General features: G+C 71.1%; 50 protein-coding genes, 1 tRNA gene and 3 pseudogenes (1 of these 54 only partly in view). 28 read left to right on the top strand and 26 right to left on the bottom strand.

The features are described 5' to 3' along the window. Both BLQ62_RS00260 and BLQ62_RS00255 read left to right on the top strand, forming a co-directional pair. Positions 1-62, top strand: the end of a protein-coding gene (locus BLQ62_RS00260; protein WP_068526274.1) for a TetR/AcrR family transcriptional regulator. Its footprint begins 553 nt before the window's first position; 62 of the gene's 615 nt are visible here — the last part of the coding sequence; its start codon lies off the left edge, out of view; its stop codon occupies positions 60-62. Between the two features lie 111 nt (positions 63-173). Next, positions 174-3,179 (top strand): MMPL/RND family transporter, encoded by a 3,006-nt coding sequence (locus tag BLQ62_RS00255; RefSeq protein WP_068526317.1) that lies wholly within the window; start codon positions 174-176, stop codon positions 3,177-3,179. A gap of 108 nt (positions 3,180-3,287) precedes the next feature. On the opposite strand, the gene BLQ62_RS00250 is transcribed toward BLQ62_RS00255, so the two are convergent. Next, complete coding sequence (locus BLQ62_RS00250; RefSeq protein ID WP_068526275.1) at positions 3,288-3,635, bottom strand: hypothetical protein; 348 nt, start codon at positions 3,633-3,635, stop codon at positions 3,288-3,290. A 20-nt stretch (positions 3,636-3,655) separates the two neighbouring features. Further along, positions 3,656-4,756 (bottom strand): ImmA/IrrE family metallo-endopeptidase, encoded by a 1,101-nt coding sequence (locus tag BLQ62_RS00245; RefSeq protein ID WP_225536079.1) that lies wholly within the window; start codon positions 4,754-4,756, stop codon positions 3,656-3,658. A 276-nt stretch (positions 4,757-5,032) separates the two neighbouring features. Here BLQ62_RS00245 and BLQ62_RS00240 point away from each other — a divergent pair, with 276 nt between their 5' ends. The 6 genes from BLQ62_RS00240 to BLQ62_RS00215 all read left to right on the top strand — a co-directional run bounded on the left by BLQ62_RS00240 (position 5,033) and on the right by BLQ62_RS00215 (position 11,969). Continuing rightward, entirely contained in the window at positions 5,033-5,761 is a 729-nt protein-coding gene (locus tag BLQ62_RS00240) for a hypothetical protein (RefSeq protein ID WP_225536078.1), read from the top strand. A gap of 65 nt (positions 5,762-5,826) precedes the next feature. Beyond that, positions 5,827-6,882, top strand: coding sequence for a tyrosine-type recombinase/integrase (locus tag BLQ62_RS00235; RefSeq protein ID WP_225536077.1), 1,056 nt, complete (start codon positions 5,827-5,829; stop codon positions 6,880-6,882). After that, the gene (locus BLQ62_RS00230; RefSeq protein ID WP_223120764.1) at positions 6,869-8,869 is read left to right on the top strand and encodes a tyrosine-type recombinase/integrase; all 2,001 of its coding nucleotides are present in this window, start codon (positions 6,869-6,871) and stop codon (positions 8,867-8,869) included. The genes BLQ62_RS00235 and BLQ62_RS00230 overlap by 14 nt, the downstream gene beginning before the upstream one ends. Then, the gene (locus BLQ62_RS00225) at positions 8,866-9,327 is read left to right on the top strand and encodes a DUF6262 family protein (RefSeq protein WP_220270942.1); all 462 of its coding nucleotides are present in this window, start codon (positions 8,866-8,868) and stop codon (positions 9,325-9,327) included. The genes BLQ62_RS00230 and BLQ62_RS00225 overlap by 4 nt, the downstream gene beginning before the upstream one ends. Positions 9,328-9,625: 298 nt before the next feature. Beyond that, complete coding sequence (locus BLQ62_RS00220) at positions 9,626-10,981, top strand: hemolysin family protein (protein ID WP_068564712.1); 1,356 nt, start codon at positions 9,626-9,628, stop codon at positions 10,979-10,981. Then, positions 10,974-11,969, top strand: coding sequence for a CNNM domain-containing protein (locus tag BLQ62_RS00215; RefSeq protein ID WP_068564714.1), 996 nt, complete (start codon positions 10,974-10,976; stop codon positions 11,967-11,969). Before BLQ62_RS00220 ends, BLQ62_RS00215 begins: the two co-directional genes overlap by 8 nt. Positions 11,970-11,993: 24 nt before the next feature. Here BLQ62_RS00215 and egtD read toward each other — a convergent pair whose 3' ends face one another. Genes egtD through egtA form a run of 4 tightly spaced genes read right to left on the bottom strand, consistent with a single transcriptional unit; the run spans position 11,994 to position 16,230 of the window. After that, positions 11,994-12,974: an L-histidine N(alpha)-methyltransferase gene (gene egtD, locus BLQ62_RS00210; RefSeq protein ID WP_068564715.1), complete on the bottom strand. Its 981-nt coding sequence runs from the start codon at positions 12,972-12,974 to the stop codon at positions 11,994-11,996. A 7-nt stretch (positions 12,975-12,981) separates the two neighbouring features. Further along, complete coding sequence (gene egtC / locus BLQ62_RS00205) at positions 12,982-13,704, bottom strand: ergothioneine biosynthesis protein EgtC (protein ID WP_068564717.1); 723 nt, start codon at positions 13,702-13,704, stop codon at positions 12,982-12,984. 1 nt (position 13,705) lies between these two features. After that, the gene (egtB, locus tag BLQ62_RS00200; protein ID WP_068564719.1) at positions 13,706-15,013 is read right to left on the bottom strand and encodes an ergothioneine biosynthesis protein EgtB; all 1,308 of its coding nucleotides are present in this window, start codon (positions 15,011-15,013) and stop codon (positions 13,706-13,708) included. After that, on the bottom strand, positions 15,010-16,230 hold the full coding sequence (egtA, locus tag BLQ62_RS00195) for an ergothioneine biosynthesis glutamate--cysteine ligase EgtA (RefSeq protein WP_115391298.1): 1,221 nt from the start codon (positions 16,228-16,230) through the stop codon (positions 15,010-15,012). The genes egtB and egtA overlap by 4 nt, the downstream gene beginning before the upstream one ends. A 59-nt stretch (positions 16,231-16,289) precedes the next feature. On the opposite strand from egtA, the gene BLQ62_RS00190 reads away from it, so the two are divergent. The 5 genes from BLQ62_RS00190 (at position 16,290) to BLQ62_RS23620 (ending at position 20,100) form a co-directional block, all read left to right on the top strand. Then, positions 16,290-17,486, top strand: a complete 1,197-nt coding sequence (locus BLQ62_RS00190) for an aminotransferase class V-fold PLP-dependent enzyme (RefSeq protein WP_068564723.1) — start codon at positions 16,290-16,292, stop codon at positions 17,484-17,486. Between the two features lie 149 nt (positions 17,487-17,635). Next, positions 17,636-18,664 carry a hypothetical protein gene (locus BLQ62_RS00185; RefSeq protein ID WP_139184097.1) on the top strand — a complete coding sequence of 343 codons (1,029 nt, stop codon included), beginning with the start codon at positions 17,636-17,638 and terminating at the stop codon, positions 18,662-18,664. Positions 18,665-18,830: 166 nt separating this feature from the next. Further along, positions 18,831-19,043: a CbtB domain-containing protein gene (locus BLQ62_RS00180; protein ID WP_068537498.1), complete on the top strand. Its 213-nt coding sequence runs from the start codon at positions 18,831-18,833 to the stop codon at positions 19,041-19,043. Positions 19,044-19,057: 14 nt separating this feature from the next. Next, complete coding sequence (locus BLQ62_RS00175; RefSeq protein ID WP_068564727.1) at positions 19,058-19,813, top strand: CbtA family protein; 756 nt, start codon at positions 19,058-19,060, stop codon at positions 19,811-19,813. Positions 19,814-19,926: 113 nt separating this feature from the next. Continuing rightward, positions 19,927-20,100 (top strand): hypothetical protein, encoded by a 174-nt coding sequence (locus BLQ62_RS23620; RefSeq protein WP_156483178.1) that lies wholly within the window; start codon positions 19,927-19,929, stop codon positions 20,098-20,100. Positions 20,101-20,104: 4 nt separating this feature from the next. Here the strand turns inward: BLQ62_RS23620 and BLQ62_RS00170 are convergent, their stop codons facing one another. Further along, positions 20,105-20,605: a hypothetical protein gene (locus tag BLQ62_RS00170; RefSeq protein WP_068537502.1), complete on the bottom strand. Its 501-nt coding sequence runs from the start codon at positions 20,603-20,605 to the stop codon at positions 20,105-20,107. Positions 20,606-20,709: 104 nt separating this feature from the next. Between BLQ62_RS00170 and BLQ62_RS00165 the strand changes: the two genes are divergently transcribed. Further along, positions 20,710-21,243, top strand: coding sequence for a peptidylprolyl isomerase (locus BLQ62_RS00165; protein WP_068537504.1), 534 nt, complete (start codon positions 20,710-20,712; stop codon positions 21,241-21,243). 305 nt (positions 21,244-21,548) lie between these two features. Next, positions 21,549-22,058 (top strand): C40 family peptidase, encoded by a 510-nt coding sequence (locus tag BLQ62_RS00160; protein WP_231857552.1) that lies wholly within the window; start codon positions 21,549-21,551, stop codon positions 22,056-22,058. Between the two features lie 37 nt (positions 22,059-22,095). On the opposite strand, the gene BLQ62_RS00155 is transcribed toward BLQ62_RS00160, so the two are convergent. Together BLQ62_RS00155 and crgA are read right to left on the bottom strand one after the other, a co-directional pair. After that, positions 22,096-22,500, bottom strand: coding sequence for a PH domain-containing protein (locus tag BLQ62_RS00155; protein ID WP_115391299.1), 405 nt, complete (start codon positions 22,498-22,500; stop codon positions 22,096-22,098). A 54-nt stretch (positions 22,501-22,554) separates the two neighbouring features. Further along, complete coding sequence (gene crgA / locus BLQ62_RS00150; protein ID WP_068537508.1) at positions 22,555-22,848, bottom strand: cell division protein CrgA; 294 nt, start codon at positions 22,846-22,848, stop codon at positions 22,555-22,557. 81 nt (positions 22,849-22,929) lie between these two features. Here crgA and BLQ62_RS00145 point away from each other — a divergent pair, with 81 nt between their 5' ends. Continuing rightward, positions 22,930-23,571, top strand: coding sequence for an aminodeoxychorismate/anthranilate synthase component II (locus BLQ62_RS00145; RefSeq protein ID WP_068537510.1), 642 nt, complete (start codon positions 22,930-22,932; stop codon positions 23,569-23,571). A gap of 79 nt (positions 23,572-23,650) precedes the next feature. On the opposite strand, the gene pknB is transcribed toward BLQ62_RS00145, so the two are convergent. The 7 genes from pknB to BLQ62_RS00110 all read right to left on the bottom strand — a co-directional run bounded on the left by pknB (position 23,651) and on the right by BLQ62_RS00110 (position 33,270). Next, positions 23,651-25,642: a Stk1 family PASTA domain-containing Ser/Thr kinase gene (gene pknB / locus BLQ62_RS00140; RefSeq protein WP_068537512.1), complete on the bottom strand. Its 1,992-nt coding sequence runs from the start codon at positions 25,640-25,642 to the stop codon at positions 23,651-23,653. Between the two features lie 19 nt (positions 25,643-25,661). After that, positions 25,662-27,104, bottom strand: a complete 1,443-nt coding sequence (locus BLQ62_RS00135) for a protein kinase domain-containing protein (protein ID WP_068564731.1) — start codon at positions 27,102-27,104, stop codon at positions 25,662-25,664. Then, positions 27,104-28,618, bottom strand: coding sequence for a peptidoglycan D,D-transpeptidase FtsI family protein (locus tag BLQ62_RS00130; protein ID WP_068537516.1), 1,515 nt, complete (start codon positions 28,616-28,618; stop codon positions 27,104-27,106). Before BLQ62_RS00130 ends, BLQ62_RS00135 begins: the two co-directional genes overlap by 1 nt. After that, the gene (locus BLQ62_RS00125) at positions 28,615-30,039 is read right to left on the bottom strand and encodes an FtsW/RodA/SpoVE family cell cycle protein (protein WP_068537518.1); all 1,425 of its coding nucleotides are present in this window, start codon (positions 30,037-30,039) and stop codon (positions 28,615-28,617) included. The genes BLQ62_RS00130 and BLQ62_RS00125 overlap by 4 nt, the downstream gene beginning before the upstream one ends. Continuing rightward, the gene (locus BLQ62_RS00120) at positions 30,036-31,490 is read right to left on the bottom strand and encodes a PP2C family protein-serine/threonine phosphatase (protein ID WP_068537519.1); all 1,455 of its coding nucleotides are present in this window, start codon (positions 31,488-31,490) and stop codon (positions 30,036-30,038) included. Before BLQ62_RS00120 ends, BLQ62_RS00125 begins: the two co-directional genes overlap by 4 nt. Then, on the bottom strand, positions 31,487-31,951 hold the full coding sequence (locus tag BLQ62_RS00115; protein ID WP_068564762.1) for an FHA domain-containing protein FhaB/FipA: 465 nt from the start codon (positions 31,949-31,951) through the stop codon (positions 31,487-31,489). Before BLQ62_RS00115 ends, BLQ62_RS00120 begins: the two co-directional genes overlap by 4 nt. A 98-nt stretch (positions 31,952-32,049) precedes the next feature. Further along, complete coding sequence (locus BLQ62_RS00110) at positions 32,050-33,270, bottom strand: FHA domain-containing protein (RefSeq protein WP_068564733.1); 1,221 nt, start codon at positions 33,268-33,270, stop codon at positions 32,050-32,052. Positions 33,271-33,482: 212 nt separating this feature from the next. On the opposite strand from BLQ62_RS00110, the gene BLQ62_RS00105 reads away from it, so the two are divergent. After that, positions 33,483-33,565 (top strand) — tRNA-Leu (locus BLQ62_RS00105). Between the two features lie 151 nt (positions 33,566-33,716). Here the strand turns inward: BLQ62_RS00105 and BLQ62_RS00100 are convergent. Further along, positions 33,717-34,880, bottom strand: coding sequence for a DICT sensory domain-containing protein (locus BLQ62_RS00100; protein ID WP_068564735.1), 1,164 nt, complete (start codon positions 34,878-34,880; stop codon positions 33,717-33,719). 363 nt (positions 34,881-35,243) lie between these two features. Between BLQ62_RS00100 and BLQ62_RS00095 the strand changes: the two genes are divergently transcribed. The 4 genes from BLQ62_RS00095 (at position 35,244) to BLQ62_RS00080 (ending at position 38,379) form a co-directional block, all read left to right on the top strand. After that, positions 35,244-35,456: a hypothetical protein gene (locus tag BLQ62_RS00095; protein WP_068564736.1), complete on the top strand. Its 213-nt coding sequence runs from the start codon at positions 35,244-35,246 to the stop codon at positions 35,454-35,456. 51 nt (positions 35,457-35,507) lie between these two features. Beyond that, complete coding sequence (locus BLQ62_RS00090; RefSeq protein WP_068564737.1) at positions 35,508-36,866, top strand: cryptochrome/photolyase family protein; 1,359 nt, start codon at positions 35,508-35,510, stop codon at positions 36,864-36,866. 218 nt (positions 36,867-37,084) lie between these two features. Continuing rightward, entirely contained in the window at positions 37,085-37,639 is a 555-nt protein-coding gene (locus tag BLQ62_RS00085; RefSeq protein WP_068564740.1) for a TetR/AcrR family transcriptional regulator, read from the top strand. Positions 37,640-37,836: 197 nt separating this feature from the next. Continuing rightward, entirely contained in the window at positions 37,837-38,379 is a 543-nt protein-coding gene (locus BLQ62_RS00080) for an FAS1-like dehydratase domain-containing protein (protein ID WP_231857553.1), read from the top strand. Positions 38,380-38,387: 8 nt separating this feature from the next. On the opposite strand, the gene BLQ62_RS00075 is transcribed toward BLQ62_RS00080, so the two are convergent. Continuing rightward, positions 38,388-39,308, bottom strand: coding sequence for an NAD-dependent epimerase/dehydratase family protein (locus BLQ62_RS00075; RefSeq protein WP_068531873.1), 921 nt, complete (start codon positions 39,306-39,308; stop codon positions 38,388-38,390). 256 nt (positions 39,309-39,564) lie between these two features. Here BLQ62_RS00075 and BLQ62_RS00070 point away from each other — a divergent pair, with 256 nt between their 5' ends. Further along, the gene (locus BLQ62_RS00070) at positions 39,565-40,476 is read left to right on the top strand and encodes a metal-dependent hydrolase (RefSeq protein ID WP_068564742.1); all 912 of its coding nucleotides are present in this window, start codon (positions 39,565-39,567) and stop codon (positions 40,474-40,476) included. Between the two features lie 172 nt (positions 40,477-40,648). After that, on the top strand, positions 40,649-41,629 hold the full coding sequence (locus tag BLQ62_RS00065; RefSeq protein WP_068564744.1) for an NAD(P)H-dependent flavin oxidoreductase: 981 nt from the start codon (positions 40,649-40,651) through the stop codon (positions 41,627-41,629). Between the two features lie 51 nt (positions 41,630-41,680). Here BLQ62_RS00065 and BLQ62_RS00060 read toward each other — a convergent pair whose 3' ends face one another. The 3 genes from BLQ62_RS00060 to BLQ62_RS00050 form a co-directional block, all read right to left on the bottom strand. Continuing rightward, on the bottom strand, positions 41,681-43,060 hold the full coding sequence (locus tag BLQ62_RS00060) for an O-antigen ligase family protein (protein ID WP_068564745.1): 1,380 nt from the start codon (positions 43,058-43,060) through the stop codon (positions 41,681-41,683). Continuing rightward, entirely contained in the window at positions 43,057-44,187 is a 1,131-nt protein-coding gene (locus BLQ62_RS00055) for a hypothetical protein (protein WP_068564747.1), read from the bottom strand. The genes BLQ62_RS00060 and BLQ62_RS00055 overlap by 4 nt, the downstream gene beginning before the upstream one ends. A 98-nt stretch (positions 44,188-44,285) precedes the next feature. Beyond that, positions 44,286-45,917 carry a flippase gene (locus BLQ62_RS00050; RefSeq protein WP_231857554.1) on the bottom strand — a complete coding sequence of 544 codons (1,632 nt, stop codon included), beginning with the start codon at positions 45,915-45,917 and terminating at the stop codon, positions 44,286-44,288. A gap of 32 nt (positions 45,918-45,949) precedes the next feature. Between BLQ62_RS00050 and BLQ62_RS00045 the strand changes: the two genes are divergently transcribed. The 3 genes from BLQ62_RS00045 (at position 45,950) to BLQ62_RS00035 (ending at position 50,101) form a co-directional block, all read left to right on the top strand. After that, positions 45,950-46,888, top strand: a complete 939-nt coding sequence (locus BLQ62_RS00045) for a glycosyltransferase family 4 protein (RefSeq protein ID WP_231857555.1) — start codon at positions 45,950-45,952, stop codon at positions 46,886-46,888. Between the two features lie 142 nt (positions 46,889-47,030). Next, a complete protein-coding gene (locus BLQ62_RS00040) occupies positions 47,031-49,055 on the top strand; it encodes a glycosyltransferase (protein WP_068564749.1) in 2,025 nt (674 codons plus the stop codon). Continuing rightward, complete coding sequence (locus tag BLQ62_RS00035) at positions 49,052-50,101, top strand: glycosyltransferase family 4 protein (protein WP_068564751.1); 1,050 nt, start codon at positions 49,052-49,054, stop codon at positions 50,099-50,101. Before BLQ62_RS00040 ends, BLQ62_RS00035 begins: the two co-directional genes overlap by 4 nt. 31 nt (positions 50,102-50,132) lie before the next feature. Here the strand turns inward: BLQ62_RS00035 and BLQ62_RS00030 are convergent, their stop codons facing one another. Further along, on the bottom strand, positions 50,133-50,864 hold the full coding sequence (locus BLQ62_RS00030) for a WecB/TagA/CpsF family glycosyltransferase (RefSeq protein ID WP_133298589.1): 732 nt from the start codon (positions 50,862-50,864) through the stop codon (positions 50,133-50,135). A 98-nt stretch (positions 50,865-50,962) separates the two neighbouring features. Here BLQ62_RS00030 and BLQ62_RS00025 point away from each other — a divergent pair, with 98 nt between their 5' ends. Beyond that, positions 50,963-52,162 carry a glycoside hydrolase family 5 protein gene (locus BLQ62_RS00025; protein ID WP_068531885.1) on the top strand — a complete coding sequence of 400 codons (1,200 nt, stop codon included), beginning with the start codon at positions 50,963-50,965 and terminating at the stop codon, positions 52,160-52,162. Here the strand turns inward: BLQ62_RS00025 and BLQ62_RS00020 are convergent. From BLQ62_RS00020 to BLQ62_RS00010, 3 genes and pseudogenes are all read right to left on the bottom strand, one after another. Beyond that, a complete protein-coding gene (locus BLQ62_RS00020; RefSeq protein ID WP_244499915.1) occupies positions 52,149-52,979 on the bottom strand; it encodes a glycosyltransferase family 4 protein in 831 nt (276 codons plus the stop codon). The two genes, BLQ62_RS00025 and BLQ62_RS00020, sit on opposite strands and share 14 nt — an antisense overlap. Positions 52,980-53,250: 271 nt before the next feature. Continuing rightward, positions 53,251-54,591, bottom strand: a pseudogene (locus tag BLQ62_RS00015) (glutamate-1-semialdehyde 2,1-aminomutase). Next, positions 54,588-55,688 (bottom strand): class I SAM-dependent methyltransferase, encoded by a 1,101-nt coding sequence (locus BLQ62_RS00010; RefSeq protein ID WP_083350774.1) that lies wholly within the window; start codon positions 55,686-55,688, stop codon positions 54,588-54,590. The pseudogene BLQ62_RS00015 and the gene BLQ62_RS00010 overlap by 4 nt, the downstream one beginning before the upstream one ends. A gap of 14 nt (positions 55,689-55,702) precedes the next feature. Between BLQ62_RS00010 and BLQ62_RS00005 the strand changes: the two are divergent. Beyond that, positions 55,703-56,256, top strand: a pseudogene (locus BLQ62_RS00005) (dTDP-4-dehydrorhamnose 3,5-epimerase family protein). A gap of 22 nt (positions 56,257-56,278) precedes the next feature. Here BLQ62_RS00005 and BLQ62_RS23110 read toward each other — a convergent pair. Next, a pseudogene (locus BLQ62_RS23110) lies at positions 56,279-56,619 on the bottom strand (NAD-dependent dehydratase); the annotation flags it as partial.

Here is a 56,619-nt window from a genome sequence, read left to right as displayed (position 1 = left end):
ACGCCGATGACCGCCGCCGCATCGTCGACGACTTCCTGACGGCGCATCGCCGCATGCCCTGACCGCTCGCACGGTCCACGCCGAGTCCGAAGACGAGCGACCGCGCCACCGCTTTTCGCTACATCATGTAGCGTACCGATCCAGGTAGTTCCGTTTCGGCAGGAGTGGTGTTGATGGTGGTGCACCGGCGATCGGCTGGCGCGCGGTCAGAACGCGCGGAATACAGCGCCACGCTTGCGCGGGTGGCTCGGTACGCGCTAGCGCACAAGGTTGTCGTCGTCGGCGCGTGGCTCGCGGTGGGTGTGGTGCTGGCGCTGGCGTTCCCGCAGCTCGAGACAGTCGTGCGCCAACAATCGGTCGATCCGATCCCTGCGGGAGTGCCGTCATTTCAGGCTTTCGACCGGATGGGTACGGCGTTCGGGGAGAAAGGCGCCAAGACAACGGTTTTCATCGCCATGGAGAACCGTGGCGGCCTCACCCCGACGGTGCGCGTACGCTACGACGAGCTTGTTCAGAAACTTCGTGGCGCCACCGCCGATGTCGCTTCCGTCCGTGACCTGGTGGGGGATCCGACGACGGCGTCGCAGGCGGTGAGCCGCGACGGGACGGCCTGGTACCTGCCGGTGGGGCTGACCGGAACGCTGGGCGGCCCCGCCGCGACTCGCGCCTTGGATTCCGTGCGCGACCTCGCCTATCATTCGTTCTCCGGCACCGGTACAACCGTACACGTCACCGGGCCCACCGCCACCTTCAGCGATCAGATCGTCACGGCCGAAAAGGACCTTGTGGTGATCACCATGGCCACGGTTCTGCTGATCGCGTTCATCCTGCTGGTGGTCTACCGGTCGCTGTTCACCGCGCTCGTACCCCTGCTGGTGATCGGGATCAGCCTCGGGGTGGGTCGCGGTGTGGTGTCAGCGTTGGGCGAGTTCGGAATGCCCGTTTCACAGTTCACCGTCGCGTTCATGACGGTGATCCTGCTCGGTGCCGGCGTCGACTACACGGTCTTCTTCATCAGCCGCTACCACGAGCGATTACGGTCGGGCGCCGAGCACGCACCTGCGCTCATCGACGCCACCGCTACGATCGGGCGCGTCATCCTCGCCTCCGCCGCAACCGTCGCCCTGGCGTTCCTGGCGATGGTGTTCGGAAAACTGAGCGTCTTCTCCACTCTCGGGCCGGCATGTGCGATCGCGATCGTCATCGGGTTCCTCGCCACGGTCACCCTGCTACCGCCGGTCCTGCACGCCGCCTCCCACCTCGGGTGGGGTGCACCCCGCGCGGACCTGACGCGGCGCTACTGGAACCGCATCGCGGTACTCGTCGTACGGCGCCCCGCCTCGCTACTGGCTATGACACTCGTCGCTCTGCTCGCCCTCGGCGCAGTGGCGTTGGGCATCACCATCACCTACGACGACCGCAGCGGACAACCCGCCACCACTGACAGTAACGAGGGTTACGCACTGCTCGACCGGCACTTCCCGACCAACACTACCGTCCCGGAATTCCTCGTGATCCAATCCCCGAACGACATGCGTACCGCGAAAGGGCTGGCTGACCTCGACGACCTGGCATCACGCGTCGCGCAAGTCCCGGGAGTGACCCGGGTTGTCGGCGTGACCCGACCCACCGGCAGCCGCCTCGAACAAGCCCAGCTGTCGTGGCAGAACGGACAGATCGGTGACCGACTCGCCGCGGCAGTCAGTGACGGCCGATCACGCACTGGCGACCTGTTCCAACTTCGAGATGGCGCCGACCAACTCGCGACCGGCCTTGCCACGCTCGACAGCCAGATCCGCGCCAACCTGACACCGCTGTTGCGAATTCTCGACCAGGCCACGACCGCGGGACAACAGATCCAGCAATACCGACCACTGCTCGGTCAACTCCGCACAACCGCACCCGCACTCGACCAACTCATTGGGCAGGCACCGCAATTGGCCACCGCGGCAAGGCAGGCATCCGACGCCTTGAGTCTCGTGACCGCCGTGCGGCCCTTGCTCGACAACGCTCCCTGGTGCGCCCCGATCCCTCAGTGCGCCGCCGTCCAACAGCAACTCCGGACCCTGGGCACACTGCGGGATTCCAACTTCCTCCTCCAAATCGGCGCTCTCTCCGGGCAACTGGGCAACCTCGGCACACCCATCACCACCATCACCGCGCAACTCACCGCCGCAGTGGACACATTGGACACAACGCTGGGTGCTGTCACCGCGCGCGACCTCCCCGCACAACTCGCCCAGCTTCAGAACGGGGTGAGTCAACTCGCTGCTGGCTCCCGCGCGATTGCCGGGGGAGTCGCCGCACTCGTCGACAGCAACCTGCAACAGTTCGCCGGGATGGCCACCCTTGCCGCGCAACTACAGACCACCGCCCGCGAAACCCGCGGCTCGGACGCCGCCACGGGTTTCTACCTACCGCCTGACGCGTTCGTCAACCAAAAGTTTTCCGACGTTGCTGCACAATTCGTCTCTCCAGACGGGCGGACAGTGCGCTATGCCATCCAAACCGACGCCGATCCCTACAGCAGCCAGGCGATTGAACTCACCAACGCCATCACCACCGCAGCCCAGACAGCGAGACCCAACACCGCCCTGCAGAACGCATCGGTGTCGCTAGCGGGATTCCCCGCCATCAACGCCGACCTGCAACGCCTGCTCAGCCACGATTTCCGGCTACTCGCCCTGGCCACCCTCATCATCGTCGGCATCATCCTGATCGCACTACTCCGAGCGCTCATTGCACCGCTTTACCTGCTGGGAACCGTTATCCTGAACTACGCTGCAGCCCTCGGCGTGGGGGTGGTGATCTTCCAATGCATCCTTCGCACCGAGATTGCCTGGCCTGTACCGCTTCTCGCGTTCATCGTGCTCGTCGCCGTCGGCGCCGACTACAACATGCTGTTGATCTCCAGGCTGCGTGAGGAATCCCACCGCAGCATTCGCATCGGAGTCCTACGAACCGTCACCAACACCGGCTCCGTCATCACCTCCGCCGGCCTCATCTTCGCGGCAAGCATGTTCGGACTGATGGTCGGCTCGATCGCCATCATGACCCAGGTCGGCCTCATCATCGGTGTCGGACTACTCCTCGACACCTTCGTCGTCCGAACGATCGTCGTACCCGCAATCGCCACCCTGGCCGGACCAGCGAGCTGGTGGCCAGGCAAACACGGGTGACCCGAATCCACTGCGCCCGCATGACGACGAAACATAACGGTCGGCACGCGGCCCGTCGGCCCCACACCCAGCTCGCTATCTGATAACGCACACCGTAAGATCGACAGATTAAATAACTGGATGACGGTCGCAGGACTTGGTCGTAAGACCGCGGGCGTGTGCTTCGCGCCAGGCGGCGGCGAGGTTGTCGGCGCGGCTGTGCCAGGTCATCTCGCCGAGGTACTCGGCGTGCTTCCTCGTCGCATCGGTCCACCGCAGCTCCGCGTACAGGCGCCGGTACTGGCACCGGAGGACCACCCGCCCCAGCGCGTTCGGTGCGGTGCGGATGGCACGGTTGTGGCGGCCGCCTGCGGCGTCGTCCTGCTCTTTGGCCTGCACTGCCTTGTTCGACCCGTGCGGGACGCGCCAGTGGTGGTCTTTGACCGCGTCCTTGCTGTTCCAGCCCCACCGTGACATCCCTGGCGTCCCCCGCGCTGTTAGACGACGGTCAGGTGACGGCTGCCGGCGGTGGCACCCTCGGGTGCGCCGAACAGGCTGGTGCGGTTCTCGGCGGTGAGCAGTGTCAGGGCGTCGAGCTCGGTGGTGCTGTATCCGTCGGTGGCGAGCTGGGCGAGAACATCGCGGGCGAGCTCGGGTGTCTCGGTCGGGACACCGGGCCGGGTGCCGTACATCCGGCCGGTTTCGTTGAGTAGTCGGAACATCGCCCGGTACTGCCGGTCGGAGAGCACGCCGCGCTCGCGTGCTCGGACAACGAGCGAGGACTCGCTCACGCCCCAGTCCAGGCGCAGCTCGTCGAGCTCGTGCACGGTCCGGGTCGAGACCCGGTCCAGCGCCGGGCCGATGTCGTCGACCGGGGCGAGGAACTCGGCGGCGAAGACATTTGCCCGTCGCTCGGTTTCGGTGGGGCTGACCAGGGTCATCGCATCCATCACCAGGTGCCCGAGTTCGTGCGCGAGGGTCATGCGCATCCGGTCCGGCGGTAGTGCGGCGTTGACGTACACCAGGTGCGGGTGATGCGCGGTGGCGCGTAGGGTGACCGCGTCGATCTCGCGGTCGTGGAAGTCCTCGACGACGACGAAGACCCCGGCCGCTTCCAGCAGTTCGGTCATCGACCGGATGGGGCCGGCGATGCGCCAGAGCCGGCGCAGGACTTGCGCGACCGTGATTTCGCCGAGATCGGCGGCGTAGTCCCCGGGGTCGAGATCGGGCAGCGCCAGTTCCGGATCGAGATCGGTGTGGGCGACGACCCGGCCTAGCCGCATCGCGACCAGGTTGGCGCGCGCCCAGACGCGGTCACGTTTCCACTCCGCTGTGGTGGCGTTGGCGCGGAAGTGCGTGCCCTGCGCAGGTGAGCGCTCGAACGCGACGCACAGCGCCTCGACCGGGCATTGCAACGCCCGGGCGTAATCGTCGAGCGCCTTACCTGCCAGCGGCAGAGCGCCAGCCTCGACCCGGGTGACGTGCGATCCGGAGATCCCGGCCTCCTCAGCGAGCCGCTTCTTCGACCAGCCGTGCGCCAGTCGTGTCAGCGCAACCATCACCGGGTTCGCCTCGGCCTGCGAGAAGAGTGCCGTCACCCAGATCGCCTCCATATCCTCGATCGATCCCTGCGTTCCACGCTATCGCGGTAACAGCCGAAATCTGCGCAGAAACACCGTGTGAACTGCGACTTTCTGCCCGACGCGGTTATCTCCATCCGAAACGCAAGTGACTGATGTGACGTCCGTCTCGCTCGCGAGAGCGAGGCGAGACGGTTTGGCCAATTCTGCAGGTCACGGCGTGTTGTCTTGCTGAGAACTGTACCACGTTAGGCAAGATTCCATGCAAGTAATTACATCGATGGGAGACAGATCGTGACGGCACTCATGGACGACGACATCAACCCGCTCGACGCGGGAGCGGTTTCTCGGAAGGAGGCGCAGCGGATCCTGCGCCCGGTGACGATCGGCGTCGGCGCGCTGCTGCTGGCCGCGGTCGATCACTGGAACACGCTGACCGCGGGGCAGCCGGCGCACTTGCGGACGGTGCTGCAGCCGCTGCTGCGGGGTAGTCACGTTGCGGCGTTTGTCTCCGCCGGCACCAACGTGTGGCTGAGCACCCAGGGGATGCACCCGCCCGGGCACCTGGTCAAGCGGCCGTATCAGTGGTCCGAGGTGAGTAGTCACGGCCGTACTTACCTGGCGATCCATCACAAGGAGATGGAGGGCACCAACACTCGGCGCAAGGCCTTCATCAAGCAGGACTCGCAGACTCTGCAGCTGGTGGGCGATCCCACGCACTGCGAGCTGACCTGGGACTACGACGCGGCGACCGATTCGCACGTGCGGCGGATCTGGGTCAGCGCCCCCGGGGTGCAGTGGGAACGGTTCGAGATCCCGATGGACCAGGTGCAGCAGAGGTACGCCGCGTGGCGCAAGCGGGACGTGCGCTGGCTGCCCGGGCGGCTGCCCGCTGCGTCGATCGCCGACGCCGCGATCGCCGATGACGTGGTCATCGATGTGCGTGACGAACAGCAGCGTCGGCGCACTGACATCACGACCCGCCGGCCGCGCCGCGCCGACGGCCTCGAGGACCAGCGATGAGGGCCGCCCCGGTCACGGTCCACGGGGTCCGGTCGTGGACCGTCGTCGACCAACAGGGTTTGCCGGTGCTCGAGATCGAGCAGTTCCTGCATTGGCAGCGGGCGATCGGACGTTCTCAGAACACCGTCCGCTCGTACGCGCGGCACCTGAGTCAGTTCTATCGTTGGCTGGCTGCGCGGGGAATCGTTTGGGATGAGCTGGATTTCCGGCAGCTTTGTGACTTCGTCGCCGTTCTCACCGCTGGACTGCCGCCGCTGCCGTCGCGGTGCGGGGGCCGTGCACCCGGCACGGTGAAAGCGGTCAGCGCCGCGGTGCGGGAGTTTTACGAGTTCCACCGCGTCGAGGGCCGGGGACCGCAGGATCTGGTACTGACCCGCAACCCGTCGAAGCTGCCGCGGCGCGCGCACAGCTTCCTTGCGCACCTCGAACACCGCCGTCCGCGCGAAGTCTCCCGCCTGGCCCGGCCCGACCGGCAGTCGGCAGAGACCGTGCAGGTCATCGACTTCGAGACCGACTTCGCCAAGCTGCTCGCCGCGGCGTCGACCACCCGTGACCGACTGCTGCTGTCGGCGCAGTACGACCTGGGCCTGCGGGTAGGCCAAGCGCTCGGCCTGCGCCACGGCGACTTGAACCCGATGCGCAGGCAGGTGATGATCCGCCGGCGTGACGACAACGCCAACGGGGCGCTATCAAAGCAGAAGACCCAATTCATCGTCGAGGCTCCGCGGCGGTTCTTCGACCTGTATGCCGCGTACCTGCTCGGTGAGATCGCCCACGTCGACAGCGATTACGTGTTCGTCAACCTCTCACGCCCACCCGTCGGTGGTCCGATGACCTACTCCAACGCCTACCAGCTCATCGAACGGATCGGCGCCGCCGCCGGGATCGACGACCTCAACCCGCACATGCTCCGCCACACCCACGCCACCGCCCTGGCCAAAGCCGGATGGACCGCGGCCGAGATCGCTGCCCGCCTCGGCCAATCCCATTCGGCCAGCGCCGACGTCTACATTCACCTCGCCAGCGACGACCTCGCCGAAAAGCTCCGCACCACCGAGCATCTGGTCTGGCGAGAACCGCAGCAGTACCGACTGAAGGGAGACGGCGATGGCGCGCGGTAACGGCGAGCGCGCCCGGTCCGGGCCCCGCGGCGTCCCCGCTCTGCAGGTGCCGGACGGGCCTTGGTGCGCATCGACGTGGCCGGTCGTCGACATCGCCGGCGACCGCCGCCGCGCCGCCACCGACCCGTGCGCCGTCTCCGACTGCGACGGCGAGCGGTACTGGCTCGGCGGCCCCGGTGGACGCGCAGCCGCCACCTCGGGGCTGTGCTATGCCCACTACTTCCAGTGGTTCCGCGCTGGACAGCCCGCCGACTTTGACGCCTGGGCCACCACCAGCGCTCTGCCCGTCGGCGTGCCCCGTGGACGGCCCGCCACCACGCAGGTCGTCGACTTCCGCCGCATCCCAGCGGCGGCCGCCGACGAAGTCCGGTTCGTCGCCGCAACCAAGATCGGCCGCGGCGACTGGACCCCCAACGCCGGCCTGCGCCGCGCCCTGATCGTCCTCATCGAGGTCGCGCACGGGCGTATCACCAGCTCCCTGACCGAACGCCCCGTCGACGACTGGCTGCTGCTGTGCAGGCAGCACTGGCCTTACACCAACTTCGACTCCCTCTGCGCTCCCTACATCCGGAGGTTCTTCCGACTCCTTCACGGGGCCACCGACCCCGACCCATGGGCCGCGGATCACTGGCGGTGGCGCGACGGATTCGAGTTCGTCCTCGACGCCACCCAAGCCGGGGCGACACGAACCGCTGTCGACTGGGCCACCATCCCGGTGCCCTGGCTCAAAGAGGCCGTCAAAAGCCTGGCCCGCCAACAGTTGTCTACCTCCCGCATGTCCTGGGGAACGCTCACCCAGTGGCTGCGCGCCACCCGCCAGCTCGCCCAGTTCCTCACGCTCGACGGAACCGTTCCCGAACCGTCTGCGGTCACTCGGACGGCGTTCCTGGACTACCTCGAATGGACGCGCCGCCCCGACACCAAGGCAAGCCCCCAGCTCGCGAACACCGCGGCCTACCTGCTCGAAACACTGCGCGACTGCGGACTCGTCGACGACCTGGGATCAGCGATCTTCCTGCGCCGCGGCGAGAACGTCCACCGCAAGACCCGCCGACCGAGGCCCTTTCCACCCGATGTCATCGAACGCATCGACACCCTGATCGTCGACAACCCGGCCACCGACCCCACCCTCCGGGCGATGATCGCCACCACACGATGGGCGGGGTGCCGCATATCCGAACTCGTCGCCCTCCCGATCGACTGCCTCCAACACAGTGAGCAGGGCCACTGGATCGAATACTGGATGACCAAAACCAGCGCCTGGCGGCGGCTTCCAGTCCCCGAAAGCCTCGCCGAGATCATCCGCGACCAGCAGACCCGCGTCCGCGACACCTACGGCCCCGACGCCGAGCACCTCTTCCCTGGCGCCCGGTCCAGCGCCATCGCCGGCCGCACCCAGCCCTGGTCCACCAGCGGGCTACGACACCGCCTCGCCGCACTGTTCCGCGAGCACGGCATCACCACGTCCGTCGCCACCGGCGAGAAGATCTCCGGAGGCGACGTCCACCGCTTCCGCCACACCATCGGAATGCACCTGCTCAACAACGGATGGACCCAACCGGAAGTGCGCGACTTCCTCGGCCACCACAGCGACACCATGACCGCGACCTACGCTCGCATTACCGACGACACCCTCGCCCGCAAAGCCCGCGAATTCTGGGACACCAACCCCGACAAGGGCGTCGACGCCACCGTCGAGCGCCTGCGCGCCCGCTTCACCACCGCACTGCCCAACGGGTTCTGCACGCTCCCCGCGACGCAGCGCTGCGAGTTCCGCCCGAACCCCTGCATCGACTGCTCCTTCCACGACCCCGGCGGCCGCACCTTCCTCGGCGCACACATCACCCACCGCGACCAGCTCAGACAGCTCGCCGCCCAAGCACAAGACAACGGCGACCGCCAGGCAGCGGACCTGAACAAGACCATGCTCGACAAGGTCACCAGGCTCATCGACGAAATCGACTCAGACACGCAGGAATCCAGGTGAGCAATGGCGACCGCGATCACCGCACTGCACGCCTCACCGCGGCCGCCGCCGCCCGCACAACCAGCGCGACCGCCCGCGCACGTCGAGCCATCACCCGGCTGCACAACACCGGACAACCCGTCACCTTCGTCGCTGTCGCCAGAGCCGCCGACGTCTCAACCAGCTTCCTCTACAAGCAAACCCAGCTCCGGCAGGATATCGACGCGAAGCGCGGCACCGCCACCGCCGGAATAGAACGCTCCAGGGCAGCCAGTGCCGAATCCCTCCGCACCAAGCTCGCAACCGCGATCGACCGCAACCGCGAACTGACCGAACAGCTCGAGCAACTACACACCGAGAACGAGGCGCTCCGAAGCCGACTCCTCGAACTGGGAACCCGGCCGCCGGCCAAACAAGAAGCCCGTCGAGGAGAACATGCAGATAATCCGTCCGCCACAGGGCCACAACAGCCACGATGAGACCCGTCAGCCACGTCGTGGACAGTCAGGAGGCTCCTAGAGATATCGAATCTCCTAGGCTCCACAAACACTTCGTACGCGATCACAGGCGGTTTCCGGCTCGTCCGGAAGCCGCCTTCGTCGTTTCCGGCGGTGCCCGCGATCTGCGGCGATGCCGGATCGGCGCACTTGACCTATTCTTTACTCATGCCCGCGACCAGGCGGGCGAGAAACTACAGAGAGAAGCGATGAGACGCGCCTCGCGCAAACGCCGAAGACCCGGAACCGCTGAGCACCCGCCCCGTCGAGGGGCCGCTCGATGATCGTCACCGTCCTCACGATCCTCGTCGGCATCCTGGTGGTCCTCCTGATCACCGCGTTCACCGGCTACTTCGTGGCCCAGGAATTCGCGTACATGGCGGTCGACCGCTCGCGGCTCTCCGCGCGCGCTGAAGCCGGTGACGAGGCCTCCGCCCGCGCCCTGCAGGTCACCCGCCGCACCTCCTTCATGCTCTCGGGCGCGCAGCTCGGCATCACCGTCACGGGCCTGCTCGTCGGCTACGTCGCCGAGCCGCTGATCGGGCAGGGCATCGGCACGCTGTTCGGCGGCGTGGGCGTTCCCGCCGCCGTCGGCATCGGCATCGGCGCCGTCCTCGCGGTCGGCTTCTCGACCGTCGTGCAGATGGTCTTCGGAGAGCTCTTCCCGAAGAACCTGGCGATCTCGCGCCCCGAGCCCGTGGCCCGCCGCCTGGCCACCTCCACGACGATCTACCTGCGCACCTTCGGGTGGCTGATCCGGTTCTTCGATCAGGCCTCGAACCTGCTGCTGCGCGCCGTGCGGATCGAGCCGGTGCACGACGTGGAGCACTCCGCGACCCCGCGCGATCTCGAGCACATCGTGGCGGCCTCGCGCGACGCGGGTGAGCTGCCGCGCGAGCTGTCGACCCTGCTCGACCGGATCCTGGACTTCCCGACGCACACCGCCGAGCACGCGATGATCCCGCGCGCCCGCGTCGACGTGGTCGCCGCCGACGAGGCCGCGGCCGCCGTCCTCGACCGCATGGCGGACGGCCACACGCGCTACCCGGTGGTCGGCGCGACGGCGGACGACCTGATCGGTGTCATCACGCTGCACGACCTGCTCGCCGACCCCTCGGGGACGGCCCGCTCGCGCTGCCGCCCGGCCGTGGTCGTACCCGGCTCGATGCCGCTGCCGACCGTCGTCGCGCAGCTCGCGGACGCCGGCCAGGAGATGGCCCTCGTCATCGACGAGTACGGCGGCTTCGACGGCGTGGTCACCGTCGAGGACATCGCCGAGGAACTCGTCGGTGAGATCGACGACGAGCACGACGGCACCGCGGTGGCGCCGGCCGTGCGCGAGCACGACGGCTGGCTGCTGCGCGGCGATGTCCACCTCGACGAGGTGGAACGCCTGCTCGAGGTGGACCTGGAGCCCGGCGACGCCGAGACCCTCGGCGGCGCCGTGACGGCCCGCCTCGGAGCCCTCCCCGTCGCCGGCGACACCGCGGACCTGCCGCTGGTGCCCGACCCGGCGGACCCGTTCGCCCCGCGCCGCGCCCTGCGCGCGACGGTCCGCACCGTCGAACGACGGGTGCCGGCGGTGGTGCATCTGAGCCTGGGCGCCCACGATGCGACGGAGGCAGACGATGTCTGACCCGTGGGTGGTCGTGCTGGTCACGGCCCTGCTGATCGGCGCGAGCGCGTTCTTCGTGGCCGTGGAGTTCGCCCTCATCGGCGCGCGGCGGCACCGCCTCGAGGACCGGGCCGCGCACAGCGCCTCCGCGCGGGCCGCGCTGCGCAGCTCCTCGGAGCTCTCGCTGCTGCTCGCCGGCTCGCAGCTGGGCATCACGGTGTGCACGCTCGCGCTCGGCGCGATCACCAAGCCCGCCGTCGACGGCTGGCTGACCCCGCTGCTCGCCTCGACCGGCATGCCCGGGTGGATCGCCGACGTCGGCGGTTTCGTCCTGGCCCTGCTGATCGTGACGTTCCTGCACCTGGTGGTCGGCGAGATGGCGCCCAAGTCGTGGGCCATCGCGCACCCCGAGCGCTCGGCGATCCTGCTGGCGATGCCGATGCGGGCGTTCATGATGCTCACCCGCCCGCTGTTGGTGGTGCTCAACAACGCCGCCAACTGGTGCCTGCGGCGCGTCGGCGTGACCCCGGTCAACGAGGTGGAGACCGGCCAGGACCCGGCGGCGCTGCGGCACCTGGTGGAGCACTCCGCCACCGTCGGCGTGCTCGACGAACAGCACTCCGGGCACCTGACCAGCGCCCTCGAGCTCGAGGCGCTCACCGTCGGCGACATCGCCCGGTGGGACGTCGCGCCGTCGACGGTGCCCGGCTCGGCCGGACCGCAGGAGATCCGGACCGCCGCCGACACGACCGGCCATCTGCGGCTGCTCGTCACCGACGGCGGCGCCGTCACCGGCGTGGTGCACGTGCGCGACGGCCTGCGGGCCGCGCCGGACGCGACCGCACGGGAGCTGCTGCGCCCGGTGCTCGTCCTCGACGCCGCCGAGCCCGCCTACGCCGCGCTCGGCACGATGCGGGACTCGCGCACGCACCTCGCCGTCGTCGAGCGCGACGGCGCGCGGGCCGTCGTGACGCTGACCGACCTGCTCGGCCGGCTGCTGCCCGCCTGACGGGCCGCGCCGGCCGGGCGGCGGTCAGCCCGGCACGTGGGCGAGGATCAGCGCGAACCTGCGCTGCGGGTCGGTCCAGATCCGGTCCGGGGTGAAGCCGGCCGCGCTCAGTTCGGAGCGGAGCCCGTCCTCGCGGAACTTGGCGGAGATCTCGGTGAGGATCTGCTCGCCGGCGGCGAGATCGACAGTCAGATCCGCGCCGGGGATCGCGACCCGCAGGGCGCGGGTGGCCTCGAGCCGCATCTCGATCCACTCGTTCGCGGCGTCCCACAGCGCGACGTGCGCGAACGCCTCGGGGTCGAAATCGGCGCCGAGACGCGCGTTGAGGACGCGCAGCACGTTGCGGTTGAACTCGGCCGTGACGCCCTCGGCGTCGTCGTAGGCGGGGACCAGCACGGCCGGGTCCGTCACGAGCCCGGCGCCGAGGAGCAGGGTCTCACCCGGATCGAGGGCGGCCGCGATGGCCGCGAGGAAGACGGCGCGCTCCGCCGGCACCATGTTGCCGATCGTGCCGCCGAGGAAGGTGACCATCCGCCGTTCGCCGGGCGGGAGACGATCGATGGTATCGGCGAATTCACCGACGATGCCCTCGATCTCGAGACCGGGGTAGTCCACCCGCAGTGCCGCGACCGCGCCCTGCAGCGCCGAGACCGAGACGTCCTGCGGCAGGTAGCGCTGCAGCTCCCCCTGCTCGACGCCGGCATCGAGCAGGATGCGGGTCTTCTCCGACGAGCCCGAGCCGAGCTCGATCATGGTGTGGGGGCGGGCGATGCCGACGATCTCCGGCGCCGCCTCCCGCAGCAGCGCCGTCTCGGTGCGCGTGGGGTAGTACTCGGGGAGCCGCGTGATCCGCTCGAACAGCTCGCTGCCCACCGCATCGTAGAACCACTTGGGCGGGAGGGATTTCGGGGTCGCAGTCAGGCCGTGGCGCACGTCGTCGAGCAGCGCCGCGTCGAGATCGCTGTCGCTGGTGTGGACCCGGATCGGGGGAGTGGGGACGGGCACGGCGCTCCTAGATCGAAGTGATGGTGACGGAGTCCGGCCGCGCGACGACCAGGCTGTGATCGGGGACCGCGCGCCAGCCGCCTCCGCGGGTGCGGGCATCGGTGGGCTCGGACGCGAGGGTGACGGACGCACCGTCGTGGGTCACCCACAGCGAGTGGTAGAACGCGGTGGCCCAGAGAGTGCGGCCGTCGCAGAGCAGCAGGTTCAGCCGCGCGTCGGGCCGCGCGGCGGCCAGCTCCCCGACGAGCTCGGCGAGTGCCTTCCCGGGATCGCCGGTCGCGAGTCGGGGACGTAGGGCGGCCCAGATCGCGGCGGAGTCGGTGACGGCCTCCAGATCCGACGGTGCCACGGCGGACAGCACGGTGCCCCACTCGGGCAGGACGCCGTTGTGGCTGAACGCGAACCGCTCGTCGGTGAACGGCGCGCACGCCTCGCGGCTGTTCGGCATCCCGGCGGTGGCCGAGCGCACGGCACCCAGCACGGCGGACGAGGTGATCTGCGCGAGCACCTCGTCGAGCGCCGGATCGGTCCAGACGGGTGCGGCGTTGCGGTACCGGCTGGCGGTGCCGTCCGCGGTCCACCACGCCACACCGAAGCCGTCGGCGTTGATGGTGCCGCCGCCGCGCATCTCGCGCGGGGCCCAGGCCTGCTGCCGCAGGCTGTGCTCGCCGCCCGTCACGGGCTCGTGCACGGGCACGGGCGTGCCGACGTAGCCGAGGTGTCTGCACATGTCAGGGCAGGCTCCGCGCGCACCGGAAGCCGGAGAAGATCTGCCGGCGGACGGGGTGGTCCCAGTTGCGGAAGGTGCCGCGGCAGGCCACGGCGTCGGTGCCGAACGAGCCGCCGCGCAGCACCCGGTAGTCGCCGCCGAAGAACACCTCGGAGTACTCGCGGTAGGGGAAGGCGCGGAAGCCCGGGTACGGCAGGAACTCCGACGACGTCCACTCCCACACGTCGCCGATGAGCTGCTGGACACCGAGCGGGGATGCTCCGGCGGGATAGGCGCCGGCGTCGGCTGGCTCGAGGTGGCGCTGCCCGAGATTGGCCCGCGCGGCGGTGGGTTCCTCATCGCCCCAGGGGAACCGGAGGGACGCGCCGGTGGCCGGGTCGTGGCGCGCGGCCTTCTCCCACTCGGCCTCCGTCGGCAGCCGTCGTCCCGACCAGCGGGCGAAGGCGTCCGCCTCGAACCAGGACACGTGCACCACGGGCTGCTCCGGGCGGACGGGGGCCGCGACGCCGAATCGTGTGCGCCACCAGTGGCCGTCGGCGTCGCGCTCCCAGAAGCGCGGCGCCGTCAGCCCCGCCTCGCAGCGGTGCCGCCATCCGCGCTCGGTCCACAGCTCCGGCCGGTCGTACCCGCCGTCGGCCAGGAACTCGAGGTACCGGGCGTTGGTGACCGGGACGGCGTCGATCGCGTACGCGGGCAGGTCGACGCGGTGGGCGGGGCGCTCGTTGTCCAGTGCCCACGGCTCCGAGGAGGTCCCCATCGTGAACGGCCCCGCCGGGATCACGATCTCGGCCGGACCGGTGTACGACGCGTGCGGCGCGGGCTCCGTGACGAGCACGGCCGGCCCGGTGCGCAGCTGGTGCGTCGCGAGCATGGTCTCGCAGTGCTGCTGCTCGTGCTGGGCCAGCATGCCGAACGCGAAACCGTTCGCGCGCAGGGGGTCCGTGACGGCATCGCCCTCGATCGCGGTGCGGTCGAGCACGTCCCACGCCTTGTCGCGGACCTCGGCCACGTAACGCCGGGATTGCTCGGGGGTCAGCAGCGGGAGCGCTGGGCGGTCGGCGCGGGCGTGCCGGAAGGCGTCGTAGAGGTCGTCGATGTCGGGGCGCACCGCTTCGCGGCCGCCGACGTCGCGTACCAGCCACAGCTCCTCCTGGCTGCCGATGTGCGCGAGATCCCAGACCAGGGGGCTCATCAGGGGTGAGTGCTGGGCGATCAGTTCCGCGTCGTCGACGGAGTCGGTGAGCAGGCCCGTGCGCTCCCGGGCGCGGGTGAGCGCGTCGACGATGCGGTCGTGGAGCGGGAGGGTCATCGGGGGTCCTCTCCGGGGGGAAGGCCGGCGCGGCAGCGGCGTTCGGCCGCGCAGATCAGGGGGCGCTGCGCCGCCGGTGCGGCGGTGGCGGCGAGGGTGAGGAGATCCGTTGCGGCCCGGCGCAGTTCGGGGGCATCCAGCCCGTCGCGGGCGGCGTCGATCCACAGCTCCTCGGTGCCGGCGACCGTGCGCATCGCCTCCGCGGTGGTCGCGGGTGACGCCGCCAGCGATGCGATCGCGGCGACGGGGGCGCGCCAGCCGTCGCCGGGTTGCCCGTCCAGGTACCGGATCTCGTAGTAGCCGTTGGCGCGGACCGGCGGGAAGAGCGTGGTCAGGTGGTAGGCGAGGTCGGCTACGACGGGGCGGCGCCCGAGCGTCTCGTCGAGCGCACCGTCGAGCCAGTCGGCGAAGGTGACCTCGCCGTCGGGAGCGCGCCACGGCGCCCCGTCGGCGCCCCGGACGCAGAGCAGGGGCACCTCGAGCGCCTCCGTCGGATAGCCCGCGTAGGACAGCGGCCGAGTGCGGGCGGGATCGAGCGGGAGCCACGTCCGTTGCCGCTGCGAGGCCCACCGGCCCTCCGGGGCACCCGCGAGCCGCGGCGAGGCGGCGAACGCCGCGACCAGCGCCGGGCCGACGGCGTGCAGCATCGCCCAGCGTCGCGCCATCTCGGGCTCGTCCACCCCGGCGTCGACGGTGACCTGCACCGCCGCGGTGGAGCACATCATCAGCCGGCCGTACGGACCGATCCGGTCGAACCTGCACTCCATCGCGTCGTAGCGGGGCAGCGAGAGCAGTCGGCGGCTCGGACGGCGCTCCTCGGCGGCCCCCGCGTGCAATTCGATCCGATACGGGCGCAGCAGTTCTCGGAGGTGGGTCTCGTCGGCGGCGAGGTCGGCGAGCAGGGCCGCCGCACTGGGCGCGGGGGCGCTGGACAGTTCGAGCTGGCCGCCCGGTTCCACGCTGACCACGCTGCCGTGCGGCATCGGCGCTGCCGGGGAGGAGGCGACGATCGTTGACGGCGCGTGCGCACCCAGGGCGGCGCCCAACACGTCGAGGGGGACGCGGTCGCCATCCGGCCCGAGGCAGAACCACTCGATCTCGGCGCCGAGCAGGCCCGTCGGCCCGCGGCGGAAGCACCATTGCCGGACCAGCCGTTCGGCATCGGAACGCCCGGTCAGGGTCGCCCCGCTGCTCAAGTCCGCCACTGCGCCGACCACACGCTCACAGTAGTGCGTGTCACGGCTGCGCGCTGGGTCTCGCAGTATCGTCGGGGAGCATGGGACTCGACCTCGAGCGCGTGCGCGCCGATACGCCCGGAAGGGCCGAAACGGCCTTCTTCGACAGCGCCGGTTCCTCGCTGCCGCCGCACCCCGTTCTCGAGACCGTGCTCGCACATCTGCGGCGCGAGGCGCAGGTCGGCGGCTACCGCGCCGCGGGCGAGCGGGCCGACGACCTCGCGGACGTCAAGATCGCGCTCGGCGCCCTGATCGGGGTCCCGCCCGCGTCCGTGGCGCTCTCGGACAGTGCCACCCGGGCCTGGTCGGATTTCTTCTACGCGGTCTCGCTGCGCGCGGGGGACCGGATCGCGGTCAGCCACATCGACTACGCCACCAACGCCGTCGCGACGCTGCAGCGCGCCAGGGCGGTCGGCGCCGAGATCGTGGTGCTGCCCTCGGACGCGCAGGGCCGCACGGACGTCGAGGCCCTGGACCCGGTGCTCGACGAGCGAGTGGCGCTGGTGTCCCTGGTGCAGGTGCCCACGCAGAGCGGCCTCGTCGAACCGATCGCCGCGATCGCGGCCAAGGCCCGGGCCGTCGGGGCGCGCGTGCTGCTGGACGCCTGCCAGTCGATCGGCCAGATCCCCGTCGACGCGGCCGCCCTGGGCGTGGACGCCATCTCGGGGACCGGCCGCAAGTGGCTGCGCGGGCCGCGCGGTACCGGCTTCCTGCACGTGCGGGAGGAACTGCTGTCGACGCTGGAACCGCGCTCGCTGGACCTGCACAGCGCGCAGTGGACCTCCACCGACACCTACGAGCTGGCGCTGGACGCGCGCCGGTTCGAGACGTGGGAGTGCGACGTGGCCGCGCGCCTCGGGCTGGGCCGCGCCGTGCGCTACCTCCTCGATCTGGGGCCGGAGCAGGTGTTCGCCGAGCTTTCCCGGCGCGCCGCCGCCATCCGGGAGGCCCTCGCGGAGCTCCCGGGGGTGACGGTGCGCGACCCCGACGACGGCCCCGTCGGGGCGATCGTCACCCTCACGATCGACGGGGTGGACCCGGTCGCGGCCCGCGCGGAGCTGGCCGCCCGCGGCGTGACCGTCGGCGCCAGCAGTGCCTCCTCGGCCCGCAGGGACCTGGGTGCCCGCGCACTCCCGGCGGTACTGCGGATCTCGGCGCACGCCTTCGTCACCGACGAGGACACCGACCGGCTGCTCATCGAGCTGGCGGCACTGGCGCGGCGGGCGGGCGCGCACTAGGAGGACGGGCGCGGGTTGCATGCGCAGTCCACTCGGCGAGCGGCCCGCCACTGCGAATGCCACGGGGCCACCCGGCTCGAGGACCGGCGGCCTTACGCGTCAGGCAATGTGGTTCGCTCATCCGGTACATCGGGAGACGGAGGAGATGGATGAACCGGATGATGAGGGCGGCCGCCGCACTGAGCGCGGCTGCGGTGATGGGGGTCGTGTCGGCGTGCGGAGGAGGCGGCGACGATGCTTCGACGATGAACGCGGCGGGGAAGTACACGCGGGAGCAGGCGTGCACCGTGGCCCTCGGGCAGGGCGCAGCGATCGCCGGCGTCGCGAACGCGATCACCTACAACTACAAGAACACGTCGCTGCCCGGCGACATCGGCACACTGCAGTATCTGGACCGCAGCGACGCCACGCAGGCTGCTCTGGAAAAGGACTGGGTGGCGTTGCGTGACAACGGTGCCGCTGCTCAGAAGGCTCTCAGTGACGGGAACACGGCTGAAGCGCAGCGCCTGATCGACGCCTCGAAGGCCCCCTACGATCGCGTCATCGAGGCGTGCGCGGACTCCGGCTCGCCGAGCATCGATACCGCGCGCGAACTCCGAGCTCAGCTCGACGGGAAGGCGGCCCCGTCGAGTGCGACGCCGAGCGCACCGTCGATCCCCGTCGTCCCGAGCAGCGCCCCCGCGGCGCCGTTCGTCCCCACCCCTGACGGGACCCGGCTCAAGGTCGGCGAGTCGGCGCAGGTCGAGTTCGGAGCGAAGGACAAGTCACCTCGGCGTTTCCGGATCCGGGTCACGGGGGTGGAGAAGGCACCGGCGGAGGACCTGAAGAAATTCCGGGCGGATGCGCTTAAGGACAAGGGAGAGGTGCACTACCTGCGCTACGAGATCGAATCCACGGACAAGATCTCCGGCACGTACGACGCTAAGGCCACCGCGGCGAGTGACCTCGACCCGCGATTCGCTCTCGCTACGTCGGACGGCTCCAATGCGCTCGGGCTTACGGCGCTCGGCTCGTTCGCACCATGCAAGAACGGCAGCGAGTTGGGGTACGCCGGAATGGCACGGAAGAATTGCCAGCTCTACACCGTGAAGGGCGAGAATTCTCGGATCACCGAGGTCGGGCTGCTCTCCCTCGAGTTCACCGCCGACAGCACCGCACGGTTCACCTGGGTCGTCTGACGGTGGCGTCCGGCTCGCGGGGTTACACTTCGCGGGCCGGATGCGGAATCCCATCGGGGAGCGGTCGCGCCACTGTGAAGCCAGACCCGCACCGGCATGCCCGGGCGACCGGGCACCGTCGAAACCCCTACCCGGGCGCGAAACCCCGGACGAAGGAGCGCCGCTCATGGCGAACGCATCCACCACCGCACATGCCGGTGACCTCTCCCTGCACGTCTCCCGCCGGGCCCTGTGGCTCGGCGCCACGCTGATCGCGGTCGTGCTGGCCTACTACTTCATCGGTATCGATCAGGGCGCCGTCTCGGTGTTCGGGAACGACATGCACGTGCACGAGTTCTTCCACGACGCCCGGCATTTCCTGGGCTTCCCCTGCCACTGATCGGGGGAGCAAACGTGGAGAAGCACGTCATCGCCCGCGGCGCACTCGCCGGGGCGATCGGAGGACTGCTCGCGTTCGTCTTCGGGCGGATCCTGGTCGAGCCCATCATCGGGCGGGCCGTCGCCTTCGAGGAGGCACGCAACGCCGCGGAGCACGCCGGCAGGGCGGGCATGGCGGAGGAGCCGGAGCTGTTCAGCCGCGCCGTCCAGCAGAACGTCGGGCTGGGTGCGGGGCTGATCGTCTTCGGGATCGCGATGGGGGCGCTGTTCGGCGTCGCCTACTGCGTCGCGGCGCCGAAGCTGGCGCGGTGGACGCCGCGGACCGTCGCGCTGGCCGTGGCCGGCTCGCTGTTCGCCGGGCTCTACGCCCTGCCGTACCTGAAGTACCCGCCGAACCCGCCCGTCGTGGGCGATCCCGATACGATCCGCGAGCGCACCGGCGCCTACCTGCTCATGGTCGCGATCTGCCTGGCCCTCGTCGCGGCCGCGTGGGTGGTCGGGCTCGCGGCGGTGCCACGGCTCGGGGGGTACGGCGCCGCGCTGGCCGGCGGCGCGATCGTACTGGTCGGCCTGGTGCTCGCGTGCCTGGTACTGCCCGCGACGGTGGCGACGCCCGAGGGCTTCGACCCCGACGACCTGTACTGGTTCCGCACCTACTCGTTCCTCGCGCAGGCGATCCTGTGGTCGGCGATCGGCCTCGTCGGCGGGGAGCTCGTGCACCGGCTCACCGTGCGTGGTGCCTCCCGGGTGCAGGTTCCCGCCACCGTCTGAGTCGGCACCGCCGGAGCCTCGGTGCGGTTCTGCGGCGGACTCGCGGCGCGTCGTCGCCGACACGCACCGAAGCTCGGGTGCCGGACGGCGCAGCGGCGGCATACCCTGGGGGTATGAACCGCCGCTGTGCTCTGTTCTGGGCGGCCGCGTTGATCTCGATCATCGTCTCGGCCACCCTCCATTACCGCGGTGGCGGGGGTGGCCTCGACGGCCTGTTCTTCGTGATCGCGCTGGCCTGGGCGCTGCTCGCCATCCAGGCGCACCAGCCCACCGGCTGGCGCAGCTAGCGGACTACTCGCCCTTCTTGCGGGGATCCTCGTCGGCCGGGGACTCGACCGCGGCCTCCTGCTCCAACTCCTCGACCGGGGCCGGGGCGCTGTCGCCGGTGGCTCCGCTCGCGGGGCGCACGCGCGGCGGCTCGGGCGCGACGGGCGGTGCCGACGGGGTGCGCAGCAGCTTGAAGGCCACGCCGCCCACCGCGAGGACCAGCGCGATCACGGCGCTGATCAGCAGCGGCTTGCGCCAGGCCGGGCGGGACGGCGCACCGTCGGCGAGGGTGATCGCCTGCTCGGGATCGACCTCCGCGGGGGCGAGCCAGGAGCGCACGAGTCGGTAGGCCGCGGTGAGGGCCCGCATCTTGAGCGACAGACCGATGCTGAACAGTGCGCGGCCGATGTTCACGGGGCCGGTGATGGCCTGCATCAGGCCCACCTTGAGCCGCTCGACGTTGCTCAGGCGGGCGGCGGAGGTGGATTCGGGTGCTGCATCGTCGAGCAGAGGGGTGGTGGCCATCGGTGGCGTGATCCTTTCAGCGGACGAATGTGCGTCGTTGTGCACCGCCGATTCTTATCCGATCTTCGCGGGTTCGCACCTGCAGAAAATGGCAGAATGGCGGTGTGACCAACTCCAACGCTACCGCCCACGTGACCCTGCACACCTCTGAAGGCGACATCCGCATCGCCCTGTTCGGCAATCACGCTCCCGTGACCGTGGCGAACTTCCTCGGACTCGCCCAGGGCACCAAGGACTACACCACGACGAACGCCTCCGGCGGCACGTCGGGCCCGTTCTACGACGGCTCGATCTTCCACCGCGTGATCGACGGCTTCATGATCCAGGGCGGCGACCCGACGGGCACCGGCACCGGCGGCCCGGGCTACGACTTCGTCGACGAGTTCCACCCGGAGCTGCGCTTCGATCACCCGTACATCCTGGCGATGGCGAACATCGGCCGTCCGGCCACGAACGGCTCGCAGTTCTTCATCACCGTCGGCAAGACGCCGCACCTGAACAACCGCCACACCATCTTCGGTGAGGTCGAGGACGAGGCCAGCCGCAAGGTGGTCGACGCCATCGGCGCCGCGCAGACCGATCGTGCGGACCGTCCCACCAAGGACATCACCATCAACTCCATCACCGTCGAGGAGTAGTCACTCGCTCGCCCGCGAGGCCCGGCCGGAATCCGGCCGGGCCTTCGTCGACCGTGGCCGGTTCCGTGAATTTACTTTGCCTCACTGCTCCATCAGTGTGGATCAGATTCTGCACGGAATTGTCGATAGATCAAGGATTCGTGTGAGCCGGATCTCGGTCGACGCAGGTCGGTGAGCATGTTCACGGCACAGGAGGCGGTCGGAGATGGACACCCGCCGTCCGGCCTTCGTAACGTTGCCGTGATCTTGTGGAGACCGAGACGTGACCGACACGTCGCTCCACGGGAGTCGGGAGTTCGACGAAAGTGTCCAGCGACAGTACGAGGACCACGACCGGCCGCAGCACCCGCGGCACGATGCGGGCGGCGCTCGGTGCCGCTGTCGCCGCGATCGGCATCGTCTCCGTCCCCGTCGCGGCGCACGCCGCCCCCGCCCCGCGCCCCGCGCAGGCCCCCGCCGTGCAGGCGGCGCAGGCCGGTCCCGATCGCTCGTCGGTGGTGCAGGCCGCGCTCAGCCGCGTCGGCATGCCGTACTCCTACGGCGCCTCCGGCCCCGCCGCCTTCGACTGCTCGGGTCTGGTGACCTGGGCGATGAACCAGGCCGGCGTGAGCGTGCCGCGCAGCAGCTACTCGCTGATGAGCGCCGGCACCCCCGTCTCGCAGGCGCAGCTGCGCCCCGGCGACGTGGTGATCACCAACGGTGGCGGGCACGCCGCCCTCTACGTGGGCAACGGCCAGGTGGTCGAGGCAGTGACGTCGGGCGTGCCGGTGCGAGTGGCCGGCATCCGCGGTTTCGTCACCGCGCGTCGCTACTGAGCGGGCGCGACCCGGGCGCCCGACCGTGAGGAGCGGGTCAGGCGGGCCGCAGGGCCTCGAGCTGCTGCGCGACGAGCGTCGGCGCCTCGCCGAGCTCCCAACGGCCGAGGAAGAGCAGGTCGTCGCCGCGGGTGAGCTCCAGCAGCACCGATTCGCGACCCCAGTGGCGCGTGGTGGTGCGCTTGATCTCCAGGCCGTCCCACGGGAAGACCTTGCGGCCGAAGGCGCCGCGGTACGTGACGCCGGTGGCGTCCGCGGACAGGCGCGGGCGCAGCACCAGCACCTGTGCGCCGAGGTAGACCAGGGCGAGGACGCCGACGCCGACCAGCACCATGCCGACGGGGTCCTTGATCGCCTGTAGGCCGAACGCCGCGGCGCCGAGCACGATGCCCGCCACCATCAGGACGATGCCGACACCGCGGGGAGCGCTCCAGTTATCCACAGGTTTATCCACAGCTGGGGATGAAATACATGGATGTGATTTCGCTGGTCAGGGCTACTTCCACCACATCGTCATCAACAGACCGGCGATCATGAGGCCGAAGCCGATGGCGAAGTTCCACGCGTCGAGGTTCGCCATCCACTCCAGGGGCTTGCCGGGGCCGCCCAGGCCGTTGGGATCGGCGCCGACGTAGTACACGAGCAGCCAGGCCAGGCCGGCCAGCATGAGCGCCAGGAACGCGACCACGAACCACCGGCCCGACGGTGCGCTCACCTTGACCGGCGTGCGCGAATCCGTGGCGGTGTTGATCGTGTAATCGGTCTTCTTCCGGACCTTCGACTTCGGCATGGCTTCCTTCTACCAGGGTGCGGTTCACCTGCCAGGTTATCGGATGTACCGGTACGACCCCACCCCGCTAGGCTGGAGGACGTGCGGATCCTCGTCGTCGACAACTATGACAGCTTCGTGTTCAACCTGGTGCAGTACCTCGGCCAGCTGGGCGTGGAGGCGGACGTCTGGCGCAACGACGATCCGCGGCTGGACGATCCGGCCGCCGCGGCCGCGCAGTACGACGGCGTGCTGCTCAGCCCCGGCCCCGGTACCCCGCAGCGTGCGGGGCAGACCATGGCGATGGTCGAGGCCGCGCGCGCGGCCGGCTCCCCGCTGCTGGGCGTGTGCCTGGGCCACCAGGCGATCGGCGCCGTCTTCGGCGCGACGGTCGACCGCGCGCCCGAACTGCTGCACGGCAAGACCTCGCAGGTGCAGCACAACGGCCACGGCGTCTTCGCCGGCCTGCCGGACCCGTTCACCGCCACCCGCTACCACTCGCTGACGGTGCTCGAGCCCACCATCCCCGACGAGCTGGAGATCACCGGCCGCACCGAATCCGGGGTCGTGATGGGCTTCCAGCACCGCGAGCTGCCGATCCACGGCGTGCAGTTCCACCCCGAATCCGTGCTGACCCAGGGCGGCCATCGCATGCTCGCCAACTGGCTCGCGGTCTGCGGCTACGAGGTCGCCGAGGCGCGCGTCGCCGAGCTCGAGCAGGAGGTCGCCGCGGCGCTCGCCTGAGCACCGCGGACCGTCGGGCCGCGAGGGCCGGCGTTCCCGCCCGGACCCGCCCGGTGCGGGCGGGACCGGCGCGCTGCGATCAGGAGCGGCGGACGTGCAGGACGATCGACGCCGACGAGTCCACCTGGGCGCCGACATCGGGATCGGTCCGCCACACGCGGCCGCGGTCGAACAGGCCCGACGGGGCGTCCACCACTGTCCTGATGTTGCCGGGCTCGAAACCGGCCTGGATGAGCGCGGCGCGGGCCGCGTTCTGATCCTGGTTGATCACGTTCGGCATGGTGATCGGCTTGGCCTTCGCCACCTGCAGCGTCACCGTGCTGCCCTTGTCGACGGTCGCGCCGCCGCTCGGGTTCTGGCCGACGACGGTGCCCGTCGCGGCGGGGTTCTCGACCTGCTGGATCCGGACGTCGAAGCCGAGGCCCTTGAGGTTCGCGCTGGCCTGATCGACCTGCGTGCTGGTCACGTCCGGCACGCGCACCTGCTCCTTGCCGGAGCTGACAGTGAGCTGGATCGGCGTGCTCTGCTGCGTGTTCGTGCCGATCGCCGGGTTGGTGGAGATGACGTTGCCCTTCGCCACCGTCGGCGACGGATCGTTCTTGACGTCCTTGGCGACGGTGAAGCCGGCCTTCTCCAGGATCCCGCGGGCCTCCTGCTCCGGCTTGTTCGCGACGTCGGGCACCGCGGCGATCTTCGGGCCCGTCGAGACCTGCAGCACCACCGTCGAACCCTTGGTGGCGCTCGCGTTCGGTCCGGGCAGCGTGGAGATCACGTGCTCGGCGGGCACCGCGTTGTCGGGCATCCGCTGCACCTCGACGGTGAAGCCCAGCTTCTGCAGCGCCACCTGGGCGTCCGCGGCGGGCTCGCCGATCTGGGAGGTCACGGTCGCGGTCTGCTCGCCGTCGCGGCTGTTGAGCAGGTACCACGTGGTGCCGCCGACGAGGACCAGCGCGATCACCGCGGCGGAGAGCAGCATCAGCAGCTTCGACCGGCCGCCACCCCGGGCGGGCGCCGAGTGCCGCCGGCGCGCGGGCGCGGACTCGGCGGTGGTGTCGACGATCTCGGTGGGCGGATCCTGATCCGACGGATCGGTGTCCGCTCCGGTCGCCGCACCGGCGGCGGCAGCGGCGGCGACGGGTGCGGCAGCGGCGCGGCGACGCGACTTCGCCGGCTCGGTGAGCAGCGCCTCGCGCTCGGAATCGGAGAGCACCATCGGCGCCTCGGGCTTGCGCCCGGCGAGCACCCGGATCAGGTCCTGGCGCATCTCGCCGGCCGTCTGGTACCGGTTGGCGGGATTCTTCGACAGCGCCTTGAGCGTGATCGAGTCCAGCTCGGGCGGCACGGTGTCCAGGATCGAGGACGGGGTCGGCGGATCCTCGCGGACGTGCTGGTACGCCACGGAGACGGGCGAGTCACCGGTGAACGGCGGCTGCCCCGTGAGCAGCTCGAAGAGCACGCAGCCGGCGGCGTAGACGTCGGAGCGGGCGTCCACGGAGTCCCCGCGCGCCTGCTCCGGCGAGAGGTACTGCGCCGTACCGATGACCGCTGCCGTCTGGGTCATTCCGGCGGACGGGTCGCTCATCGCCCGGGCGATGCCGAAGTCCATCACCTTGATCTCTCCCGCGCGGGTGAGCATCACGTTGGCGGGCTTCATGTCGCGGTGGACGATGCCGTTGCGGTGGCTGAAGTCCAGCGCCGCGCACACGTCGGCCATCCACGTCATCGCCGCCTGGGGGGCGATGGTGCCGTCGCGGCGCAGCACGTCGCGCAGGGTCTCCCCGTCGACGTACTCCATGACGATGTACGGCAGCGGCCCCTGCGAGGTCTGCGCCTCACCGGTGTCGTAGACCTGCACGATCGTCGGGTGGTTCAGCGAGGCCGCGTTCTGCGCCTCCCGCCGGAACCGTTCGTAGAAGCTCGGATCCCGGGCCAGGTCGGCGCGCAGGATCTTGATCGCGACGTCGCGCGAGAGCCGGGTGTCCCGCGCGAGGTGCACCTCGGACATGCCACCGAACCCGAGCGTTTCGCCCAGGTCGTAGCGGTCGTTGATGCGACGCGGCGGGGTTGTCATCGGCTGTATCCGTTATCCGTTAGTTGTCGTTGCAGGGCAGGGGGAGCCCGAAGATACCGGTGCACGGCGGCTTCGTCGTCGGCTCGCCACCGGTGATCGGGGGCTCCGACGTCGTCGGCTCCGCGGTCGTCGTCGTGGTGGTCGGCGGCGGCGGGGTCGTCGTCGGCTTCGGCGGCGGGGGCGGCGGCGTCGTGGTGGGCTCCACCGTCGACGTCTCGGTCACCGTCTTCGGCGGCTGGGTCGTCGGGTTGGACGGCCGGGCCTGCGTCGACGTGCCGGTCGGCGGGGGCGCGACGGTGCCCGTGTCCACCACGCTCGACGAGGGCCCCGGCGTCGGGGAGTCCTCGCCACTGGTGAGCAGGTAGCCGCCGACGATCGCCGCGGCGATCAGCAGTAGCACCACAGAGACGGCGAGGATCGTCTTCTGGGCCTTGGTCCAGCCGCCACCGTCGGCCCTGGTCGACGGTGCCGCCGCGCGCGGCGTCGGCGCGGAGTTGCGGGAGACGGGCTGCGGGCCGGGGCGGTTCGCCGGCGGGACGATCGCCGTGGCGTCCGTCTCGGGCGCGCGGGCCGCGGCGGCGGCCGTGGGAGCGGCACCGGTCCAGCCGCGCGGCATCGGCGGGCGCTGCCCGGCCTTGACCGCGGCGACCGCATCGGCGAACTCGCCGCCGTTGGCGTAGCGCTGGCGCGGGTCCTTGCCCAGCGTGAGGGTGATCAGCTCGCGCACCGGCGCCGGAAGGTCCCCGGGGAGGGGCTCCGGCTGGTCCCGGATGTGCTTCATCGCGACGGTGATCGCACCGTCGCCCGAGAACGGCCGCTTGCCCGCGAGGCATTCGTAGCCGACGACGCCGAGGGAGTAGACGTCGGAGGCGGCGGTGGCGTCCTCGCCGGAGGCCTGTTCGGGGGAGATGTACTGGGCGGTGCCCATGACCATGCCGGTCTTGGTGACGGGGGCGGAGTCGACGGCCTTGGCGATGCCGAAGTCGGTGATCTTCACCTGCCCGGTGGGGGTGATGAGGATGTTGCCGGGTTTGACGTCGCGGTGGACCAGGCCGGCGCTGTGGGCGACCTGCAGGGCGCGGCCGGTCTGCTCGAGCAGGTCGAGTGCCTGGGCCTGGCTCAGGTGGCCGAGGCGGGACAGGACGGCGTTGAGGGGTTCGCCGTTGACGAGTTCCATGACGAGGTAGGCCAGGGGTGCGCCGCCGGCCTGGTCGGCGGTTTCGCCGTAGTCGTAGACGCCGGCGATGCCGGGGTGGTTGAGGGCGGCGGTGGTGCGGGCCTCGTTGCGGAAGCGGGCGAGGAATTCCTGGTCCTCGGAGAATTCGGCTTTGAGGACCTTGACCGCGACGCGGCGGTCGAGGCGGGTGTCCATGGCCTCCCAGACCTGGCCCATGCCTCCGGTGGCGATGAGCCGGAGGAGTTCGTAGCGGTCGGCGATCACCGATCCGGTCTGCAGACTCATCAGTTCCCCTGCCCGTTGCCCGCGGCGCTGATCACCGCGCGTCCGATCGGCGCGGCGAGCGACCCACCGGTCGCCGCCTCGCCCTGGTTTCCACCGTTCTCAATGATGACCGCCACCGCTACCTTCGGATCGTTGACCGGGCCGTACCCGATGTACCAGGCGTGCGGCGCTTCGCCGCCGCGCTGGCCCTGGGAGTGTTCCGCCGTCCCCGTCTTCGAGGCGATCGACACCCGACCGCTCGAACCCTTCGTGTGCTGCTCGGAGGCGACCATCAGCTCGCGCATCTGCGCCGCCACCTGCGGCGAGATCGCCTGGCCCAGTCGCTTGGGCGACGACGCGCCGAAGCTGGTCAGGTCGGGCGCCTGGAAGGAGTCCACCAGGTAGGGCTGCATCCGGACGCCGCCGTTGGCGAGCGTCGCGGCGATCACCGCGTTCTGCAGCGGGGTCAGCGCGACGTCGAGCTGGCCGATCGCCGACTGGCCCGTCTGGGCACCGTCGGACAGCGGTCCGGTGACCGACTGCGCGACCCGCAGCGGGATGGGATCGGGCGTCGAATTGACGCCGAAGTTGTTCGCCATCGCCTTGATCGCCTCTCCTCCGTCCTGCATCTTCGCCGTGGACAGATCCACGAACGCGGTGTTGCACGAGTACTGGAACGCCTGCAACAGGCTGACGGTACCGCCCGACGCTTCGGGGCAGGTGGTGCCCGCGTAGTTCTGCAGCGTCGTGCCGCCGCCACCCGGCAGGGTGATCTGCTTGTCGGCCGTGAGCCGGGTGTCCAGGTCGATGCCCTTGCCCTGCGCGAGCGCCGCCGCCGTGGTGATCACCTTGAACGTCGACCCCGGGGGGTAGGTCCAGCCCGTCGCCCGGTTGTCCATCGGCTTGTCCGGGTCGTCCTTGAGCTGCTCCCAGGTCTTGGAGACCGCGTTCGTGTCGTGCGCCGACAGCGGGTTCGGGTCGTAGCTGGGCGTCGAGACCATCGCCAGGATCTTGCCGGTCGCGGGCTCGATCGCGACGGCCGCGCCGTGGCACGGGCCGTTCGGCCCGCACGCCGTCGACAGCTTCTCGTACGCGATGCGCTGCATCGCCGGGTTGATCGTGGTGACCACGTTGCCGCCGCTCGGGTCGCGGCCCGAGAGCAGGTCGACGACGCGGCGCCCGAACAGGCGGTCGTCGCTGCCGTTGAGCACCGACTCCTCGGCGTGCTCGAGACCACTGGAGCTGTAGATCATCGAGTAGTAGCCGGTGAGCGGCGCGTAGGCGCGCGCCATGTCCTCCGGGTACGTGCGCAGGTACTTGTACCGGTCGTCGGTCTTGATCGACTGGGCCATGACCTGGCCGCCCGCGAGGATCGAGCCGCGCTGGCGCGCGTACTCGTCGAGGAGCACGCGCTCGTTGCGGCTGTCGGAGCGCAGTTCGTCGGCGCGGAAGACCTGCACCCAGGTGGCGTTGGCGAGCAACGCGACCACGAGCAGGACCACGACGAGGGAGATGCGGCGGATCGGTGCGTTCATACGCGCTTCACGATCTCGGTCGGCCGGTCGGGGACCGGCGCGCCGGGCTTGCGCGCGACCTTGGGCTCGCGGGCCGCGTTGGAGATGCGGAGCAGGATGGCGATGAGCGCGTAGTTCGTGAGCAGCGACGAGCCGCCGTAGCTCATGAACGGCGTGGTCAGGCCCGTCAGCGGGATCAGCTTGGTGACGCCGCCGACGACCACGAAGAGCTGGATCGCCATCGTCGACGCCAGGCCCGCGGCCAGCAGCTTGCCGAAGCTGTCGCGCACCGTCAGGCTCGCGCGGAAGCCGCGGAAGACCAGCACCAGGAACAGCATCAGGACGGCGGCGAGGCCGATCAGGCCGAGCTCCTCGCCGATCGCGGCCATGATGAAGTCGGTCGAGGCGAAGGGCACCATCGTGGGCCGGCCGGAGCCGAGGCCCGTACCGGCGAGCCCCCCGGTGGCCAGCGAGAACAGGGCCTGCGCGGGCTGGTAGCCGATGGTGTCGTAGGCGGCGAACGGATCGCGCCACACCTCGACGCGCACGCGCAGATGGGGGAAGAGCTGGTAGGCGGTGATCGCGCCGATGACCGCCAGGCTCAGGCCCACGACGATCCAGCCGATCCGCTCGGTCGCGATGTAGACCATCGCCAGCACGGTGAAGAAGATCAGCATCGGGGTGCCGAGGTCGTTCGCGTAGCCGAGCACGCCGAGCGCGATGACCCACACCAGCAGCAGCGGCGCCAGGTCGCGGGCGCGCGGCAGGTCCACACCGAGGACGCGGCGGCCCGCGGAGGTGAACAGGTCGCGCTTGGAGACCAGGAAGGCCGCGGTGAAGATGATCAGCAGGATCTTGCTGATCTCGCTCGGCTGGATGTTGAACAGCGGCGTCTTGATCCAGTTCTTGGACCCGTTGATCTCCGACAGGCTCGACGGCAGCAGCGCCGGCAGCGCCAGGAAGACCACGCCCGCCAGGCCGATCGTGTAGGCGTACTTCGAGAGCGTGCGGTGATCGCGCAGCAGTGCCAGCACCGTGACCAGCACCGCGAGGCCGAGCAGCGTCCACAGGATCTGCTGGTTCGCCTCCTGGGTCTGCGTGATCCGGCCGTTCTCGCCGTGCGCGTTGCCGAGGTCCATCCGGTGGATGAGCACCAGGCCGAGGCCGTTGAGCATCGCGACCACCGGCAGGATGATCGGATCCGCGTACGGCGCGAACCGGCGCACCGCGTAGTGCGCGGCGCCGTAGAGCACGACGAACGCGATCACGTACTTCGCGAGGTCGAGCGTGATCCGCTGCTCCTGCGCCCACTCCACGAGCGCGAGCGAGGTCCCCGTCACCACCGCGGCGGCGCCGAGCAGGACCAGCTCGTAGGTCCGGGAACGCCGGTTCGGGTCGAGGGCGATGCCCGAGCCGGGAGTGCTGGTGGTGGCCGCCGTCACGACGGGCCTCCCCGGCACGGACGATCGGGCGTCGAGGTCTGCGTCACGACCTTGGTGACGGGCGCGGGCGGCGGCGCGAGCGTTTCGCCCGCGGGCGGCGCGACGGTGGTCGGCGGCGCGGGCACGGGCGCCGGTGCGTTCGGATCCTGCGGGGCCGGGGGCTCGATCACGGTGGTGATCGCGCACCGCTCCATCAGGTTGTCCCGGTCGGTGAGGTTGCGGGCCTGCTCGCGGGCGTCGTCGAGCGAGCTCGCGTAGGGCAGCCCGGCCAGGTTGGCCTTGCCGCGCGGGGTCAGGTCGTCGACGGTGAGCGGCGTGCAGCCCTGGTTCGCGGCGGCGTCGCCGGTGGGGGTGTCCGCGATGCAGACGACCTCCTGCTGCGAGTTCAGCGAGCGGCCGAAGAGCGAGACCTTGACGCCGTGGGAGATCGCGATGGTGCCCTTGTCGGTGGCCGCCACGAAGTAGCTGGAGTTGACGATGGAGCGGGTCACGATCACGCCCACCGCGCCGCCCACGAGCAGCACCAGCAGCACGCCGAGCGCGACCCACTTGCGGCGGGACCGGTTCGCGGGCTCGTCCTCGTCGACGTCCGTCGCCACGACGCGACGGGGCGCCTTCTTGGGCGGGCGCAACGCGGCGGCGCGCCCTGCGGCCGTGTTGGCCGGCGGGACGTAGTCCTCGTCGTCGTCGTTCGCGGCGCCGCCGACGATGGGCCGGCTCTGGCCGAAGCTGGTGTCCTCGACGCGCGCCACCACGACGGTGACGTTGTCCGGGCCGCCGGAGCGCAGCGCCAGCTCGATGAGCCGGTCGGCCGCGCCGCTGACGTCCTCGACGGCGAGCTCGAGGGTGTCGCCGATGGTCTCGTCGCTGACCACGTCGGACAGGCCGTCCGAGCAGAGCATGTAGATGTCGCCGGCCTTGGCCTCGCGCAGGGTCAGCGTGGGCTCCACCTCGTGCCCGGTGAGCGCCTTCATGATCAGGGAGCGCTGCGGGTGGGTGTGCGCCTGCTCGGCGGTGATGCGGCCCTCGTCGACGAGGGTCTGCACGAACGTGTCGTCCTTGGTGATGCGGGTGAGCTGACCGTCGCGCCACAGGTAGCCGCGCGAGTCGCCCACGTGGATCAGGCCGAGCTTGGACCCGGCGAACAGGATCGCGGTGAGGGTGGTGCCCATGCCGTCGAGTTCGGGATCGTCGACGACCTGCTCGGCGATGGTCTCGTTGCCGGACACCATCGCGGTCTCGAGGGTGCCGAGCAGATCGCCGCCGGGCTCGTCGTCGTCGAGCGGGGCCAGGGCGTTGATCATCAGCTGCGAGGCGACCTCGCCGGCGGCGTGTCCGCCCATGCCGTCGGCCAGCGCCAGCAGGCGCGCACCGGCGTAGACCGAGTCCTCGTTGTTGCTGCGGACGAGGCCCCGGTCGGAGCGGGCGGCGTATCGAAGGACGAGGCTCACGGGCGCAACTCGATCACTGTCTTGCCCACGCGCACCGGAGTGCCCAGCGGGACGCGGGTGGGAGTGGTGACCTTGTTGCGAGCCAGGTACGTGCCGTTCGTCGAGCCGAGGTCCTCGACGTACCAGTCGTCACCGTCGCGGGCCAGGCGCGCGTGCCGGGTCGACGCGTAGTCGTCGTTGAGGACCAGCGTCGAGTCGTCGGCGCGGCCGATGAGCACCGGCTGCTGGCCGAGCGTGATCCGCGTGTTCGCGAGGGGCCCGTGGGTCACCACGAGGTACTTCGCGATCTTGCTGGTGCGGGAGAACAGGGCCCGACGGGGCGCCTTCGCCTCCTTCTGGCGCGGCCGCAGGCCGGACGCCAGGCGCGCATCGGAGCGCAGCGCGTTGATGACCAGCCAGATGCACAACCACAGCAGCAGGAGGAAGCCCGCACGGGTCAACTGCAGCACGAGTCCCTGCACGGTGTCTCCCTCCTGGTCCGTTGCGACGCACACTCGTCCGGCGCCCGGTGTTCGGGCGCTGATCCACGGGTCTGCTTTCGCGTGCCCCGAAGTGAAATCTACTGGAAGCGCACCACGATGTCGGAGTGGCCGACGCGGATGCGGTCACCGTCGGCGAGCTCCCAGTTGGAGACGGGGACGTCGTTGACCGAGGTGCCGTTGGTGGAACCGAGGTCGTTGAGGACCGCGGCGTACCCGTCCCAGCGGATCTCGACGTGGCGGCGGGAGACGCCGGTGTCGGGGAGACGGAACTGGGCGTCCTGGCCGCGGCCGATCACGTTGGCGCCCTCGCGCAGCGCGAAGGTGCGGTTGGAGCCGTCCTCGAGGTACAGCGTGACCGACTGGGGCTGGTAGGCGCCCTGCGGCTGCGCGTAGCCCTGGTCGTAGCCGGGCTGCTGGTAGCCCTGGTCGTACCCCGGCTGCTGGTAACCCTGGTCGTACCCCGGCTGCGCGTAGCCCTGGTCGTAGGCGGGCTGCTGGTAGTTCTGCTGCCCGTAGTTCTGGTCGTACGCGGGCTGCTGCTGGTAGCCCTGGTCGTACCCGGGCTGCTGGTAACCCTGGTCGTACCCCGGCTGCTGGTAGCCCTGGTCGTAGGCGGGCTGCTGGTAGTTCTGCTGCCCGTAGTTCTGGTCGTACGCGGGCTGCTGCTGGTAGCCCTGGTCGTACCCGGGCTGCTGGTAGCCCTGGTCGTAGGCGGGCTGCTGGTAGTTCTGCTGCCCGTAGTTCTGGTCATACGCCGGCTGCTGCTGACCGTAGTTCTGGTCGTACCCCGGCTGTTGCTGCTGGTCGTAGCCGCTCTGGTCGTACTGGCCGCCGTGCCGTCCCTGGTCGTATCCGGGATTGTTGCTCATCGAATCGGCTCCTGATTCTGCAGGTGGTCGCTGGGGTACAAGGTTCTGGGGGACTGCATCCGGATCCACGGTGCCGCGGGCCCGGAACTGGCCCGTGTGCAGGCCTGGTGACTGCTCGAAGTGCACGACCACGTCACCATAAGTCTGCCAGCCGTTGTCATGGATGTATTCGTCGAGGTGCTTCGAGAAGGCGCGGATCGCGAGCTCGCGATCCGCCTCGAAGGTCTCCTGATCGGTGGGGGAGACGGCGATGACGTACTTGTTGGGTACCAGGTACGCCCCGTCTCCCAGGGTTTGCAGCTGATCCTCAGCCTCGCGTTGTAGAGCGGCCTCCACTTCCTGGGGGACCACCTTGCCGCCGAAGACGCGGGCGAAGCCGTCGCCCACCGCGCCCTCGAGCTTGCGCTCGAACCGCTGCAGGATTCCCATGGAACGACTTCCCCCTTCCTCAGCGTGTCGTGATGCATGTACTGACCAATGATGATAGCCGCGATCGACGCACGACGAAGTCAGCGTAACCCCATTGGTCTCAACTGTCCCTTTGGTAGCACGTACGACGGTGCCCCGGCAAGGTCGGAGCCCCAGGTCGCGCTCCGATTTCGCGCCTCGCGACGGATCGTGTTAATCTTCTCCGGTCGCTCGGGCGAGTGGCGGAATGGCAGACGCGCTGGCTTCAGGTGCCAGTGTCCTTCGGGACGTGGGGGTTCAAGTCCCCCTTCGCCCACAGAGAGCAGTTCCACGAACTGCAGAACCCGGGGTCGCGAGCTCACAAGAGCGCACGGCCCCGGGTTCTTTCGTTTCTGCGGTGGAGTGACGGTTGTGCGTCACGGCGCCCGCGGACGCGGGGCGACGGCGGACCTCGACGTCGCTCGGAGTCACGGGAAGCGCTGCAGCACGCTCCGAATGGCTTGGGTGACCGTGGTGCGGTCGAAGGTCTGCACGAAGTCGAACGTCCGCTCCAGATCCGGGCCGTTGTCGTGCAGGTCCCTGGCCGCGATGAGCGCGCTGAAGTGGGGCCCCACGATCGCCACCGTCCACTCGTGGACGAGTGGATCGTCGGGGTCGAGCGGGGCCCGGTGCACGTTGCCGTCCCGGAACACGGAGATGCCGGCGCCGTAGACGCCGGCGAACCCGATCTCGTCGCCCATCGCCTGCCATCGCGCTGCGGTCGCGACGGTGAAATGGCGGGCGTGCTGGAAGGTGCCCACGGCGACCATGGGCGAGCCGAGGCTCGTGGCCTGCGCCTCGAGGGTCTTGCTCATCTCGATCAGCAGGTGCTTCGTTCCGCGGCGCGCGATACCGTTCCGGGTCGCCAGAGCGAACGGCGTGGTCGTCCCCACGTCGGGCGCGGTCCACACGGGCGTGGGCGGCATGGGCGCGACGGGCTCCGCGAGCAGATCGGGGACGGAGAGCGCCGGGTACAGGTCGCCGATTCCGTAGGTCGCGCCGATCGTCTCGGCGACCGCCCGTGCGCGCTCGTCGTGGACGCCCTCGGCGATGACCACCGCGTGGGAGCGCTCGACGTGCGCCGCGATCGAGTGCACCACCTTCGCGGCCGCTGCCGATGCGGGCGTGCGGAGCAGCTGCGGGGCGGTGATGATGACGTCCGGCTCGACGATGGACAGCAGCGCCAGGGAGTGATCGTGGTCCTCGCCGATCTCGAGGCAGATCGTTGTGCCCTGCTCCCGGGCGCGCGCGATCGTCGCGATCGTGGCGTGCGGGGCGGCGGTGAACGCCCGTGCCGGCACCGACGCCAGGACCCGGATGAGCCGATCGGGCGCGAGCAGATCGACGGATTCGTCGACGTGCGGGGTGTCGAACGTGGTGATCACCGGGATCCGGTGGTGGACGTGATCGACGAGCGGATCGGACGTGCACTCGGCCTTGAGGAGGTCGAAGTCCCGCTTCTGGTGGACCATCCGTACCGCGCGGCGGAGATCCTGCGCTGATCCGAGGGATCCGCCGCGCGCTCCCCGCAGTTGCAGCTCCACGGCGGCGAGAACCCCGTCGTCGAGCCGCCGCACCGGTGCGAGTCGCACATCAACCTCTATTCCAGCGACCGTGCGGGGCGGCCGCGGAACTGTGCTCGTCATGGGGAGAGTGAAGCACACAATTCATGCTGAGGTGAGGGCCGGACGTCACCGCCCCATGGTGGCCCCGATCGCGGGCGATCGGGGCGCCGCGCGGCGGGGGTTATGCGATTGGTACCCAGGTAACGAAAAGGTAACGGTCGCCGCGATCGGGCTCTGGAAGACGCTGCAGTGCAGGGGAAATCGCCAGCGCGCCAGCAGCGCGACGATCTCCCGCCGCGCACCGGATCGCCTCGATGGTCGCGAGCGGGCTGGTGCTGGATCTCCACGGCGGCATAGCGTGCGTCCTACGCCGACCTCCAAGGAGTCACGATGGAATCGAACCCGCTGTTCGCGGACTGGCTCGAAGGCCCCGAAGGGCGCCGGATCTCCAACCAACTCGAGGGTTGCGGGGTGGGCGAGCGCCTGTGGGCGCTCGCGGAGGCCTATCGTCGCAGCCGCTACGACACACGCGAGGAGTCGATCGCCATCGGTGGCTTCGACCTCCAGCCGGTACGGCCGCACGCGACACCGTCGGTGGCCTGACGTGCCGGTGCCGGCGGACCGCGGGCGCCCCTTCGTCGACGGCTGCGTGGCGTGACCGCCATCTGGTGGTGCCGTCGGGACCTGCGGCTGCGCGACAACCCGGCGCTGTGCGCCGCCGCCGAGGACGGGCCGGTCGTTCCCCTGGTCGTCGTCGATCCGGCACTGCTGCACGACGGTGCCCGGCCGCGCGAGGCGTGGTTCGCGGCCACGGTGCTCGCTCTCGACGAGCAGCTGGGCGGCGGGCTCGTCCTCCGCCGTGGCGTGCCCGTCGACGAGGTGGTGGCCGTCGCGCGTGAGGTGGGCGCGAGCGCCGTGCACGTCAGCCGCGAGACCACGCCGTTCGGGCGGCGCCGCGATGCGGCCGTGCGGGCGGCGCTCGCCGAGCACGGGATCGACTGGGTCGAGACGGGCTCGCCGTACGCCGTCACCCCCGGCCGGGTGGTCAAGGCCGACGGGTCGCCGTACCGGGTGTTCTCCGCGTTCCAGCGCGCATGGCGCGAGCACCGCTGGCCGCGTCCCGCCCGGCTCCCGTCCGAGATCCACTGGAACGCTCCGAGCGGGGGCCCCGACGAGGACGTGCGGGAGGAGCTCCGCGCCGCGGTCCGGTCCTGCGGCATCGCGCTCCCGGCGGCGGGCGAGGAGGCCGCGCTGGCCGCCTGGGACCGCTTCCTGGCCGACGGCCTCGCCCGCTACGCCCGCGACCGCGACCGCCCCGACCTCGACGGTTCCTCGCGCCTGTCGCCGTACCTCAAGGTGGGCGCGGTGCATCCCCGCACCCTCCTGGCGGGGCTCGGACCCGGCGAGGGAGCGGAGAAGTTCGCGTCCGAGCTGTGCTGGCGCGACTTCTACGCCGACGTCCTGCACCATCACCCCGAGAGCCTGACGACCGACCTCACCGGGGCTCTCGCCGGCCTGGAGTACTCCGCCCCGGGGCCGGAGTTCGAGGCATGGCAGCGGGGCGAGACGGGGTACCCCCTCGTCGACGCCGGGATGCGCCAACTGCTCGCCGAGGGGTGGATGCACAACCGCGTGCGCATGGTGGTCGCCAGCTTCCTCGCCAAGGATCTGCACGTCTGGTGGCCCCACGGCGCCGCGCACTTCCAGGACCTGCTGATCGACGGCGATCCCGCGTCCAATGCGCACGGGTGGCAGTGGGTCGCCGGGACGGGGACCGATGCCGCACCCTACTTCCGGGTGTTCAACCCCACCGCGCAGGCGGAGAAGTTCGATCCACGGGGTGAGTACGTCCGTACGTACGTGCCGGAACTCCGGCATCTGAGCGGCGCTGCGGCGCTCACCCCGTGGAAGCTCCCCGGGGGGTACGACCACGGCTACCCGGAGCGGATCGTCGATCACGCCGAGGAGCGGCTGGTGACCCTCGAGCACTACCGGGTCGCGAAGAAGTCCTGATCGCGGGCCCCGGCGACGGCGGTTCCCTGGCCGCCCGCGCCGTCCGGGTGACCGGTCGGACCGGATCGGGCCGGGTGCCGTCGGGGACCGGGGCGGGACACCTCGATCCCGATCCCATCCGCCGCGCCGTCGGCTCCGAATACCTGGTGACCGAGATTCCCGACCAGGAGGCGCCGCGGCGTATGGACACGACGGGCCGACCAGGCAGACCGCCCCGGATGAGCCGGGACAAGATCGTCGCGACGGCGATCGAGATCCTGACGCAGGACGGGTACGCGAAGCTGTCCATGCGCTACCTCGCCGCGCGGCTCGGCACGAGCCCGATGGGGATCTACTACTACTTCGAGTCGAAGAACCAGCTGCTCGGCTTCCTGTTCAGCCACCACGACGGCATGGTCGATTTCCGGCGCGATTCCCCCGCGCAGGAGCCGTTCGAGCGCGCCGTCGCGATCGCCGAGGCGATGGTGCGCTACCTCGAGGCGCACCGCTGGGTCTTCGCGGGGCTGCTCGACGGCTACATCGGGGTGGAGGACTTCACCGCCAATCACCTGGCCGATCTGGTCGAGAGCGTGCGGGACCTCGGCCTCGACGACGACGATGCGGCGGAGACGGTCCGCGGCATCTGGCGGATCGTGCTGGGCGAGGCGTTGATCCGGGCGGCGATGCCGGACAGGGGGATCGGCGCGGAAGCCGACGCGCTCGGTCCGCTCTCCACCGAGACGGTGGAGAGCTACCTGGCCGGGCGTCTGGCGCGGGTGCACCGGCGCCGGTGACCCGATGCGCCGGCCCGGGGCGGTCCGGAGCGGCCCGGGGCGGTCCGGGGACCCCGCACTGTGATCCGCATGACTGTCCGGAGCGCGGTCCGCGGGCGGCTTCGCGCTCAACGTCCTTCGCGCCCAGGTGAATTAGATGCCATCGTACGACAAACCTTCGTGGTGCCGAGCCGGCGGCGATGCGCTAGAAACATGATGTGAGCGAGGCAGTGAAGCAGCAGGAGGCCGTCCGCCCCGAGGGGTGGGAGATCTGGCACGGCGACGCCTACGAGGTGAGCTCGGAGGTGGTGCGGGGATTCAGCCGCGCCGTCCGCGACTCCAGCGTCCCCTACGGCGTGCGCGGGATCCTGCCCGCGGACACCCCGATCCCCATCACGCTGCTCGCGGCGCCGATGTTCGACGCCGCATCCGCGCTGGTCAGCCGTGCGATCCCCAACTGCAACCTGTCCCGGATCGTGCACGCGGCCCAGCAGTTCACGGCGCTCGCACCGCTGCGGATCGGGCAGCGGATCAGCTTCGGGGCGCGCCTCGTCTCGCACGTGATCAAGGCGAACACCGACATCATCGTCATCGATGTGACCGCCTACGCCGAGGGGGTGCCGCACCTCGCCGCGGTCATCACCCTCGCGCACTCCGCGACCGGCGGCCCGGAGGTGGATCTCGACGCGGTGGCCGATCTGATCATGCTGACCGGTACGGGGCCGTCGGACAGCGACGCCTACACGGCCGTCGGCGACTGACGGTCCGCTCAGGACAGCAGCTGCGTGATCCCGGCGCGGTAGGAGGTCGGGATGAAGTCGGGGAACCGGTTCGCGAACGCGGTGGTGTCGAAGATGTTGTCGACGCCGTAGCGCGGCAGCAGCTCCGAGGCCTCGCGGGCCTTGGCGTTGATCAGGCCCGCCGCCGTGAAGACCGGGAGCGGGATCGTGCTGAACGGGATCGTCCGGCCCGTGACCTCGGCGGCGATCGCGATCAGCTCGCGGTAGGTGCGGCGATCCTGGTCGATCGGCAGGTGCCAGGTCCGCCCGTAGGCGTCGGGGGTGTTGCCGATCAGGCCCATGGCGCGGCTCGCGTCGGGCGTCCAGATCAGGCTGCGCCGGGTGTCCGCGCTCACGGGGACCAGGGGGCGCTTGCCGGCCTTGATCCGGTCGAAGACGGTGGTGTTGGTCAGGCCCTGCGTCTTGCCGGGGCCGTAGAACTCGGGGGCCCGCACGATCACGGCCTCGATCCGCCCGGCGTCCATCTCCTGCTGTAGCCGGGTCGTGATCCGCGCGCGGACCGCCGCCTTGCGGCCGCGCGGCTCGAACGGTGTCCTCCCCTCCACCTGCGGGACGGCCGTCTGCGGGTACATGTAGGTGTTGTCGAAGAAGACCAGCTTGGCGCCGTGTTCACGGACCGCGGCGATGGTGTTCTCCATCATCTGTGGGAAGCGCGCCTCCCATAGCGCCGAGTCCATCGGGAGGCCGACCGTCAGGTAGACGATGTCGCTGCCCGCGACGGCCTTCTCGGTCGCGGCGGCGTCCAGCAGGTCGGCAGCGACCGGTTCGTCCGTCGCGTTGACCCGGGCGGGCGTGCGCCCGACCAGCCGGATGTCCTGGGTGACGTGGTCGTGCAGGTACCGCGCCAACTCCTCGCCGATCTGCCCGTTCGCGCCCAGTACGGTCTGCATGATGTCCCTCGTCCCGTCGATGTATGCAGTGCTTACACGCCGAGGTTAGGCCGGTATGTAAGCGGTGTCAACACGGTCGACGGTCCGCTGGGCGCGCGGCGGAGTCTCGACCTGGAGCGGCGGGCGGCGGTGGGCCGCGACCCGCTTCCCGCGGGTGATAGAAATCGATCCTTGACATATCACCGAGGCCGCAGCAGACTTCGGATGCAGTTCCTACATCAATGTACGAATCGTTCCGACAGGGCTGGAGTCGAGCATGGTGTCCCTTCACGGCAAGGCGTCGACGACGCAGGCCGCCACCGAGCCGGTGGGCGTGGAGATCCACGCCCGCAACGTCGAATTCGACTGGGAGAACGTCCCGCTCGAATGGATCCCGGGCGAGCCGGTGGCGAGCGACATCGTCAGCTCGATCCTGCACGTCATCCTCCCCGAGGGGGAGCGGTGGTTCTGCGAGGTCTACACCGAGGCGCTGCCGTACGTGAAGGACGAGGACCTCGCCCGCACGATGCGCGGGTTCATCGGCCAGGAGGCCATGCACGCCGAGTCGCACGACCGGGCGCTGTCGGAGTACCTGGAGCGCTGCGGCATCGACACCGCCCCGCTCGCGCGGCAGATGGAGTTCACCTTCCGCAAGATCCTCGCCCCGCGCCGCTACCGCTCGGACCGCGCGCAGTACAACGACATGGTGCAGCGCCTGTGGCTCATCGCCGGCATCGAGCACTACACCGCGATCCTCGGCGTCTTCGCGCTCAACAACGCCTGGGACCAGTACGACGTGAACCCCGTGATGGCCGACATCTGTCGCTGGCACGGCGCCGAGGAGGTCGAGCACCGGTCCGTCGCGCACGACGTGGCGAACTACTTCGACCCCAGCTACCTGCACCGGGTGCGGGCGATGCTCACCATCGTCTTCTTCCTCGGCCTGACCCTGCACCGCTCGTCGGGCTACATGCTGCGCAAGGACCCGAACTTCGGCTACTCCTACCCGCGGCTGTGGTGGGAGTACCTCAGGGCCTCGCACAAGAACCTGCTGCCGAAGATCCGCAGCGTCATCAAGTACACGCTGCTCTACTTCAAGCCGAACTTCGACCCGGCCTCGATCGGATCGACCGCGCAGGCCGTCGCCTACCTCGCCACCTCGCCGGCGGCGCGCAGCGCCGAGTCCTGACCGGGCACCGCCCCGCCGGCCGGGCGGCCGGGCGGCCGGCACCGTCGAACCGCGGTGTGCCCGGGCACGACGGGGCGGGAGCACGGCGGTTCGACGCGCCCATGGCGCGTGACGCGCGCGTCGTCCAGACTGTGAAGGTTCACCGGTCGTCACGAGAGGATCCCCAGGCAGCATGATCAGTACCCGCATCACGGAGATGTTCGGCATCGACCACCCGGTGGTGTGCGGCGGTATGACGGGCCTGGGCACCGCCCCGCTCATCTCCGCCGTCGCCAACGCCGGCGCACTCGGCTTCCTCACCGCGCTCACCCAGCCGAGCCCCGAGGCGCTGGCCGCGGAGATCAAGCGCACGCAGGACCTCACGGACAAGCCCTTCGGCGTGAACCTGACGATCCTGCCGACGATCAACCCGGTCCCCTACGACGAGTACCGGGCCGTCATCGTCGAGTCCGGGATCAAGATCGTCGAAACCGCCGGGTCGAGCCCCGCGCCGCACCTGCCCGACTTCCAGGCGGCCGGCGTCAAGGTGATCCACAAGGCCACCAGCGTGCGGCACGCGCTCTCCGCCGAGCGCAAGGGCGTCGACGTGATCAGCATCGACGGCTTCGAGTGCGCCGGCCACCCCGGCGAGGACGACGTGCCCGGCCTGATCCTGATCCCCGCCGCGGTCCGCGAGCTGAGCATCCCCGTCATTGCCTCCGGCGGCCTCGCCACCGGCAGCGGCCTCGCCGCCGCGCTCGCCCTGGGAGCCGACGCCGTGAACATGGGCACCCGCTTCATGGCGACGGCCGAGGCGCCGATCCACGAGAACGTCAAGAACCAGATCGTCGCGAACTCCGAGCGCGACACCGTGCTCGTCTTCCGGAACTTCCACAACACGGCCCGCGTCGTGCGCAACGAGGTCTCGGAGCAGATCGTCGAGATCGGGGAGCGCCCCGGCGCGACCTTCGACGACGTCGCCGAGCTCGCCTCCGGCGCCCGCGGCCGCGCGAACGTGCTCGGCGAGGGCCGCATGGACGACGGGATGTGGTGGGCCGGGCAGACCCAGGGCCTCATCCAGGAGGTCGACACCGTGGCGGCCGTCGTCGACAAGGTGGTCGCCGACGCCGAGGAGATCATGACCCGCCGGTTGCCGGGCCTGGTCCGCGACTGACCGACCCCGTCGCCCGACGGTGCGCGGCCGTCGGGCCGGGTGTGCGCCTCGCTACCGGGCGGGTGCCGGCGCGGTGTCCGGCGCCCGCTCGGAGTCCCTTCGCAGGCTGTAGACGACGCCCGCGAGCGCGACGAAGAGCCAGGTCAAGTACCAGATCTGAATGAAGCCGGCGGTGTCGAGGATCAGCGAGATGACGATCATCGCGGCGATGGAGCCCGCGATGCCGCTGCCGAGTTCGGCGATGGACCGATCCTTGGCCGCCGACGCGATCAGGGCCAGGAGCAGGCCGACGACCAGCGCGGCGACGAACGTCGCGAAGCCGATGAAGCCGGCCTCCATGAGGCGGGAGATGTACTGGTTGTCGAGCACCGGCTGTTTGAGGGCCGGGTACGCACCGACGCCCTGCCCGAGCCACGGGTGCTCCCAGAAGTGCTCCTGCGCGTAGGTGAGGCCGCGCTGGCGGGAGTGGATGGAGTCGTCGCCGAGAGCGCCGGCGAACACCGTGAACATCGACGAGATGAACTTGAGCTGGAACAGCAGGCCCAGTCCGATCGCCGCCCCGCCCGCCACGAGTCCGGCGGCCACGCGCGTGATCGGCCAGCGCCAGCACATCACGGCGAGCGCCGCCGCCGAGCCCACGACGGCGGACCGGGACAGCGTGACGAGCGCGCCGCCGACGAGGATCGCTGCGCAGCCCGTCCAGAGCCAGAAGGTGGCGCTCCGGCGCGCGCGGGCGTCGAGTGCGAGTGCGAGTGCGAGTGGTGTCATGACCGTCAGCACCGCGCTGAGTTCGAGGGGATGGCCGGCGGCGCCCTGCGGTCGGGCCACGCCCTCGCGCATGAGGTTCGTGACGATCTGGTAGTCGCGGAAGTTGAGGCCCGGGAGCGTGAAGTACGCCGCGAGGTCGATGCCGGTACCGACCTTGACCAGGCCGAACCACGCCGACAGCGTCGCGCCGAGGACCAGCCCGCTGAGCACGATCCGCAGGCCGCCGACGGACCGGAGCACCGTGAGCAGGAACAGCACCGTGCCGAGCAGGTACAGGTCCCCGAGGATGTAGCGGTCGAGCGCGACCTGGGCGACGTGAGGAACACCCCGCATCATGCTGGCGCCGAACGAGAGGAACGAGGTGGTCACGTACGCCAGGACGGTGATGAGGGTGATCCGCTCGCGGATCGGACCGGAGAAGCCGGTGACGTTCAGGCACACCCAGGTGATCCCGGCGCCGGCGAAGAGCGTCTGAGCCACGCTCAGCCCGAACGTCCCCGGCACGGTGAAGGTCTGCTGCATCCCGAGGAGGAAGAAGCAGGCGGTGCCGATGAACAGCGCGAAGGCGAGGTCCGGCGGCCTGTCGAACGTGTGCTCACCACGCGTCCGCGCCGGCCGCGTCAGCGTCGCCGACGGCGCGCCGCGGTCGGAGACGAGCGTCATCGCGCGCTCTGAACCTGTCGGACCTCGAGCTCGTCGTCGTCCTCGTCCTCGGCCTCTGCAGCGGCCGGCGTCGCCGGCGTGCCGGTGGTCGCCGCGGGCGACGCGTCCTGGGCATCGTCGGTGGCATCGGCGGTGGCGGTGGCGGTGGCGGGGCTCGCGTCGCTGGTCTCGTCCAGCTCGGGGAGCGGGATCTCGCCGTCCTCGGAGACCTCCTCGACGCGGTCGCGCCAGCGGGTCATCGCGCGGCGCGCGGCGTCGCCGGGCGGGCGGATCGGGATCGCCGCGGGCACGACGCGGGACGGTGCCGCGGCGGCGTCTGCGCCGAGTGCGCCGACCGGGGCGCCGGGCGAGACCGCGACGCCCGACGTGGCCGCGGCACCGGACGCGGCGGCGGGCATCGTCGCGGCGATCCCGGGCTGTGCGGACGCCGCGTCGACGGGGGTGGAAGCCGGTGTCGCGGGGCCGTCGGCGGCCGGCGAGCTCACGGACCCGGCTGCGCCCTTGTTCCGGCGGTACGTCTCCCACCCGGCGGCGGCGATGAGGCACAGGACCAGCGTCGCCAGGGCGGCGCCCATCGCGAGGCCCAGAGCCGCGCGCATCGGATTGCCGCCGACCTCCATGCCGGTGGTCGGGGTCACGGGCACCCGCAGGTCGGCGAAGGTGTTGCCGACGACACCGGCGTCCACCTGCATCTTCTTGAACTCGGCGCGCCAGAACGCGATCAGCGCGTCGGCGCCGGCCTTCGACTGCTCGGCCGTCGGCGCGGACACCGTGAAGGTGATGAGCGGGGAGATCTGCTTGGGGTTGCCGTCGCCGACGGCGGCGATCATCGTCACGTCGGGGGAGGCACCGGCCCCCTCGAGCGCGGCGGCACCGCGCGGGGACTGGGCCACCACGGTGAGCACCTGGGCGATCTGGGCCGCGCCGTAGTCGAGGCTGGTGAAGGGGTTGTCCTTGGCGTTGACGCTGCCGGCTCCGGGGGGAATCACCAGGACTGCCGCACTGCTCTCGAAGTGCGAGGTGGTCGACTTCCACCCGATGGCGCCGCCGGCGATGCCGGCGACGATCACCAGGAGGATGATCGCGGGTTTGGTGAGTGCCCAGCGCAGGAAGCCGGCGACGTTCATTGGCAGGGTCTCCCTCAGTGCTGTTGCAATCGCATATATACGGGCATTGACTGTACTACGTCGATTCACGCAAGTGCACCTCACACCTGCGGCCTTGCTCACACTTCGTCGGCTCCGGAGCTGGGCTTCGCCAGTCCCATCAGCGTCCGCAGGCGGATCGGCCCGACGAGTGCGCTGGTGAGCAGGTATGCCACTGCCGAAGCTGTGAGCGGGATCAGGACGAACTGGTGGCGCAGGACGATCGCCACGCTCGTGGCGACCGCGAGCGGCACCGCCAGGCGGAGCAGGTATCCCCACGGCGCCTGGAAGGGCGCGCGCGAGCGCAGGCGCCAGCCGGCGACGACCATCCCGATGACCTCGCTGACGATGAGCGCGCTCGCCGCGCCGATCGCGCCGAAGAACGGGATCAGGGCGACGTTCAGCACGATGTTGCCGGTGAGGTTCACCACGTTCAGGCGCAGCAGGAACACCTGGTCGTGGGCCGCGAAGAGCGCCTGGCTCAGGACCGCCGTGACGAAGGTGACGGCGAGCGCGATGAAGAGCAGCGCGAGCGTCCGGCCGCCCGCCACGACGAACTCCTGCGTCGCGAGCAGCCCGATCAGGCTGGGCGAGAGGACCAGGCCGACCACCGCGATCGGCGCGCCGACGAAGATCAGGACCTCCGCGCTGCGCTGGACGAACTGCGCGAAGCGGGCTCTGTCGGTGGCGAACAGGTTGGTCATGGTCGACAGCGACGAGGCCAGGAAGACGGCGGAGATCACCGTGGCGTTCGAGGTGATCTGATAGGCCAGGCCGTAGGCACCGGTCTGCGCCGGCGTGCTGAGCACGCTGAGCAGGAAGGCGTCGGCGCGCCAGTACAGGGCCGCCACGATGAGCACGCCGGTCTGGGGCAGGCTCTCGCGGATCAGCTCCCAGCTCTGCCGGGCCGAGAACACCGGGCGGATGCCCACGGCCCGATGCGCGACGAAGCCCTGGATGAGCAGCATCACCAGCGGCGGGATCAGCTGCACCGCCGCGAACCACACCAGATCGGCGTCGATCCGGACCAGCACGATGGTGCCGATCAGCGAGAGTGCGCGTCCGCCGACGTCGGAGACCGCGACCGCGCCGAACCGCACGTCGGTCATGAACAGCGGCTGGAAGCACGAGGCCAACGTGGTCAGCGCGAGGCCGCCGGCGATGATCGCGATCATCATCGGGACCTCCGCGGTGTCGCGGTAGATCAGCCAGCCCGTCCCGATCGCCGCGGCGGCGAGGGGAACGCAGTAGGCCAGCGACAGCCCGACGTTCAGCCGGATCAGGTGCTGCAGATCGCCGGTGCCGGACGTGACGCGCCGGACCACGACCGCGCCGATGCCCAGTTCCGTGAGGCTCGTCCACAGGCCGATGAAGACGATCGCCGAGGTCAGGTGCCCGTAGGAGACGAGCCCGAGGTGGGTCGTGGTGATCGCCATCGTGGCGAGCGAGGCGACGAGGCCGACGACGCGGGCGACGAGCTGCAGGCCGAACGCCTTGGCGATACGGCCGGGTGTCGCCCGCCCCCGCTCCGTGTCGTTGTGCGACTCGATACCCTCATCCCCAGACGGTGCGGGGGCGTGCGTTCCCGAGGGCGGGGTGGCCGTCGGATCGAAGGGATGATTCGGTGCGGGTGACGGTGCCTCTTGCTGGGGGATTGACGGCTCCGGCGTGGGCGCGCCGCCATGCGGCGGGTGAAGTTCCCGATCGGTCACCGTACGGCCTCCATCGGCTCGAGAATCATGGGATGCGCGTCGAGTTCGCCTCCGCGCGGCCCGGCGAGGGGCTCCGCGGGCGCGTCGAGCAGCGGCTCGCCCGATCGGTGCGGCACCGCACCGGCGGCTACGAGTTCGTCGAACGGACGCTCGGAGCCGGTGCGCGCGGCGGCGACGCGATCCTCGCCTACGACGAGCGCACGGGGGTCCCGGCGCTGCTGACGGGGAGGACGCCGGTCGCCGCGGGCGTCGGCTGGTTGACCACTCGCGCCGGCGCCGGCCGGGTGCACGGCGAGCTGGCGGCGCGCGCACTGCCGCGGGCCGCGGCGGTGTGGGCGCAGTGCTCGGCCGTACTGCCGGTGCTCCAGCGGGAGTGGGGGCTGGCCGCTTCCCGTATGCAGTTCATCCCCCTGGGTATCGATACCGATTTCTATGTCGAGCAACCGGTTCCGGAAGACACGGATCTCGTCGTGAGCGCCGGCGAGGACCGCTTCCGCGACCACGCCACCCTGATCCGTGCGATGCAGCGGGTTCGCGCGACGCGGCCCCGAGCACATCTCGAACTGGCCTCCGGATTGCATTTCGACGCTCCCGAAGGCTTGGTGACGGTGCACACCGAGCGTTTGGACGGACGGATCCGCGACCTCTACGCCCGGGCGGGCCTGATTGCGATTGCACTTCATCGTACAGTCACCGGCTCCGGTCTCACGGTGGTGCTGGAGGCGATGGCCAGCGGGCGCCCGGTCGTGGTGACGGACAATCCCGGCGTCTCCGACTACGTGGAGCACGGCGTGACGGGACTGCTGGTGCCGCCGGAGGACCCCGACGCGATGGCCGCGGCGATCTCCGAGCTGCTCGCCGACGACGCCGCGCGGATCGCGATGGGCCGCGCCGCAGCGGCACGGGCGCGCGAGCGGTTCACGACGGAGGTCATGGCCGCGCACCTGGCCGACATGCTGACCGCGATGTGACGCGGACCCGGTGACGCGACCGGGTTCCCGGAGAGGCCGCCCGCGGCGTGCTGACTCGTCCACCGCCGTCCTCTCCCTCGCGCCGGCGCCGGCGATCCGACTGTGCAATGCCGAATCATGCCACGCTGTCCTTCCGTATAGTATGTCGAAGCTGAAGGACCCGGCGACCTGTGAGGAGAAGTTCGTGCCGAGCGAGCTCGACCGCGCCTATCTCCCCGGCGGACTCCGGTCCGCCCCGCCGCCGGCGACGCCGGGGCACCGCCCGCTCGCGGTGCTCGTCGTGGCCTACAAGAATCCGGACGACCTGCGGGCCTGTCTGGACTCCGTCGCCGAGCACCTTTCTCGTACACGTACGTTGATCTGGGACAACTCCGGTGCGGACTGGCCCGGGATGGCCGAGTTGCGGGCAGATTTTCCCGATGTCGCATGGCACGGCGACGGGACGAACGTCGGCTTCGCCGCCGCGGTCAACCGGCTCGCCGCACTCGCACCCGACGCCGATCTGCTGTTGCTCAACCCGGACGCGGTGCTGCGCGGCGATCTGGCTGCGACCCGTGCCGCGCTGCGGTCTCCGGGCGTCGCCGCAGCCGCGCCGAGAATTCATGATCCTGCACATCGGGACGCCGCCGACCGCGAGTGGGACGTCGCGCACCGCCGTCGGGGCCCGATCCGCGCACTGGTCTCGTACGCCGGGTACGCCCCGCGCCTGCGCGCCACGCCGCTCTCCGACCTGTACGCGCAGGCCCCGGCCGAGGTCGACGGCTACCTGACCGGCGCGTGCCTGGCGATCCAGCGCGACGCCTGGGACGCGCTGGGCCCGTTCGACGAGGAGTTCTTCCTCTACGGCGAGGAGACGGACTGGCAGCAGCGGGCCCGCGGCGCGGGCTGGCGGCTGGTCCTCACTGACGACGAGGGGATCACGCACACGAGCGGCGGCACCGTCGCCGACGACGCGCGCGCGAGCCGGCGCTCCGGCGACCTGCTCCGCGCCAACATCGCACTCAACCTCGAGCACGACGGCGGGGCCCGCACCGCCGATCTGTACCTGGCCGGCACCTCGGTCCTCGACCGCGTGCAGCGCTCCACCCGCCGCGCGCACGCCCGCGCGGCGCGCGCCACCGATCGACCCGCGATCGTGATCACGACGAACCGGCTGGTCTACGGCGGCGCCGAGCGGCAGCACGTGCTCCTCGCCGCCGAGCTCGACCGGCGCGGCTACCCGGTGACCATCGCGTGCATGCAACGCTTCGGCCCGCTCGTCGCCGACGTCCCGCACTCGGTGCGCGTCGTCCGGCAGCCCTGGTTCGCGCCCGTGCTCGATCCCGTCACGGGCCCGCAGATCCTCATCAGCGCGACCACGAACACCGAGACCGGATTCGCGACGCTGTGGCGCGCCGGCCGCCGTGACCGGCGCTGGCTGGTCGCCTCCCACTCCTGGTTCGACGCGCAGGAGCCGACCTTCTCGGCGCCCCTGGCCCGCGCGATGCGCCGCGCCGACGGTTTCGTCGGCCTCGCGGACGGGCACTGGGACGTGGGCCCGCAGTTCCAGGACCTGAACGCACCGGTCTTCACCGCGCCCAACGGCATCGACCGCGCCGCCGCCCGCGGCGAGGTCCCGCCGCGGCCCCCGCTCGGCCGCCCGCGCCGCCTGGTCGTGCTCGCCCGCGCCGTCGAGTTCAAGAACCCGCACCTACTGGCCGCCGCCCTGGCGGGCGTTCCCGATCAGGACTGGGAGCTCTCCATCTACGGCGACGGTCCCGACCGCGCGCGGCTCGAGGCCATGACCCCGGACTCCGTGCGCGATCGCGTGCACTGGCGCGGATGGACGCCCGGCCCCGAGGCGGCCCTCGCCGAGGCGGATCTGCTGTGCGTGCCCAGCCGCGACGAGGCCTTCCCGCTGGTGATCCTCGAGGCCATGGCCCGCCGCGTGCCGGTGGTCGCCTCGGCCGTCGGCGCGATCCCGGAGATCCTCGCCCACGGCGAGGCCGGGCGCCTCGTCGAGGAGGTCACCGTCGACGGCTGGCGCGCGGCGATGACCGACATGCTCGCCCACCCGCAGGAATGGGCGGCCCTGGGCGACAGGGGATTCGAGCGGATGCGGTCCAACTACTCCGTCGAGGCCATGGCCGACGCCTACGAGGCGGCGTTCGCCGGGGTCCTGCGATGACGGGACGCGTTCTCTGGCTCTCGCCGTGGATGCGGCCCCTGGCCCGGGTGTACTGCGAGCAGCTGATCGAGGCCGGCTGGGAGGTGCTCCTGGTGACCACCGATCAGCACCCGGAGTCCGACGGGGCGCGCGCCTACGAGCGGGTGCTCGACGCCCGCCCGCGCACGGCCTCCACCTGGCCGGGTTTCGCGGCCGGGCTGCGGGCGGTGCGGGCCTTCGCCCCCGACGTGGTGGTCACCGAGCTGGTGCGCGACCCGCGCTGGATGCTGCTCGCGGGCGGCGCCCCCCGGGTGAACCTCGTGCACGACGATCGACCGCACGGTGCCGACGAGGTCTTCCCCGCCTGGGAGCGGGCGCTGTTCGGCCGGTGGAACCGTTCGGCGGCCGCGACCGTCGCGTTCAGCGATCACGTCGGCGCGCGGGTCGGCGCGGCCGCGGTCGCGCCGCTGACCAGTGATCTCGACGAGGCCCGCGTGCCGCCGTTCGTGGCCGCCGCCGGCCGCCGGGACTTCGTGGCGGTCGGGCGACTGTCGGAGTACAAGAACCTCGGCGTGACCCTCGCCGCGTGGGAGCGTCACGTCGCCGGGCCGGGGTGGCGCGGCGACGAACTGGTCCTCATCGGCGACGGTGACCTGCCGCAGGATCTGCCCCCGTCGGTGCGCTGGGAGCGAGGGCGGTACTCGTACGACGACGTGCTGGCGCCGATGGCCCGCGCGAAGGGCTCGGTGGCGCACTACCGGCTCGCCACGCAGAGCGGGGTGCAGGTGCTCGCGATGCAGCTCGGGGTGACGCCGATCGTCTCCACCGAGGGCGCCCTCCCGGAGTTCCAGCCCCCGGGGGAGGACGCGATCGGCGTGGAGGACGTGGCCGGCCTGGCCCGGGCGTTCGACGCCCTGGCCGACCCCGCGGAGGCGGAGCGGCGGGGACGCGCGGCGCGGGAGCACTACCTGCACGCGTACGCCGCGCCGGTCTCCGTGCGGCCGCTCGCCGAGGTCCTCGCGCGGAGCGTCCGGCCCGCACGGCGCGCCCGCCCCGCGCGGCGCTGAGCACCGCGCGGGTGACGGGGATCGGACCCGGTCAGCTCCGCAGGTCGGCGGCCCTGGTCCGGGCGGCGCGCGCGAGGAACGCGGGATTGCCGAGGAGGTAGCGCCGGGCCTTGTGCGGCTCGCGCAGCAGGATGTCGACCCACTCCACTCCCAGGCGCCGCGCCAGGCCGGGCGCGCGGGTCCGGGTGCCGGCCCAGAACCCGAAGAGCCCGCCCACTCCCGCGATCAGCGGCACGGCCAGCGCGGCGCGGTGGCGCGCGATCCACTGCTCCTGCAGGGGATTGCCGAAGCCGACGAGCAGCACGTCCGGTGCGGCCGCGGTGATCGCCGCCAGGATCTCGGGGCAGTCGTCGAGGTCGAAGAAGCCGTGGTGGCGGCCCACGATCTCGACCGGGAAGCGCTGCGCGGCCGCCGCGGCCGCGGCCGCGTTCACCTCCTCGGTCCCACCCAGCAGGTACACCCGCAGGCCGGGCGCCGCCGCCAGCAGCGCGGGGATCACGTCGGTGCCGTTGAGGTTCGCGCGCAGCCGCACGCCGCGCATCCGCGCGGCCCACCGCACACCGGTGCCGTCCCCGAAGACGAACGACGAGGAGTTCAGGACGTCGCGGTAGTCGCGCGACTGCGCGGCGAGGTTGAGCGTCGCCGCATTGGGGAAGACGACGGTGCGCGTCCGGTCGCCGCGCGCCGCCTCCCGCAGCCGCGAGACGGCCTCGTCGAAGGGCAGATCGTCGAACCGGACCCCGAGCATGTGTACGTCGTGCACGGGTTCAGGGTACCGGTCCCGTTTGCGAATGCAGTAGGCTTGCCGGTGTCGAGCCCGGTGCCCCGCGCACCGTCGAGAACCGCTGCGGGGGTGAGCACATGACCACGATCCGCCGCGGAGCCCTGATCGTGGTGATCGTCGCAGCGCTCGTCCTCGCCACGCTCGCGATACCGCGGCCGCGGGTGGCTGAGCCGGCCACGACCTGGATGCGCGGGATCAACGTCGCGACCATGCTCACGCAGGCCGTCACGATCTACGACCACCCCACCGTCACCGGGACCGGGGAACCCGCGATCACGTACGCCCGGTTGCGGGAGCGCGGTCACCGGCTGATCCGCCTCCCCGTGGACTGGACCTTCCTGCAACCCGGACTCGACGCGGGCGACGACGCTTTCCATCCGGCGTACTGGAACGCGATCCGGGCGGAGGTCGGCAAGATCGAGGCGGCCGGCATGCGGGTCGTGCTCGGCCTGCACAACGGGTGCGAGTGGCGCGCGCCGCGCTCGACCGCGGCACCGCGGGTCTGCGGCGCCGGGCTCACCGTCGAGCAGACGAACCGGGTCTGGCGCATGCTGTCCGCCGGCTTCCGCGACGAGCCGGCCGTCGTCGCCTACGACCTGTTCAACGAGCCGACCCGGTTCAGCCACCCCACCCGCGGGGACCTGCAGTCCGCGGACAAGCCCCCGTACGCGGTCTACCAGCGGCACGTGCAGGAGGTGGTCACGGCGCTGCGCGAGGTCGGCGACCGCAAGGTTCTCTGGGTGGAGTCCCTGTGCTGTTCGCGGTTCTCCGACTTCGCCTACACGGACCCGCGCGGCGGCTGGGTCGACGACCCACTGGGCCGCATCGTGTACTCGCAGCACATGTATCCGGTCAGCAAGAGCGGCGAGGGCGAGGTCTTCGACCCGGCCAAGCTGGACAGGAACTACGTCCGGGACGCGGGACGGCCCTGGTCGGACCGCGGCTACGAGACGGGTTTCCTCGGCCGGCTGCGCACGTTCGGCGAGTGGTGCGCCCGCAGCGCCGTGGAGTGTTCGGTCGGCGAGGTGGGCTGGTACGGCCCCGGCCAGAGCGCGGCCAGCGCCGAGCAGTGGAACCGGCTCGGCGATCGGTGGTACGCGCTCGCCAACACGTACGGCCTCGCCGTCACGTACTTCGGGACGTCCTCGGCCTTCCACGGTCCGCTCTGGGCCTACGACGCTCCGGGCCCCGACGCGTGGTTCCCCGCGCCGGGCCTGTCCCGCCTCCAGTCCCAGGCCGCCGTCATCGAGAAGCCCGAGCACCTCACCCGCGAGTAGCCGCGGGCCCGCCCTCTGCCGCCAGCTCGATCCAGAGCGCCGCCAGCCGCGCGTGCCACGGCTCGATCGCGAAGTCGTCGGCACGGGTGCGGGCCCCGGCCGAGATCGCAGCGCGCAGTGCGGGATCGGTCACCAGCCGCGCGAGCGCGGCGCTCAGCGCGGGGACGTCGCCCGGCGGGACGAGGAGGGCGTCCGCGCCGTCGGTCACCGCGTCCGGGATCGCGCCCACGGGTGTGGTCAACGGCGCCAGGCCCGCGGCCATCGCCTCCAGCAGCGCCATCGGCAGACCCTCGTCGTAGCTGGGCAGGGCGAAGACCTGCGCGGCCGCGAGCAGCTCGTCGCGCCCGGCCGCGTCGACCCAGCCGCGCACCGTCACCGCGTCCCCGACGCCGGCCGCGGCGACCGCGGCGCGGACCTCGTCCACCTCGCCGTCGCCGGCCAGCGTGAGGTGCAGGCGCGCCCGGATCTCCGGTGGCAGGGCCGCCACCGCCGCGACGAGGTCGTAGCTGCCCTTGCGCTCGCCGAGCCGGCCGAGCGCGACGACGCGGACCACCCCGTCGGGCGGCGCGGCGGCGGCCCGGGCGGGAACGGCGGGCACGGGGTTGTAGAGCACCTCCACGTCGCCGCGGGGCAGTCCCATCGCGGCCGCGTACTCGGTGGCGAGCCCGGTCCCGAGGACCAGCCAGCGGTCCGCGGGCAGGGCCGCACGCACGAGCGGCCGTGCGGGAGCGGGGAGCCCGGTGACCCACCCGCCGAAGTCGTAGCTGTGCCCGTGCACCACGGCCGGCACGCGGCGCAGGCGCGCCGCCCAGAGCACGGGGGCCTGCGGACCACGCTGCCGCCGTGCGAGAGGTGCACGTGCACCACGTCCGCCTCGCCGCGCAGCACGGCCAGCACGCCGCGCGCCATGCCGCCGAGGCCGGTGCGCAGCCGCTGCCCGACGGTGCCGTCGACGTAGGTGGTCAGGAGCCGCACCGCGATCGCGGGATCGGGCTGCGCCGCCATGTGCCCGACGACGGTCGCGATCCCGCCGCGGCTCGCCGGGCCGGGCGCCGCGGGGCCCACCACGAGCACCCGGGTCGGCGCGGTCACGACGGGCCTCCGGTCAACCGCCGCGGCGCCGCGGTCCGGCGCAGTGCGGGCGCCACGGGCCGGCCCTCGAGCAGCCCTCGACGGTGCCCGCCTCCAGGGCCTTCCGGTACGGCACGAGCGCCGCCGCGACCGCGTCGACGGTGTGGTCGACGTCGGCGTCCGTGTGGGCCGCGGAGATCACGAAGGACTGGCCGAGCACACCGCGCCGCAGCAGCTCCTGCAGGAACAGCGTCCGGTACGCCTGCGACGGCGCGCCGTCGGCGTCGCGGGTGGTGAAGACGAGGCACGACGGCCGCCCGATGGCCCGCACCGCGTCGCCGACGCCCGCCGCCGCGGCGGCCGCGTTCACCCCGTCGGCCAGGCGCCGCCCGGCGCGCTCCATCGCGCCCACGGGATCGCCCTCGCGGTAGGACCGGGCGACGGCGCGGAAGGCGGTGAGCGACCGTCTCCGGGCCGTGGGTCGTGGACAGCAGGAAGACCCGGTCGGCGTCGGTGTTCAGGCCGCCGAGTTCCATGAGCGCGCGCTTGCCGGCGAGCGCCGAGATCGGGAAGCCGTTGCCCATGGCCTTGCCCCAGCACGAGAGATCGGGCGTCACGCCGAAGACGGACTGCGCGCCGTGCGGCGACCAGCGGAACCCGGTGATCATCTCGTCGAACACGAGCACGGCGCCGTGCTCGTCGCACAGGGCCCGAACGGTTTCCAGGAAGCCGGGCTCGGGCTCGGCGAGCGCGGTGGCCTCGAGGAACACCGCGGCGATGCGGCCGGGGTGCTCGGCGAACCGGGCGCGCAGGGAGTCGGCGTCGTTGTAGCCGAACCGGACCGTGAGATCGGTGATCGCGGTGGGGATCCCGCCCGCCATCTCGGTGGATCCGATGAACCAGTCGTCCACGGAGAAGAAGGGTTGATCGCAGATCGCCACCAGATCGCGGCCGGTGGCGGCGCGCGCGAGCCGCAGCGCCGCGGTGGTGGCGTCGGAGCCGTTCTTGCCGAACTTGACCATGTCGGCGGTGGGCACCATCGCGAGGAAGTCCTCGGCGGCGTCGAGCTCCGTCGTCGTGGGCCGGCTGAAGTTGAGCCCGTCGTCGAGGCAGGCGCGCACGGCGTCCACCACGGGCGGGTACGCGTGGCCCAGGGTCACGGCGCGCAGGCCCATCCCGTACTCCACGTACTCGTTGCCGTCGGCGTCCCAGACGCGCGCGCCGCGGCCGCGGGTCAGCACCGGCGGCATGAACTCGGGGTACTGGTCGGCGCCGCGGGTAGGTGTGCGCGCCGCCGGGCACCAGGTGGTGCAGGCGTCCTGCAGTTCGCGCGAGCGGGTGAAGTCGGGTTCGGTCATAGCTCGGTCACCAGTCTTCCGCGGAGGGCCGGCCAGGCCTCCAGCACCTCGTCGTGCAGGTCGGGCAGGGTCAGCAGGACGGGCCCGTCGAGCGCGGCGAGGTGCTCGGGCGGCACGATCGGGATGTCGGTGCCGGGCATGCGACGGCCCTGCTTCGACGGGGAGGCGTCGGCCACGCAGGACACGAGGGCCGCGTCCAGTCCGGCCAGCGCGAACAGGGCGACGGCCCGCGAGGCGGCGCCGTAGGCCCCGACGGTGCGGCCGGCCGCCGCGTGCTCCTGCGCCCACGCCCGGAGCGCGCGCGCCTGGTCGGCGGGCGCCGCACTGAGGGTGCGCAGGCCGGCGGGGGTGCCGAGGCCGGAATCCGCCTCCTCGGCGAGGATCCGGCGGACGACGGGGTCCGCCGTGCCGGCGCCGGGGACGACGTCGGCCGCGCCCGTGTGCCGCACCGCGAGCAGCACGGTGCCCCCGTAGAGGTCGAACTCGAAGGCGCGCACCGGCTCCAGCCCCGCGGCGGCGAGCAGTCGCACCAGGGCGGTCAGCGTGTAGTAGCCGAAGTGGCCGTGCCGTAGGGCGGTCCACTGCAGGTGGTCGACGATGCCGCCGAGCGGCTGGTACTGCAGCAGGAGCACGCCGCCGGGTGCGACGGCCGCGGCGCGCGCGGCGAAGGCGGCCCGCTGGTCGGGCTCGTGCATGATGCCGAAGCTGTCGAGGACCACGTCGGCGGGACCGTCGGCCTCGTGGAAGCCGCGGTCGGCGAGCAGCGGCAACCAGGTGCCGCCGTGCGGGCTGCCGAACTCGCGCACCGTCGTGCCGCGGAGCAGGCCGGCGTCGGCGACCCGGGCCACCGCGTCCGCGCCTGCTCGCGCAGGGCCGCGGCTCCACGCCGCGGGGCTCGTCGTGACGGTGTCGTCGTCGGCGAGCTGCGCGAGGCCGCACGCCGCGCACAGGTCCATCGCGAGGGGATGGGCGGATTCGCCCGGGTCCACCGGGGTACCGGCGGGCGGGAAGTGATCCGCCGCGGGGACGCGGCCCAGGTCGAGCACCCGGGTGAGTTTGACGGAGCCGCAGGCGCGGCACGTGCGCGCGTGTCTCATGGCAGCATGTCCCCATGCGCATCGAGCAGACCGACCTGGCCGACGTCCTGCTGCTGGTCCCCACCCGCACGCGGACGACCGGGGCCTGTTCACCCGCACCTTCGACGCGGACGTCTTCGACGAGTACCTCGGAGAGCGCGGCGCGGCAGCGCGTTTCGTGCAGGATTCCCAGTCCCGCTCGGTGCGCGGCGTGATCCGCGGGATGCACGGCCGATCGGGTCGCGGCGAGGCCAAGCTGGTGCGCTGCGCGCACGGTGCGGTGCACGACGTGCTGGTCGACGCGCGACCGTACTCGCCGACGTTCGGCCGCAGCAGGGCCTTCCGACTCGACGACGAGACCTTCCACACCCTGTACGTGCCGCCGGGCTTCCTGCACGGCTTCCAGGCGCTGACCGACGTGGCGGACGTCTGCTACCGGATCGACCGTCCGCACGATCCGAGCGAGGATCTGGCGGTGCATCACGCGGATCCCGAGCTGGCCCTGCAGTGGCCGCTGGCCGCGTCGATCGTCTCGGCGCGCGACCGGGCGGCGGGCACCTGGGCGCAGCTGCGCGGCCGCCTGGGCTGAGCGGTCCGTCATCGCCGCCGCATCGCCGCGTCGATGACGTCCTGCCCTGCAGGTCCTTGAGCACCGCGAGCCGGGTGAAGTCCTGGTGGAAGGAGTGCTCGGTGAGCCCGTACTCGGTGTAGGCCTTGTGCAGCTCGGCCGCGCCGTCCGGCACGGTCCACTGCGCCTCGAAGCCGAGTTCGTCGCGCCGCGCGGGAGAAGTCGACCCGGTAGGAGCGGGGGTCGTTGCCGGCCTCGCCCGTGATCCGCACGCCGGCGTCGGGCACCACGTCGACCACGGCCTGCGCGATCTCGGCGACGGTGACGTTGTTGCGCTCGGTGCCGACGTTGTACGCGCGGGCGGAGACGGTCTCCTTGGGCGCG

Origin of the sequence: Tsukamurella pulmonis (assembly GCF_900103175.1) — a bacterium.
Taxonomy (GTDB): Bacteria; Actinomycetota; Actinomycetes; order Mycobacteriales; family Mycobacteriaceae; genus Tsukamurella; species Tsukamurella pulmonis.
The sequence above is the reverse complement of the archived record's forward strand: the minus strand, read 5'-3'. Positions and strand labels throughout refer to the sequence as shown.

Excerpts from the sequence above, each read along its gene's own strand:
- BLQ62_RS00255 (WP_068526317.1), top strand. The coding sequence starts at position 174 with ATGGTGGTGCACCGGCGATCGGCTGGCGCGCGGTCAGAACGCGCGGAA.
- BLQ62_RS00250 (WP_068526275.1), bottom strand. The coding sequence starts at position 3,635 with ATGTCACGGTGGGGCTGGAACAGCAAGGACGCGGTCAAAGACCACCAC.
- BLQ62_RS00230 (WP_223120764.1), top strand. The coding sequence starts at position 6,869 with ATGGCGCGCGGTAACGGCGAGCGCGCCCGGTCCGGGCCCCGCGGCGTC.
- BLQ62_RS00220 (WP_068564712.1), top strand. The coding sequence starts at position 9,626 with ATGATCGTCACCGTCCTCACGATCCTCGTCGGCATCCTGGTGGTCCTC.
- BLQ62_RS00215 (WP_068564714.1), top strand. The coding sequence starts at position 10,974 with ATGTCTGACCCGTGGGTGGTCGTGCTGGTCACGGCCCTGCTGATCGGC.
- egtC (WP_068564717.1), bottom strand. The coding sequence starts at position 13,704 with ATGTGCAGACACCTCGGCTACGTCGGCACGCCCGTGCCCGTGCACGAG.
- egtB (WP_068564719.1), bottom strand. The coding sequence starts at position 15,013 with ATGACCCTCCCGCTCCACGACCGCATCGTCGACGCGCTCACCCGCGCC.
- BLQ62_RS00190 (WP_068564723.1), top strand. The coding sequence starts at position 16,290 with ATGGGACTCGACCTCGAGCGCGTGCGCGCCGATACGCCCGGAAGGGCC.
- BLQ62_RS00185 (WP_139184097.1), top strand. The coding sequence starts at position 17,636 with ATGAACCGGATGATGAGGGCGGCCGCCGCACTGAGCGCGGCTGCGGTG.
- BLQ62_RS00180 (WP_068537498.1), top strand. The coding sequence starts at position 18,831 with ATGGCGAACGCATCCACCACCGCACATGCCGGTGACCTCTCCCTGCAC.
- BLQ62_RS23620 (WP_156483178.1), top strand. The coding sequence starts at position 19,927 with ATGAACCGCCGCTGTGCTCTGTTCTGGGCGGCCGCGTTGATCTCGATC.
- BLQ62_RS00170 (WP_068537502.1), bottom strand. The coding sequence starts at position 20,605 with ATGGCCACCACCCCTCTGCTCGACGATGCAGCACCCGAATCCACCTCC.
- crgA (WP_068537508.1), bottom strand. The coding sequence starts at position 22,848 with ATGCCGAAGTCGAAGGTCCGGAAGAAGACCGATTACACGATCAACACC.
- pknB (WP_068537512.1), bottom strand. The coding sequence starts at position 25,642 with ATGACAACCCCGCCGCGTCGCATCAACGACCGCTACGACCTGGGCGAA.
- BLQ62_RS00135 (WP_068564731.1), bottom strand. The coding sequence starts at position 27,104 with ATGAGTCTGCAGACCGGATCGGTGATCGCCGACCGCTACGAACTCCTC.
- BLQ62_RS00130 (WP_068537516.1), bottom strand. The coding sequence starts at position 28,618 with ATGAACGCACCGATCCGCCGCATCTCCCTCGTCGTGGTCCTGCTCGTG.
- BLQ62_RS00110 (WP_068564733.1), bottom strand. The coding sequence starts at position 33,270 with ATGGGAATCCTGCAGCGGTTCGAGCGCAAGCTCGAGGGCGCGGTGGGC.
- BLQ62_RS00095 (WP_068564736.1), top strand. The coding sequence starts at position 35,244 with ATGGAATCGAACCCGCTGTTCGCGGACTGGCTCGAAGGCCCCGAAGGG.
- BLQ62_RS00085 (WP_068564740.1), top strand. The coding sequence starts at position 37,085 with ATGAGCCGGGACAAGATCGTCGCGACGGCGATCGAGATCCTGACGCAG.
- BLQ62_RS00075 (WP_068531873.1), bottom strand. The coding sequence starts at position 39,308 with ATGCAGACCGTACTGGGCGCGAACGGGCAGATCGGCGAGGAGTTGGCG.
- BLQ62_RS00070 (WP_068564742.1), top strand. The coding sequence starts at position 39,565 with ATGGTGTCCCTTCACGGCAAGGCGTCGACGACGCAGGCCGCCACCGAG.
- BLQ62_RS00065 (WP_068564744.1), top strand. The coding sequence starts at position 40,649 with ATGATCAGTACCCGCATCACGGAGATGTTCGGCATCGACCACCCGGTG.
- BLQ62_RS00060 (WP_068564745.1), bottom strand. The coding sequence starts at position 43,060 with ATGACGCTCGTCTCCGACCGCGGCGCGCCGTCGGCGACGCTGACGCGG.
- BLQ62_RS00055 (WP_068564747.1), bottom strand. The coding sequence starts at position 44,187 with ATGAACGTCGCCGGCTTCCTGCGCTGGGCACTCACCAAACCCGCGATC.
- BLQ62_RS00045 (WP_231857555.1), top strand. The coding sequence starts at position 45,950 with ATGCGCGTCGAGTTCGCCTCCGCGCGGCCCGGCGAGGGGCTCCGCGGG.
- BLQ62_RS00040 (WP_068564749.1), top strand. The coding sequence starts at position 47,031 with ATGTCGAAGCTGAAGGACCCGGCGACCTGTGAGGAGAAGTTCGTGCCG.
- BLQ62_RS00035 (WP_068564751.1), top strand. The coding sequence starts at position 49,052 with ATGACGGGACGCGTTCTCTGGCTCTCGCCGTGGATGCGGCCCCTGGCC.
- BLQ62_RS00025 (WP_068531885.1), top strand. The coding sequence starts at position 50,963 with ATGACCACGATCCGCCGCGGAGCCCTGATCGTGGTGATCGTCGCAGCG.
- BLQ62_RS00010 (WP_083350774.1), bottom strand. The coding sequence starts at position 55,688 with ATGAGACACGCGCGCACGTGCCGCGCCTGCGGCTCCGTCAAACTCACC.